The organism is Roseovarius sp. A46 (assembly GCF_004126395.1).
Classification (GTDB): domain Bacteria; phylum Pseudomonadota; class Alphaproteobacteria; order Rhodobacterales; family Rhodobacteraceae; genus Roseovarius; species Roseovarius nitratireducens.
The window spans coordinates 1-53,769 of the sequence record NZ_PVWS01000007.1 but is presented as its reverse complement, the minus strand read 5'-3'; the positions used below and the strand labels follow the sequence as shown (position 1 = coordinate 53,769).

Annotated in this window: 61 protein-coding genes and 1 tRNA gene (1 of these 62 only partly in view); 24 read left to right on the top strand and 38 right to left on the bottom strand. The window is 67.4% G+C overall.

From position 1 onward, the window contains the following. From C6W92_RS05625 to yajC, 10 genes are all read right to left on the bottom strand, one after another. Positions 1–438 carry the 5' portion of a helix-turn-helix domain-containing protein gene (locus C6W92_RS05625; protein WP_129432054.1) on the bottom strand. It extends 402 nt beyond the left edge of the window, so the window shows 438 of its 840 coding nt (coding positions 1–438); it begins with the start codon at positions 436–438; the stop codon falls past the left edge of the window. 86 nt (positions 439–524) lie between these two features. Further along, positions 525–1,064, bottom strand: a complete 540-nt coding sequence (locus C6W92_RS05620; protein WP_129432053.1) for a DsbE family thiol:disulfide interchange protein — start codon at positions 1,062–1,064, stop codon at positions 525–527. Beyond that, the gene (ccmD, locus tag C6W92_RS05615) at positions 1,057–1,215 is read right to left on the bottom strand and encodes a heme exporter protein CcmD (protein ID WP_129432052.1); all 159 of its coding nucleotides are present in this window, start codon (positions 1,213–1,215) and stop codon (positions 1,057–1,059) included. Before ccmD ends, C6W92_RS05620 begins: the two co-directional genes overlap by 8 nt. After that, the gene (locus C6W92_RS05610) at positions 1,212–1,952 is read right to left on the bottom strand and encodes a heme ABC transporter permease (protein ID WP_129432051.1); all 741 of its coding nucleotides are present in this window, start codon (positions 1,950–1,952) and stop codon (positions 1,212–1,214) included. The genes ccmD and C6W92_RS05610 overlap by 4 nt, the downstream gene beginning before the upstream one ends. Positions 1,953–1,968: 16 nt before the next feature. Next, the gene (gene ccmB, locus C6W92_RS05605) at positions 1,969–2,625 is read right to left on the bottom strand and encodes a heme exporter protein CcmB (protein ID WP_104017050.1); all 657 of its coding nucleotides are present in this window, start codon (positions 2,623–2,625) and stop codon (positions 1,969–1,971) included. After that, positions 2,622–3,239 (bottom strand): heme ABC exporter ATP-binding protein CcmA, encoded by a 618-nt coding sequence (ccmA, locus tag C6W92_RS05600; protein ID WP_129432050.1) that lies wholly within the window; start codon positions 3,237–3,239, stop codon positions 2,622–2,624. Before ccmA ends, ccmB begins: the two co-directional genes overlap by 4 nt. Before the next feature lie 57 nt (positions 3,240–3,296). Next, the gene (locus C6W92_RS05595; protein WP_104017052.1) at positions 3,297–3,650 is read right to left on the bottom strand and encodes an Mth938-like domain-containing protein; all 354 of its coding nucleotides are present in this window, start codon (positions 3,648–3,650) and stop codon (positions 3,297–3,299) included. Positions 3,651–3,653: 3 nt separating this feature from the next. Further along, positions 3,654–4,415, bottom strand: coding sequence for a sulfite exporter TauE/SafE family protein (locus C6W92_RS05590; RefSeq protein ID WP_129432049.1), 762 nt, complete (start codon positions 4,413–4,415; stop codon positions 3,654–3,656). Next, positions 4,408–7,041 (bottom strand): protein translocase subunit SecD, encoded by a 2,634-nt coding sequence (gene secD, locus C6W92_RS05585; protein WP_129432048.1) that lies wholly within the window; start codon positions 7,039–7,041, stop codon positions 4,408–4,410. Before secD ends, C6W92_RS05590 begins: the two co-directional genes overlap by 8 nt. A 41-nt stretch (positions 7,042–7,082) precedes the next feature. After that, positions 7,083–7,364: a preprotein translocase subunit YajC gene (gene yajC / locus C6W92_RS05580; protein ID WP_104017054.1), complete on the bottom strand. Its 282-nt coding sequence runs from the start codon at positions 7,362–7,364 to the stop codon at positions 7,083–7,085. Between the two features lie 225 nt (positions 7,365–7,589). On the opposite strand from yajC, the gene serS reads away from it, so the two are divergent. Continuing rightward, positions 7,590–8,882: a serine--tRNA ligase gene (serS, locus tag C6W92_RS05575; protein ID WP_129432047.1), complete on the top strand. Its 1,293-nt coding sequence runs from the start codon at positions 7,590–7,592 to the stop codon at positions 8,880–8,882. A 73-nt stretch (positions 8,883–8,955) separates the two neighbouring features. On the opposite strand, the gene C6W92_RS05570 is transcribed toward serS, so the two are convergent. Further along, the gene (locus C6W92_RS05570; protein ID WP_129432046.1) at positions 8,956–9,555 is read right to left on the bottom strand and encodes a MarR family transcriptional regulator; all 600 of its coding nucleotides are present in this window, start codon (positions 9,553–9,555) and stop codon (positions 8,956–8,958) included. A 101-nt stretch (positions 9,556–9,656) separates the two neighbouring features. On the opposite strand from C6W92_RS05570, the gene C6W92_RS05565 reads away from it, so the two are divergent. The 5 genes from C6W92_RS05565 to C6W92_RS05545 all read left to right on the top strand — a co-directional run bounded on the left by C6W92_RS05565 (position 9,657) and on the right by C6W92_RS05545 (position 15,089). Next, a complete protein-coding gene (locus tag C6W92_RS05565) occupies positions 9,657–10,514 on the top strand; it encodes a sigma-70 family RNA polymerase sigma factor (RefSeq protein WP_129432045.1) in 858 nt (285 codons plus the stop codon). Between the two features lie 210 nt (positions 10,515–10,724). Then, a complete protein-coding gene (purM, locus tag C6W92_RS05560; RefSeq protein WP_129432044.1) occupies positions 10,725–11,780 on the top strand; it encodes a phosphoribosylformylglycinamidine cyclo-ligase in 1,056 nt (351 codons plus the stop codon). Beyond that, positions 11,777–12,370, top strand: a complete 594-nt coding sequence (gene purN, locus C6W92_RS05555; protein WP_129432043.1) for a phosphoribosylglycinamide formyltransferase — start codon at positions 11,777–11,779, stop codon at positions 12,368–12,370. The genes purM and purN overlap by 4 nt, the downstream gene beginning before the upstream one ends. A 79-nt stretch (positions 12,371–12,449) precedes the next feature. Beyond that, complete coding sequence (rnd, locus tag C6W92_RS05550; RefSeq protein WP_129432042.1) at positions 12,450–13,616, top strand: ribonuclease D; 1,167 nt, start codon at positions 12,450–12,452, stop codon at positions 13,614–13,616. Positions 13,617–13,733: 117 nt separating this feature from the next. Beyond that, a complete protein-coding gene (locus C6W92_RS05545) occupies positions 13,734–15,089 on the top strand; it encodes an MATE family efflux transporter (protein WP_129432041.1) in 1,356 nt (451 codons plus the stop codon). A 13-nt stretch (positions 15,090–15,102) separates the two neighbouring features. On the opposite strand, the gene C6W92_RS17615 is transcribed toward C6W92_RS05545, so the two are convergent. Further along, positions 15,103–15,276, bottom strand: a complete 174-nt coding sequence (locus C6W92_RS17615; protein ID WP_164989178.1) for a hypothetical protein — start codon at positions 15,274–15,276, stop codon at positions 15,103–15,105. Between the two features lie 45 nt (positions 15,277–15,321). Then, entirely contained in the window at positions 15,322–16,434 is a 1,113-nt protein-coding gene (locus tag C6W92_RS05540; protein WP_129432040.1) for a pyridoxal phosphate-dependent aminotransferase, read from the bottom strand. A gap of 115 nt (positions 16,435–16,549) precedes the next feature. Between C6W92_RS05540 and C6W92_RS05535 the strand changes: the two genes are divergently transcribed. Beyond that, positions 16,550–17,347, top strand: coding sequence for a crotonase/enoyl-CoA hydratase family protein (locus C6W92_RS05535; RefSeq protein ID WP_129432039.1), 798 nt, complete (start codon positions 16,550–16,552; stop codon positions 17,345–17,347). Between the two features lie 70 nt (positions 17,348–17,417). Here the strand turns inward: C6W92_RS05535 and proB are convergent, their stop codons facing one another. From proB to C6W92_RS05505, 6 genes are all read right to left on the bottom strand, one after another. Beyond that, on the bottom strand, positions 17,418–18,524 hold the full coding sequence (gene proB, locus C6W92_RS05530) for a glutamate 5-kinase (RefSeq protein WP_129432038.1): 1,107 nt from the start codon (positions 18,522–18,524) through the stop codon (positions 17,418–17,420). Then, entirely contained in the window at positions 18,512–19,555 is a 1,044-nt protein-coding gene (obgE, locus tag C6W92_RS05525; protein WP_129432037.1) for a GTPase ObgE, read from the bottom strand. The genes proB and obgE overlap by 13 nt, the downstream gene beginning before the upstream one ends. A 39-nt stretch (positions 19,556–19,594) precedes the next feature. Continuing rightward, entirely contained in the window at positions 19,595–20,134 is a 540-nt protein-coding gene (locus C6W92_RS05520) for a GNAT family protein (protein WP_129432036.1), read from the bottom strand. Between the two features lie 191 nt (positions 20,135–20,325). Beyond that, positions 20,326–20,595, bottom strand: coding sequence for a 50S ribosomal protein L27 (rpmA, locus tag C6W92_RS05515; protein ID WP_129432035.1), 270 nt, complete (start codon positions 20,593–20,595; stop codon positions 20,326–20,328). A gap of 11 nt (positions 20,596–20,606) precedes the next feature. Continuing rightward, complete coding sequence (locus tag C6W92_RS05510) at positions 20,607–21,275, bottom strand: 50S ribosomal protein L21 (protein ID WP_129432034.1); 669 nt, start codon at positions 21,273–21,275, stop codon at positions 20,607–20,609. Between the two features lie 185 nt (positions 21,276–21,460). After that, complete coding sequence (locus tag C6W92_RS05505; protein ID WP_129432033.1) at positions 21,461–22,309, bottom strand: DUF2059 domain-containing protein; 849 nt, start codon at positions 22,307–22,309, stop codon at positions 21,461–21,463. Positions 22,310–22,434: 125 nt separating this feature from the next. Here C6W92_RS05505 and C6W92_RS05500 point away from each other — a divergent pair. After that, positions 22,435–22,524, top strand: a tRNA-Ser gene (locus C6W92_RS05500). Between the two features lie 127 nt (positions 22,525–22,651). Here C6W92_RS05500 and C6W92_RS05495 read toward each other — a convergent pair. The 4 genes from C6W92_RS05495 to C6W92_RS05480 form a co-directional block, all read right to left on the bottom strand. Continuing rightward, complete coding sequence (locus C6W92_RS05495; RefSeq protein ID WP_129432032.1) at positions 22,652–24,754, bottom strand: N,N-dimethylformamidase beta subunit family domain-containing protein; 2,103 nt, start codon at positions 24,752–24,754, stop codon at positions 22,652–22,654. Positions 24,755–24,758: 4 nt separating this feature from the next. After that, positions 24,759–26,054 (bottom strand): TRAP transporter large permease, encoded by a 1,296-nt coding sequence (locus C6W92_RS05490; protein ID WP_129432031.1) that lies wholly within the window; start codon positions 26,052–26,054, stop codon positions 24,759–24,761. Continuing rightward, positions 26,051–26,533, bottom strand: coding sequence for a TRAP transporter small permease (locus C6W92_RS05485; protein ID WP_129432030.1), 483 nt, complete (start codon positions 26,531–26,533; stop codon positions 26,051–26,053). Before C6W92_RS05485 ends, C6W92_RS05490 begins: the two co-directional genes overlap by 4 nt. Before the next feature lie 71 nt (positions 26,534–26,604). Next, the gene (locus C6W92_RS05480) at positions 26,605–27,603 is read right to left on the bottom strand and encodes a TRAP transporter substrate-binding protein (RefSeq protein ID WP_129432029.1); all 999 of its coding nucleotides are present in this window, start codon (positions 27,601–27,603) and stop codon (positions 26,605–26,607) included. Positions 27,604–27,716: 113 nt separating this feature from the next. On the opposite strand from C6W92_RS05480, the gene C6W92_RS05475 reads away from it, so the two are divergent. Further along, the gene (locus C6W92_RS05475; protein ID WP_129432028.1) at positions 27,717–28,607 is read left to right on the top strand and encodes a LysR family transcriptional regulator; all 891 of its coding nucleotides are present in this window, start codon (positions 27,717–27,719) and stop codon (positions 28,605–28,607) included. A 99-nt stretch (positions 28,608–28,706) separates the two neighbouring features. On the opposite strand, the gene C6W92_RS05470 is transcribed toward C6W92_RS05475, so the two are convergent. The 4 genes from C6W92_RS05470 to C6W92_RS05455 are packed head-to-tail and all read right to left on the bottom strand — an operon-like array spanning position 28,707 to position 31,648. Further along, positions 28,707–29,630 carry an OmpA family protein gene (locus C6W92_RS05470; protein ID WP_129432027.1) on the bottom strand — a complete coding sequence of 308 codons (924 nt, stop codon included), beginning with the start codon at positions 29,628–29,630 and terminating at the stop codon, positions 28,707–28,709. Between the two features lies 1 nt (position 29,631). Beyond that, entirely contained in the window at positions 29,632–30,207 is a 576-nt protein-coding gene (locus tag C6W92_RS05465) for a peroxidase-related enzyme (RefSeq protein WP_129432026.1), read from the bottom strand. Continuing rightward, a complete protein-coding gene (locus C6W92_RS05460) occupies positions 30,204–30,929 on the bottom strand; it encodes a GNAT family N-acetyltransferase (protein WP_129432025.1) in 726 nt (241 codons plus the stop codon). Before C6W92_RS05460 ends, C6W92_RS05465 begins: the two co-directional genes overlap by 4 nt. Next, entirely contained in the window at positions 30,926–31,648 is a 723-nt protein-coding gene (locus tag C6W92_RS05455) for a molybdopterin-binding protein (RefSeq protein ID WP_129432024.1), read from the bottom strand. Before C6W92_RS05455 ends, C6W92_RS05460 begins: the two co-directional genes overlap by 4 nt. Positions 31,649–31,693: 45 nt before the next feature. Between C6W92_RS05455 and sfsA the strand changes: the two genes are divergently transcribed. The 8 genes from sfsA to C6W92_RS05415 all read left to right on the top strand — a co-directional run bounded on the left by sfsA (position 31,694) and on the right by C6W92_RS05415 (position 37,104). Then, complete coding sequence (sfsA, locus tag C6W92_RS05450) at positions 31,694–32,455, top strand: DNA/RNA nuclease SfsA (protein ID WP_129432023.1); 762 nt, start codon at positions 31,694–31,696, stop codon at positions 32,453–32,455. Next, positions 32,433–33,329: a type I methionyl aminopeptidase gene (gene map, locus C6W92_RS05445; RefSeq protein ID WP_129432022.1), complete on the top strand. Its 897-nt coding sequence runs from the start codon at positions 32,433–32,435 to the stop codon at positions 33,327–33,329. The genes sfsA and map overlap by 23 nt, the downstream gene beginning before the upstream one ends. Before the next feature lie 177 nt (positions 33,330–33,506). Beyond that, a complete protein-coding gene (locus tag C6W92_RS05440; protein WP_129432021.1) occupies positions 33,507–34,532 on the top strand; it encodes a DMT family transporter in 1,026 nt (341 codons plus the stop codon). 2 nt (positions 34,533–34,534) lie between these two features. Beyond that, positions 34,535–35,431, top strand: a complete 897-nt coding sequence (locus tag C6W92_RS05435) for a DMT family transporter (RefSeq protein WP_129432020.1) — start codon at positions 34,535–34,537, stop codon at positions 35,429–35,431. A gap of 96 nt (positions 35,432–35,527) precedes the next feature. Next, positions 35,528–35,794 (top strand): glucose-6-phosphate isomerase, encoded by a 267-nt coding sequence (locus C6W92_RS05430; RefSeq protein ID WP_129432019.1) that lies wholly within the window; start codon positions 35,528–35,530, stop codon positions 35,792–35,794. 101 nt (positions 35,795–35,895) lie between these two features. Further along, the gene (locus C6W92_RS05425; RefSeq protein ID WP_104017090.1) at positions 35,896–36,279 is read left to right on the top strand and encodes an NADH:ubiquinone oxidoreductase subunit NDUFA12; all 384 of its coding nucleotides are present in this window, start codon (positions 35,896–35,898) and stop codon (positions 36,277–36,279) included. 10 nt (positions 36,280–36,289) lie between these two features. Next, a complete protein-coding gene (gene mlaD, locus C6W92_RS05420) occupies positions 36,290–36,748 on the top strand; it encodes an outer membrane lipid asymmetry maintenance protein MlaD (protein ID WP_129432018.1) in 459 nt (152 codons plus the stop codon). Next, positions 36,745–37,104 carry a DUF2155 domain-containing protein gene (locus tag C6W92_RS05415; RefSeq protein ID WP_129432017.1) on the top strand — a complete coding sequence of 120 codons (360 nt, stop codon included), beginning with the start codon at positions 36,745–36,747 and terminating at the stop codon, positions 37,102–37,104. The genes mlaD and C6W92_RS05415 overlap by 4 nt, the downstream gene beginning before the upstream one ends. On the opposite strand, the gene aat is transcribed toward C6W92_RS05415, so the two are convergent. The 4 genes from aat to C6W92_RS05395 form a co-directional block, all read right to left on the bottom strand. Then, entirely contained in the window at positions 37,071–37,712 is a 642-nt protein-coding gene (gene aat, locus C6W92_RS05410) for a leucyl/phenylalanyl-tRNA--protein transferase (protein WP_129432016.1), read from the bottom strand. The genes C6W92_RS05415 and aat overlap by 34 nt on opposite strands. After that, on the bottom strand, positions 37,712–39,061 hold the full coding sequence (gene accC, locus C6W92_RS05405) for an acetyl-CoA carboxylase biotin carboxylase subunit (protein WP_129432015.1): 1,350 nt from the start codon (positions 39,059–39,061) through the stop codon (positions 37,712–37,714). Before accC ends, aat begins: the two co-directional genes overlap by 1 nt. 7 nt (positions 39,062–39,068) lie before the next feature. Continuing rightward, positions 39,069–39,563 (bottom strand): acetyl-CoA carboxylase biotin carboxyl carrier protein, encoded by a 495-nt coding sequence (gene accB / locus C6W92_RS05400; protein ID WP_129432014.1) that lies wholly within the window; start codon positions 39,561–39,563, stop codon positions 39,069–39,071. 118 nt (positions 39,564–39,681) lie between these two features. Further along, positions 39,682–40,224: a PAS and helix-turn-helix domain-containing protein gene (locus C6W92_RS05395; RefSeq protein ID WP_129432013.1), complete on the bottom strand. Its 543-nt coding sequence runs from the start codon at positions 40,222–40,224 to the stop codon at positions 39,682–39,684. Positions 40,225–40,365: 141 nt separating this feature from the next. Between C6W92_RS05395 and queC the strand changes: the two genes are divergently transcribed. The 4 genes from queC to queF are packed head-to-tail and all read left to right on the top strand — an operon-like array spanning position 40,366 to position 42,613. Then, positions 40,366–41,058 carry a 7-cyano-7-deazaguanine synthase QueC gene (queC, locus tag C6W92_RS05390; protein ID WP_129432012.1) on the top strand — a complete coding sequence of 231 codons (693 nt, stop codon included), beginning with the start codon at positions 40,366–40,368 and terminating at the stop codon, positions 41,056–41,058. Next, positions 41,058–41,414, top strand: a complete 357-nt coding sequence (locus C6W92_RS05385) for a 6-pyruvoyl tetrahydropterin synthase family protein (RefSeq protein ID WP_104017098.1) — start codon at positions 41,058–41,060, stop codon at positions 41,412–41,414. Before queC ends, C6W92_RS05385 begins: the two co-directional genes overlap by 1 nt. Then, on the top strand, positions 41,393–42,133 hold the full coding sequence (gene queE / locus C6W92_RS05380; RefSeq protein WP_129432011.1) for a 7-carboxy-7-deazaguanine synthase QueE: 741 nt from the start codon (positions 41,393–41,395) through the stop codon (positions 42,131–42,133). Before C6W92_RS05385 ends, queE begins: the two co-directional genes overlap by 22 nt. A 12-nt stretch (positions 42,134–42,145) precedes the next feature. Next, positions 42,146–42,613, top strand: a complete 468-nt coding sequence (queF, locus tag C6W92_RS05375; RefSeq protein ID WP_104017100.1) for a preQ(1) synthase — start codon at positions 42,146–42,148, stop codon at positions 42,611–42,613. Positions 42,614–42,832: 219 nt separating this feature from the next. On the opposite strand, the gene clpX is transcribed toward queF, so the two are convergent. Next, positions 42,833–44,098, bottom strand: coding sequence for an ATP-dependent Clp protease ATP-binding subunit ClpX (clpX, locus tag C6W92_RS05370; protein WP_129432010.1), 1,266 nt, complete (start codon positions 44,096–44,098; stop codon positions 42,833–42,835). A gap of 143 nt (positions 44,099–44,241) precedes the next feature. Next, positions 44,242–44,880: an ATP-dependent Clp protease proteolytic subunit gene (locus tag C6W92_RS05365; RefSeq protein WP_129432009.1), complete on the bottom strand. Its 639-nt coding sequence runs from the start codon at positions 44,878–44,880 to the stop codon at positions 44,242–44,244. Between the two features lie 246 nt (positions 44,881–45,126). On the opposite strand from C6W92_RS05365, the gene C6W92_RS05360 reads away from it, so the two are divergent. Then, a complete protein-coding gene (locus C6W92_RS05360) occupies positions 45,127–45,468 on the top strand; it encodes a metalloregulator ArsR/SmtB family transcription factor (protein WP_129432008.1) in 342 nt (113 codons plus the stop codon). Positions 45,469–45,475: 7 nt separating this feature from the next. Here the strand turns inward: C6W92_RS05360 and C6W92_RS05355 are convergent, their stop codons facing one another. The 5 genes from C6W92_RS05355 to C6W92_RS05335 all read right to left on the bottom strand — a co-directional run bounded on the left by C6W92_RS05355 (position 45,476) and on the right by C6W92_RS05335 (position 52,301). Then, complete coding sequence (locus tag C6W92_RS05355; protein ID WP_164989177.1) at positions 45,476–46,060, bottom strand: carboxymuconolactone decarboxylase family protein; 585 nt, start codon at positions 46,058–46,060, stop codon at positions 45,476–45,478. Positions 46,061–46,259: 199 nt separating this feature from the next. Continuing rightward, the gene (locus tag C6W92_RS05350; RefSeq protein WP_129432007.1) at positions 46,260–47,486 is read right to left on the bottom strand and encodes an acyl-CoA dehydrogenase family protein; all 1,227 of its coding nucleotides are present in this window, start codon (positions 47,484–47,486) and stop codon (positions 46,260–46,262) included. An 80-nt stretch (positions 47,487–47,566) separates the two neighbouring features. Beyond that, complete coding sequence (locus C6W92_RS05345; protein ID WP_129432006.1) at positions 47,567–49,927, bottom strand: 1-deoxy-D-xylulose-5-phosphate synthase N-terminal domain-containing protein; 2,361 nt, start codon at positions 49,925–49,927, stop codon at positions 47,567–47,569. 22 nt (positions 49,928–49,949) lie between these two features. Next, positions 49,950–51,068 carry a glycine cleavage T C-terminal barrel domain-containing protein gene (locus tag C6W92_RS05340; protein ID WP_129432005.1) on the bottom strand — a complete coding sequence of 373 codons (1,119 nt, stop codon included), beginning with the start codon at positions 51,066–51,068 and terminating at the stop codon, positions 49,950–49,952. A gap of 30 nt (positions 51,069–51,098) precedes the next feature. Next, complete coding sequence (locus tag C6W92_RS05335) at positions 51,099–52,301, bottom strand: methionine gamma-lyase (protein ID WP_129432004.1); 1,203 nt, start codon at positions 52,299–52,301, stop codon at positions 51,099–51,101. 109 nt (positions 52,302–52,410) lie between these two features. Here C6W92_RS05335 and C6W92_RS05330 point away from each other — a divergent pair, with 109 nt between their 5' ends. Next, positions 52,411–52,866: an Lrp/AsnC family transcriptional regulator gene (locus C6W92_RS05330; RefSeq protein ID WP_129432003.1), complete on the top strand. Its 456-nt coding sequence runs from the start codon at positions 52,411–52,413 to the stop codon at positions 52,864–52,866. Positions 52,867–53,161: 295 nt separating this feature from the next. Continuing rightward, a partial coding sequence (locus tag C6W92_RS05325; protein WP_164989176.1) for a hypothetical protein occupies positions 53,162–53,769 on the top strand: 608 nt, incomplete at its 3' end.

The following is a 53,769-nucleotide window of genomic DNA, read 5'->3' as shown; positions in this document are numbered from 1 at the left end:
ATAGGCGTTGAACCGGTCGCCCGCGATCTCGCGCAGGATGGTCTCGGCAAAGATCGAACGGGCAGAGTTGCCCACGCAGATGAAGAGCGCGTTGTATTTCCTGTCGGCCATGTCCGGGATTCCTTTGCGGGTGGAGGCGGGGACGCAGATATCGGACCGCCCGCGGCAGCAGTCGTTGAGCAGGTAATCGAAGGTGCGGCGCACCTCGGTCATGTTGATGGAATATCTGAGCGACGTGGCGTGACGCTCCTGGGTGATCAGCCCGGCGCGCAACAGCGCATTCAGGTAGGCCGAGAGGGTCGAGGGCTTGAGCGCGAGTGCATCGGCCAATTCCCCCGCCGGCAAGCGATCAGGATAGCGCCGCATGAGCAGCCGGAAAATACCGAGCCGTTGCGGATGTCCGAGCGTGGAAAGGCGGGTGGCGATTTCTTTTTCCATATTTCGCGAATATGCAAAATATTGGGGGTGCGGCAAGGCCCACGGCTTGCTGTCACCAAAACTTCACGAAAGACGCTAAGGCCGCGCTAGCGCTCGCGCGCCGCCTCGATCGCCGGGCGGATGGTATTCTCCAGTACACGGTCGGTGATCGGACCGGCAAAGCGCTGCACGATCTCGCCCTGCCCGTCGATCACGTAGGTCTCGGGCACGCCGTAGACTCCCCACTCGAGCGCCATGCGCCCGGACGAATCCGCGCCGATACCGGTATAGGGATTGCCCAGCTCTTCGAGAAAACCTAGCGCGTTGCCGGGCTTGTCCTTGTAGTTGACGCCGTAGACGGGGATACCATCGGCGGCGAGCTGCATCAGGTTGGGGTGCTCCACCCGGCAGGGCGAGCACCAGCTTGCCCAGTAGTTGACGAGGCTGACCTCGCCCGCGCGCAGGTCGGCGTCCCCAAAGCCCGGCTTGTCGCCGAGCGGAGTGGTCTCAACCGCCGGGGCCTGCCGGCCCGCCAGCGCCGAAGGGAGCGCATCGGGATTCTCGCGATAAAGTCCGATGAGCGCCAGCCCCGCGAAGGCAGCAAACACAACCAGCGGCGCGACCATGAGGGGCGAAAGCCTAGCCATCGGTTCTTCTCCGCTTCTCTATTTCTTCCAAAGCCCGCTTGACGCGTGCCGAGCGCCGCAGGCTGGTCCAGACGATCACGGCCAGAAGTGCCAGCGACACCCCGTAGGACGACAACACTGCGCCCGCGTATTTGCCCAGTTCGGGGATCATGCCTGCATCCTTTCACGTGCCTCGAGCGCGCGCGTCCGCCTTGCCCTGATCTCGGTGCGCGTGCGCACCAGCACAAGCGCGACAAACAGAAGCACAAAGCCCGCCATCGTCACCAGCAGCGGATACCAGAACACGTCGGCCACGTTCTCCTCCTTGTCGAGGCTGAGCGACGCACCTTGGTGCAGACCCTGATTCCAGAAATTCACCGCATACCGACTCAAGAGCGCGAAGACAGAGCCGACAAGGCACAGGATCGAGGTGAGGTCCGCGGCGGTGTCGTCGTTCTCGATCGCCTCCCACAGCGCGATATACCCCAGATAGAACAGGAACAGGATCAAAAAACTCGTGAGCCGCGGGTCCCATGCCCACCACGTGCCCCACATCGGCTGTCCCCAGAGCGCACCGGTCGCGAGCGCGATGAGCGTCATCACCATGCCCACCGGGGCGGCGGCGCGCGCGGCGAGCGCGCTCACATGGTGGCGGCGCACGATCCAGACCAGCGACGTGACCAGCATCATCAGCCACGTGTTGATCGCCATCAGCGCAGCGGGAACATGCAGGTAGATGATCTTGACCGTCGAGCCCTGCCGGTAATCCTCGGGTGTAAAGAAAAAGCCCCAGACCAACCCCGCCGCCAGCAGGAGCGCCGCCGACCACGCCACGAAAGGCAGGACGCGGTCGGTGGTCTCGATGAACTTCTTCGGATTGGCGTATTCCCAAAGGGCATTCAGATTCATGGGCTGTATCCGTCCGTCATCGCAGGTTGACCTTCAATACCGCAGCGGAGGCGAAAGGCAAAAGCGCGATCGTGCCGCAGGTGATCCCCGCCAGAAGCGCCAGCGGCGTGGTCACGGCGAGCCCCTCGGCCCCACGCCGCGCCACCTCGGCACCGAATATCAATGTGGGTACGTAGAGCGGCAACACAAGCAGGCTGAGGAGCAATCCGCCGCGTTTCAGCCCCACGGTGAGCGCCGCGCCAAAGGTGCCGATCACGCTGAGCGCGGGGGTGCCCAGCACCAGCGACAGCACCAGCCAGCCAAAGCCCGGCCCCGGCAGATTGAGCAGCACGCCCAGCACGGGCGCGGCCAGCACCAGAGGCAGGCCGGTGGTGAGCCAGTGCGCGAAAGCCTTGACCACCACGATCCCCTCCATCGGCAGGGGCGAGGTGGCCAGCAGATCGAGGCTGCCATCCTCGTGATCGAGGGCGAAGATGCGGTCGAGCGACAGCAGGCAGGCAAGCAGTGCGCCCAGCCACAGCATTCCCGGCGCGATCCGCGACAGAAGGGCGCTCTGTGGTCCGACGCCGAAGGGCACCAGCACCACGACGATCAGAAAGAACGCCAGCCCGAGGCCAAAGCCGCCGCCAGCGCGCACCGCGAGCCGCATGTCGCGAGTGAGAAGCGCGATCACAGGAACACCCCGTCAAAATCCTCCACCGCCAGCGGCGCGGCGCGATAGGGTGCGAGATCGAGGATGCGCGCCTCCGACAGCCGCAGGTCGATATGCGTGGCGATGAGCGCCGCACCGCCCGCGGCAAGATGGGCACGCACCGCGCCCGCGAACATCGCCACCGCATCGGTGTCGAGTGACACGGTCGGCTCATCCAGCAGCCAGACAGACCGCCCGGTGACCAGGAGCCGCGCGAGGCCCAACCGCCGCTTTTGCCCGGCAGACAGCGCGCCGGCCTGCCGGTTCGCCAGTGGACCAAGGCGAAACGTCTCCAGCGCCCGGGAAATGTCCCTGGTGCCAAAGACCTGTGCCCAGAAGTGCAGGTTCTCCATCACGGTGAGCGCCGCCTTGATCCCGTCGGCGTGCCCAGCATAGACGAGGCTCTCGGGCGCGGCCTCGACCTCACCGCCAAGGGCGGGCTGAAGCCCCGCCACCGTGCGCAGGAGGGTGGTCTTGCCGATGCCGTTGGGTCCGCGCAGGACCAGCGCCTCACCGGGGCCGAGCGCGAGGCTCACCCCTTCCAGCACCGGCGCTCCGCCGCGGGCGACGCCCATATCCGTGACACGTAACACCATGCGCTCTGCCTAGCCCAAAGCCGCAGGCGCGGAAAGCGCCAAAGCCTGCGCGCGATGTCACACCGGCAGCGCCGCGAGCGCCACTCGGCGACCCTCGGACAGGAGCACGTTGTAGGTGCGGCAGGCGGCGGGCGAATTCATCGCCTCGACCCCCAGCCCGGCCTCGTGCAGCCGGTCGCGCAGGTCGGCGGGGGCGTGCGCCGTCTCGGCCCCGGTGCCGATGAACACCACGTCCACCTCTCCCGCCAGCGCCAGGAGCGGTGCGGGATCGTCAAAGCCCCGCCACCCGCGCGCCGACGCCGCGGTCACCAGCACCGCGCCTTCGATCACCTGCCCGGCCACGCGGAAAAAGCCGGGGCCGTAGCCGTCCACCGGCGTGGCCTCTGCAAAGGTGATCTCGGTCATGCGCATGGCTCAGGCTCCATTGCTCCAGATCGGCAGACCGCTCAGCACCGCGAGCGCGATCACGGCGTAGGCCACCCAACGGTAGAGCCGCTCGTGGCGCGGGTCAAACAGCGCCTGCCCGATGAGCGAGGTGGTGACATAAGGAATTGCCAGTACCAGTGCCAACGCCACAAGCGCCCAGTCCACCACGCCCTTCGCCAGCAGGTTGGCCACGATCACCACGTCGAGCGCGGCGAGGAACAGGATGGTGTTGGCGCGCACCGCCTGCGCCACCGATTGCCCGGCGAGGTAAAACAGGATCACCGCCGGCCCGGTCAGCCCCGTCAGCCCGCCGATACCCCCCGCCGCCGCGCCGATACCCGCCAGTTGCGGGCGACTCACCCGCCCCGAAAAGCGCCAGCCCGATACCAGCGCCGCCAGCGTCACCGTGGCGATCACGGCCACGCACCAGCGGATCAGTTCCGGGTCGATCCGGGCCATCAGCCACAGGCCCAAGGGTACCGTCAGCAGTGCAGCGAAGGCCAGCAGCCCCACCTCGCGCCGATCTGCCTGCCCCCACGCACGCGGCAGGAGCGCCGATGAACTGACGATGCCGGTCAGCATCATCACGCCCACGATCACCTGCGGTGCAAGGAATATCCCGGCGACAGGGACAAAGATCAGCGCCGTGCCGAAGCCCGAGAAGCCGCGCACGATACCGGCCACCCCGATCGCCAGCATCAGCCAGGGCAACCCCGGAGTCGCCAGGGCCGCTACGAGTGGATCAGGCATCCACATTGGCAAATTGCGTGCCGGCGGTGGCATCCGGTTTCGACCAGTCGCGCTTCACCCCCAGCCACATCAGGATCGTCGAGGCGACGAAGATCGACGAGTAGGTGCCCACGACCACGCCCCAGATCATCGCGAAGACAAAACCCCGGATCACGTCACCGCCGAGGAAGTACAGTGCGAAGAGCGCCAGCAGCGTGGTGACCGAGGTCATCATCGTGCGGCTCAGCGTCTCGTTGATAGAGATGTTGAGCACCTCGCGGAGCGGCTTTTGCTTGTATTTGCGCAGGTTCTCGCGCACGCGGTCGAACACCACCACAGTGTCGTTGAGCGAGTAGCCGACGATGGTCAATAGCGCCGCGATGATCGCCAGATCGAACTGGATCTGCAGCTCCGAGAACACGCCCACTGTAAGCGCCACGTCGTGCACCAGTGCCAGCACCGCGCCAACGGCGAATTGCCACTCGAAGCGCAGCCAGATGTAGAACAGCACCGCCGCGATGGCGAGCGCCACGGCGATCACCGCCGCCTGGATCAGTTCGCCCGAGACCTTGGGCCCGACGCTCTCGACCGAGGTGAACTGGATATCGGGCACCTGAGCCCGCAAGGCCTGCTCCACCGCCGAGATCACCTCCGGCGAGACGCTCTCGGTTTCGTCCTGCGCCTGGATACGGATCATCGCCACGTTCTCGTCGGGGCCGAAGGTCGGGTCGAACACCTGCGTGATACTCACATCCCCCAGTCCCAGATCGCCCACCGCATCACGGTACTGACCGACGTCCACCGGCTCGGCGCTCTGCGTGCGGATCGTCGTGCCGCCCTTGAAATCAATACCGAAATTCAACCCCTGTATCGCAAAGGAGCCGAGTGCCACGAGGATCATCACGCCCGAAATACCCAGCCACAGCTTCCACCGGCCGAAGAAGTCGATCGCGGTCTCCTGCGGCACGAGACGCAGCGCGCGACCTTGCAAGACGGTCTTGGGGCGCTTGCGCTCGAACCACATGATGGCAATCAGTCGGGTCACGAAAATCGCGGTGAAGATCGAGGTGATGATGCCCAACCCCAGCGTGATGGCAAAGCCCCGTACCGGGCCCGAGCCCATCGCGTAGAGGATCACGGCGGTGATGAAGGTGGTGATGTTGGCGTCCACGATGGCGCTCATCGCCTTTTCGTAGCCCAGCTCAATCGCGCGGGCGGCGCCCTTGGCGGTCTTCATCTCCTCCTTGATGCGCTCAAAGACCAGCACGTTGGCATCCACCGCCATGCCGATGGTCAACACGATGCCCGCGATCCCCGGCAGTGTCAGCGTGGCCCCGATGAGGCTCAGCAGACCAAAGATCAGGCCGACGTTGACGATGAGCGCGATATTGGCGAACAGGCCGAAAATCCGATACGAAGCCAGCATGTAGGCCAGCACCAGCGCGAAGGCCACGATACAGGCGATCTTGCCGGCCTCGATGCTGTCGGCGCCCAGTTCCGGCCCGACGGTGCGCTCTTCGAGGAATTCGAGCCCCGCAGGCAACGCCCCTGCGCGCAACAGCACGGCAAGCTGCGTGCTGTCCTCGACGGTGAAATTGCCAGTGATGATGCCAGAACCGCCGGGGATGTGGCTCTGGATCACGGGGGCCGAGATCACCTCGCCATCGAGCACGATAGCAAAGGGATTACCAACATTCTCGGCGGTGTACTCGCCGAATTTGCGCGCGCCGGTGGGGTTGAAACGGAACGAGACGGCGGGTTGCCCATTCTGGTCGAAATCCGGCTGGGCATCGACCAGCTCCTCACCGGTGACGACCGGCGCGCGTTCGAGGATGTAGTGGACCCCCTCGTCGTCCATCGCCGGCAGGATCTCGTTGCCCGGGCCCGGGGTCTCGTCAGGGTTGGAGGTGCGGCTCACCACCGGCTGAAAGGTCAGTTGAGCGGTGGTGCCGATGAGCGCCTTGAGCTCACCCGCAGAGCCGATGCCCGGCACCTGGATGAGGATGCGATCTGCCCCCTGGCGCATGATCGTTGGCTCGCGGGTGCCAGTCTCGTCGATGCGGCGGCGGATGATCTCGAGCGCCTGTCGCACGGTGCGCTCGTCGGTGGCGCGCTGCTCGGCCTCGCTCAGGCGCACGATGATATCGGCGCCTTCGCTCGCCACCGCGATGTCGGTGGCCCCGGCGCCGGTCAGGCTGGTGACCGGGCGCGCGAGCCCGCGAACCAGCGCCGCGGCCTCTTCGGCCATCTCCGGCCGCTCGACCATTCGCACACGAAGTTCTGCATTTTCAGTGTCTTGCAGGCGGATCGCGCCCACCCGATCACGCTCTTCTCGCAACAGGTCGCGCACCTCGGGCCACATGCCCTCCAGCCGCGCCTTGTAGACATCGCCCACCTGCACCTCGGCCAGCAGATGCGCGCCGCCGCGCAGATCGAGCCCGAGATTGACGAGGCCCGAGGGCAGCCAGTCGGGCCAGAGGGCCAATTCGTCCTGCAATTCCGAGGGGTTGGCACCTCGCTCGACGGCGGCGGTGGCGTCGTTATGGGTCTCGACCCGGGAGTAGAATCCATTGGGCAGGGCCAGCAGCAGCCCGAGCGCGACGATGCCCCAGATCAGGAGGCGTTTCCACAGGTCGATTTGCAGCATTGTCGCGCCTTTTCAATGGCTTGCGTGGTCGGTGGCGGCCTTTAGCCCTCGGCCGGCTCGGTCTTGGACAGCACCTGCGCGATGGTCGAGCGCACGACCCGCACCTTGACGCCCTCTGCAAGCTCTACCTCGATCTCGCCCTCGTCCTTGACCTTGGCCACCTTGCCGATCAGCCCGCCTTGGGTCACCACCTGGTCGCCACGCCGCAGCGCCTCGACCATCGCCTTGTGTTCCTTGAGTTTTTTCTGCTGCGGACGGATCAACAGGAAGTACATGATGACGAAGATCAGGATAAGCGGGACGAATTGCGCGAAGGCTTCCATGGGGTGCGTTCCTTGTCTGATGGCAGGGCCCGGCCCCGCGAGTTGACGCGGAACCTAAGGTTCGGGCCGCGCATTTGCAAGGCGCGAAAGCGGGGGCTGCACAGCGTCGGTATTACGTCGGTATCGCGTCGGTGCGAGAGGGAGGCTGAACCCCGCCCTACACCTCGCCCGCGAAGTGGTGCATAAGCGCGGGCAGGCGATTCAGATCAGGACGAGGACGACCCCATGCACGACATCCGCGCCATCCGCGACACCCCGCAAGCCTTTGACGCGGCGATGGCCCGGCGGGGGCTGGAGGGGGTCTCTGGCGACATTCTGGCACTCGACGAGGCGCGGCGGGCGCGTATCCATGCCGCCGAGACCGCGCAGGCCGAGCAGAACCGGGCCTCCAAGGAGGTCGGCGCCGCCAAGGCCAAGGGCGACGAGGCGGAGTTCAAGCGGTTGCGCGCGCTGGTCTCGGAGAAGAAGGCCGAGGTGGCGGCCATGCAGACGCAGGCGCGCGAGCTCGATCAGCAACTGACCGAGGCGCTCATGGGCCTGCCCAATCTGCCCCTCGACGATGTCCCCGAGGGCGCCGACGAGGATGACAATGTCGAGCTTTACCGCCGTGGCACGCCGCCCGCGTTCGACTTTACCCCCAAGGAGCATTACGAGATCGCGGGCGTCATTCCGGGCATGGATTTCGAGACCGCCGCCAAGCTCTCTGGCAGCCGCTTCGTGGTGCTGCGGGGCGCGGTGGCGCGGCTCCACCGGGCGCTGGCGCAATTCATGCTCGACACCCACATCACCGAGAACGGCCTCGCCGAGACCTGGACGCCGGTGCTGGTGCGCGACGAGATGATGCGCGGCACCGGGCAGTTGCCGAAATTCGGCGAGGACAGCTATCAGACCACCAATGGCTGGTGGCTGGTGCCCACCGCCGAGGTGACGCTGACCAATCTCGTGCATGGCGACACGGTGGAGGCGGCCACCCTGCCCCGCCGCTATGTCGCCCACACCCAGTGTTTCCGCTCGGAGGCGGGCAGCGCGGGGCGCGACACGGCGGGCATGCTGCGCCAGCACCAGTTCGAGAAGGTCGAGATGGTCTCGATCACCCACCCGGGCGAGAGCCGCGCCGAGCTCGACCGGATGACGGCCTGCGCCGAGGGCATCCTCGACCGGCTGGGGCTGGCCTATCGCACCGTGGTGCTGTGCACCGGCGACATGGGGTTCGGCGCGCGGCGCACCCACGATATCGAGGTCTGGCTGCCGGGGCAGGACAATTATCGCGAGATTTCCTCGGTCTCGGTCTGCGGGGATTTCCAGGCACGGCGGATGAACGCGCGGTTCCGCCCCGAGGGCGGCGGCAAGCCGGATTACGTTCACACGCTCAACGGCTCTGGCCTCGCGGTGGGGCGCTGCCTGATCGCGGTGCTGGAGAACGGGCAGCAGGCGGACGGCTCGGTGGTGTTGCCGCAGGCGCTGGTGCCGTATCTGGGGGGCAAGCGCGTGCTGACGCCCGAGGGCACGCTGGCCTGAGCTTCATCTTGCCCAAAATATTCTCGGGGGGAGGCGCCCGTCCCGGGCGACTGGGGGCAGACAGCCCCCTGCCCTATTCCGCCGCCTCGCGCGGGCTGAACCGCGTGCAGAGCTGGCCGATCTCGAAGGGTGCGAGGCTCATCGCGACGCAGGCGCAATAGCCGCCATCGCCGCGCGATTCGTAGTGGTCGCAGCGGCCGCAGGTGCCCACGCAGGTGCCGCCGCGCGCGCCCGCGAGCTGTGCTGACAGTTCGGGCAGGATGCGCGCCAGCGCCGCGCGGTCGGCCTGTGGCAAATGGTCGATCGCTGCCATCAGGTGCCGCAGCGGATCGGCGGCGAGCATCTCCTGCCCCTCGGCCGTCACCTCGAAGTGCACGCTGCGTCCGTCGCTCTCGGACCGGCGGCGCGCCAGCAGGCCGCGCGTCTCCAGCGTCTTGATCGTCTGCGAGGCGGTGCCCCGTGTCGTCGCCTGGAAACTGGCGAAGGCCGAGGGCGTGCGCGAGGCCCGGTTGGCGCGCGCGAAGAAACGCAGCGCCGTCCATTGCGCGGCGGTGAGGCGCGCGGGGCCGCCCTCTTCGCCGCGCGCCGAGCGCCCGACATGCACGAGCAATTCGGCCAGCGTGGCGGGCGCCGCCTCGGCAGGGTCGGCTTGGGGGGCCTTGGATCGGCTCATGGGAGAGTAATAGCGAGTCGAAACCGGTTTGACCAGAGGCGCGCGGAGGGATAGTTTCGATTCGAAATCACTTCATCCCTGCAAGAGTCGGGCCCGAGACCATGAACAAGCCCTATTTCCCGAACCGACCGCCCCAGCGCGCGCGCGCCGCGGGCCGCGCCTTCCTGTCCCCCGAGGAGGAGACGCGGCTGGCCCGCGCGTGGCGCGAGCGCGGCGACGTGGCGGCGCGCAACCGGCTGGTCACGGCCTTTACCCCGCTGGTGCAGGCGATGGTGGCGCGCTTTACCAAGGGCCGGGCGCAGGACGATCCCGACCTGATGCAACAGGCCTATATCGGGCTGATGCGCGCCGCCGACGGCTTTGACCCGGATCGTGGCATCCGTTTCGCCACCTACGCGGCGTGGTGGGTGCGCGCCGAGTTGCAGGATTACCGGCTGCTCAATTGGTCGCTGGTGCGGCGGGGCCGGTCGGCCAAGGCGCGGCAGGCGTTCTATCGGCTGGGGCAGATCGAGAATAACCTGCCCCGCCGGCCCGGCGAGGACCCCGCGGAGCGCGAGGCGCGCCTGGCCGCGGCGCTCGGGGTCGATACGCGCGTGCTGGGCCAAATGCGCCGGCAATTCGGGCAGGCCGACGCCTCGTTGCACGGTCCCGTCGGCGAGGACGGGGCCGAGGCGATGGACCTGTTGCCCGACCCCGACACGGACGTCGAGGCCGATGTCGCCGACCGTCACGACCGCGCGCGGTTGCGCGCCGTCATGGTCGATCATTTCGGCGCACTGCCCGAGCGCGAGCGGCATATCGTGGTGTCCAACGTGCTGGCCGATCCGCCGCTCACGCTACAGGAGCTGGGCGATATCCACGGCGTCTCGCGCGAGCGGATACGGCAGTTGCGCGACCGCGGGCTGGAACGGCTGCGCGCGATGCTGGGCGACGACGCGACGATGCACGATACCATCTGATACAGCAAGTCCGGGACAGGACAGGACAGAACCGCGCGGACGGCCGGCGCGAGCGGAATGCCGGCCCGATACGGGTGTTGCGGCAGGCCGCGCTTTGCCGTGTCCGGCCCCCTGATCCGCCCTGCCCCGCTGGTGTCGCGGGCTTTGCGATTGCGCGGGACAGGTGGATGCAATACTGCATTGCGCGAGACACGAAAAGGACACCAGAGCATGACCGGAACCGGCAAACCAAACGGGCTGACCTATGCCGAGGCGGGCGTCGATATCGATGCCGGGAACGCGCTGGTTGAGCGGATCAAGCCCGCCGCCGCCGCCACGAAACGGCCCGGGGTGATGGCCGGTCTTGGTGGCTTCGGCGGTCTCTTTGATCTCAAGGCCGCCGGTTTCGCCGATCCGGTCCTCGTGGCCGCCACCGATGGCGTGGGCACCAAGCTGCGCATCGCCATCGACACCGGGCTGGTGGATGGCGTCGGTGTGGACCTCGTCGCCATGTGCGTCAACGACCTGGTGTGTCAGGGGGCCGAGCCGCTGTTTTTCCTCGACTATTTCGCCACCGGAAAGCTCGAACTCGATAATGCCGCGCGGATCATCGAGGGGATCGCGCGCGGCTGCGGGGGCGCGGGCTGCGCGCTCATCGGCGGCGAGACGGCGGAGATGCCGGGCATGTACCCGGCGGGCGATTTCGACCTCGCGGGGTTTGCCATAGGGGCGATGGAGCGCGGCAACGACCTGCCGCGCGGCGTGGTCGAGGGCGATGTACTCATTGGCCTAGCCTCGGATGGCGTGCATTCCAACGGCTACAGCCTCGTGCGCCGGATCGTCGAACGCTCTGGCCTTGGCTGGGACGATGCCTGTCCGTGGGACGCGGAGCAGACCCTCGGCGCGGCGTTGCTCGCGCCCACGCGGCTCTATGTGCGCCCGGCGCTCGCGGCGCTGGCGGTGGGCGGCGTGCACGGCCTTGCCCATATCACCGGCGGCGGGCTGACCGAGAACCTGCCGCGCGTGCTGCCCGAGGGCACGGGCGCCGAGATCGACCTCGGCGCATGGGCGCTGCCGCCGGTCTTTGGCTGGCTTTCCGAGACGGGCGAGCTCGCCGGGGCGGAGCTGCTCAAGACCTTCAACGCCGGGATCGGCATGGTGGTGGTTGCCGCCGCCGACAGCGCCGACGCGGTCGAGACCGCGCTGCGGGACGCGGGCGAGACCACCCACCGCATCGGCCATGTCACCGCCGGGACCGGGGTGCGCTATTGCGAGCAGCTCGCTTGAGCAAGCGGGTCGCGATCTTCATCTCCGGGGGCGGCTCGAACATGCGCGCGCTGGTCGAAAGCATGACCGGCGATCACCCCGCGCGCGCCGCGCTGGTCCTGTCGAACGATCCGCAGGCGGGCGGTATCGCGTGGGCGCGGGACGCGGGTATCCCGACCGACGTGGTCGATCACCGCCCCTTCGCGGGCGATCGCGCGGCATTCGAGGCCGCACTCGCCGAACGGCTCGTCCCGCACGCCATCGACATCATCGCCCTCGCGGGATTCATGCGGGTGCTTACCGCCGGCTTCGTCGCACCCTGGCAGGGCAGGATGCTCAACATCCATCCCTCGCTCTTGCCGAAGTATCGCGGGCTCGACACCCATGCCCGCGCGCTGGCGGCAGGAGATACCGAGGCCGGCTGCACCGTCCACGAGGTCACGCCCGCGCTCGACGATGGGCCCATCCTCGGGCAGGCGCGGGTGCCGATCCTGCCGGACGACACGGAGCGGACCCTCGCCGCGCGGGTGTTGGAGCAGGAGCACATCCTATATCCGGCGGTGCTGAAACGCTTTGCCGCTGGCGACCGGCGCCCGGTGATGCTGCCCTGAGCGGGGCATTTCATTTGCCGGGAGGCTGGGATATACCCCGCCGAGGGGCAGGACCGCGACACCGGAGAGCATAACCTTCATGCAGACAATCACCACCACAGAGGCGCTCGCCGAATTCTGCGAGGCGGCACGCACGCATGATTACGTCACCGTCGATACCGAGTTCCTGCGCGAGCGCACCTATTATTCCCGGCTCTGCCTGGTGCAGCTTGCCATGCCCGGCAACGACGACGAAAACGCGGTGCTGGTCGATCCCATCGCGGGGGGCGACGCGCTCTCGCTGGAGCCGCTCTACGATCTGTTTCGCGACCCGTCGGTGGTCAAGGTGTTCCATGCCGCGCGGCAGGATCTCGAGATTTTCGCCGTCGCGGCAGGGGTGATCCCGACACCGCTCTTTGACACGCAGGTGGCGGCGATGGTCTGCGGCTTCGGCGATCAGGCGGGATACGAGACGCTGGTGAAACGCATCGCCCGCGCCTCGGTGGACAAGAGCTCGCGCTTCACCGACTGGTCGCGCCGCCCGCTGTCGGAGGCGCAGAAATCCTATGCCGTGGCTGATGTGACCCACCTGCGCCAGATCTACGAGTATCTCGCGGCCAAGCTGGACGAGACCGGGCGCAGCGCCTGGGTGGCCGAGGAGTTGAAGACCCTCGCCGATCCGGACACCTACCGCACCGATCCGGACGAGGCATGGCGGCGCATCAAGACGCGCAACACCGCGCCGCGTTTCCTCGCCATCCTGCGCGAACTGGCCCGTTTCCGCGAGACCTACGCGCAATCGCGCGACGTGCCGCGCTCAAGGGTGTTCAAGGATGACGCGCTGCTGGAACTGGCGGCGACAAAACCGCAATCGCACCAGGACCTGGGCCGCGCGCGGTTGCTGCTGCGCGAGGCGCGCAAGGGCGAGATCGCCGAGGGGATCATCACCGCGGTGCGCGCCGGGCTGGACTGTCCCCAAGATGATCTGCCGCGCGTCGACTCGGAGCCTCATGGCAAGGCGCAGGCCAACCCGGCGATTGCAGACATGCTGCGCGTGCTTCTGAAGGCGCGCAGCGACCAGAGCGACGTGGCCGCGCGCCTCATCGCGAGTGCCGCCGATCTCGATCATCTGGCGGCGGGCGGGCGCGAGGTGCCGGCGCTCTCGGGCTGGCGGCGCGAGGTGTTCGGCGAGGACGCGCTGCGCCTGTGCCGGGGCGAGATCGGCCTCGTGGTGCGCGGCAACGAGGTGGCGGCGGTGCCGCTCTGATGCGACCGGTCGCTGCGTAGCCGCCGCGCGGGGAAAGGGGGCGCAGGCCGCGTCCGGCCGCCTTGGTGCCTGCTCTGCCCTCTTGCGCCCGCACGACCCCCGAATTAGGGCAAGTTCATGACGCAGCCCCTGACATATCGCCAACATCTGCGCGCTGTCCTCGGCCTCGGCCTGCCGCTCGTCGGCAGCCATCTGGCGCAGTTCGCAATCACGCTCACCGATGCGGTGATGCTGGGCTGGTATTCGGTCGAGGCGCTGGCCGCCGAGGTGCTGGGCGGCACCCTGTTCTTCGTGCTGTTCATCATGGGATCGGGGTTTGCCTGGGCGGTGATGCCGATGGTCGCGCGCGCCGCATCTTCGGGCGAGGAGGCGCAGGTGCGCCGGGTCACGCGGATGGGGCTATGGGCCTCGGCGCTGTTCGCGCTCGCGTGCCTGCCCGTGACGCTGGGCTCGGCCACGCTGTTCCTGATGATGGGGCAGGACCCTGGCACCTCGGCGCTGGCGGGCGATTACCTCGTCATCGCCGGTTGGGGTATCCTGCCCGCGCTGCTGGTGATGGTGCTCAAGTCCTGCCTCGCAGCGCTCGAGCGCACCGGCGTGGTGCTGTGGGTGACGCTGGCGGCGGTGGCGCTCAATATCCTGGTCAACTACGCGCTCATCTTCGGCAATCTCGGGATGCCCGAGATGGGGGTGCGCGGCGCGGCCATCGCCTCGGTCTCGGTCAACCTCGCCTCGATGCTGGTGCTGGCCGTCTACGTGCAGCGCAGCATGCCCGAGCACACGATGTTCGCCCGGCTCTGGCGGCCCGACTGGGAGGCGCTGGCGCAGGTGTTCCGCCTCGGCTGGCCCATCGGCATCACCAACCTCGCCGAGGTCGGGCTGTTCGCCGCCTCGTCGGTGATGATGGGCTGGCTCGGCACGCTGCAACTGGCCGCGCACGGCATCGCGCTGCAGGTCACCTCGGTGATCTTCATGGTGCATGTCGGCCTGTCCAATGTAGCCACCGTGCGCGCGGGACAGGCGCAGGGCCGCGGCGACGGGCGGGGCCTGCGCAACGGGGCAAGGGTGGTGCTGGCCGTGTCGGCGACGGTGGCGCTGTGCACGGTGGCGCTGTTTCTCGGCCTGCCCGACCTGCTGATCGGCCTGTTCCTCGACCCCGCGGACCCGGCGCGCGACGCGGTGATCGCCATCGGGCGCACGCTGCTGGCGGCGGCGGCGCTCTTTCAGGTGGTCGATGCGGCGCAGGTGATGTCGCTGGGCCTGTTGCGCGGGGTGCAGGACACGCGCGTGCCGATGGTCATCGCCGCGTTCAGCTACTGGGCCGTGGGCGTGCCGGCAAGCTATGTCCTGGGCTTTACCCTCGGGTTCGGGGGGCCGGGCATCTGGCTGGGGCTGGCGCTGGGGCTGGCGCTGGCGGGGGTGTTCATGCTCTGGCGGTTCTGGGGCTGGTCGGTGCGCACTGTCCCGGTCTGAGCCGCGCCCGGCCTCAGCCCGCCCGGCGCCGCCGCCGCGCACCCCACACGATCAGCCGGTCAAGTGCATAGCCCACCGCGAACACTGCGCCGAACCCCAGAAACCCACGGATCAGCAACAGAATCCAGAACAGGTTGACACCCCCCATCACCAGCGCGGCGGTGGTGTAGTTCGGTGCGGCGTCCATCTGGCCTCTGCGCATAAGCACAGTTTACCGCGAATCGCGCGGCTGTCAGGTGTTTTCTCGGGCCTCGGCAAGAGCCCGCGGGAGCGTCTCCGCCAGCACCGCCATTTCGCGTTCGGGGCCGCAACTGACGCGGATACAGCGGTCTTGCGGCGCGACGAAGGGCATCCGCACGAACACGCCCCGGTCTACCAGAGCGGCCAGCACCGCGCGGGCGAACGCGCCGTCGCGCCCGCAATCCACCGCCACGAAATTCGCCGCGGACGGCAGGGCGGTCAGGCCGTTTTCCGCGGCAGCCGCCGTGATCGCGTCGCGCGAGCGGACCACTTGCGTCTGCACATGGGCGAGCCACGCGCCGTCCTGCAAGGCCGCCAGCGCCCCCGCCTGCGCCATCCGGTTCATGCCGAAATGATTGCGCACGCGGTCGAAGGCGGCGATCAGCCGCGCGTCCGCCACCGCGTAGCCGATGCGCGCACCGGCCATGCCGTAAGCCTTGGAAAAGGTGCGCATACGGATCACGCGGGGATCATCGGCGGCAATCTGCGGCGCCGTACCCGCCGGGGCGAACTCGACATAGGCCTCGTCGAGGCACAAAACGCAGCCATCGGGCAGCGTGTCGAGCGCCGCCGCCACCTTGGCGCCGCTTGTCCAGGTGCCCATCGGGTTGTCGGGATTGGCGAAGTAGACGAGCTTTGCGTCCACCTCGCGGGCCCTGTCGATGAGCGCAGGCAGATCCTCGGCATCGTCGGCGTAAGGCACCTTGTGCAGCGCGCCGCCAAAGCCCGTGACGTGGTAGTTGAACGTCGGATAGGCGCCATCCGATGTCACCACCGCGTCGCCCGGCGCCACCAGGAGCCGCACGAGATTGCCCAGCAGCCCGTCGATCCCCTCGCCCACCAGCACGTTTTCCGGGGCGACGCCCATGTGCCGCGCCAGCGCTTCGCGCAGCTCATGGCTCTTGGGGTCGCCGTATTTCCACACCTCTGCCGCCTCGGCTCGCATCGCGTCCAGCGCGGCGGGAGAGGGGCCGAAGAGGTTCTCGTTCGCGCCCAGCCGCGCGGCGAAGGGCGCGCCACGGGCGCGCTCCTGCTCCTCGGGGCCGACGAAGGGCACGGTGGCGGGCAGCGAGGCGGCGAGCGGGGTCAGGCGGGGTCCGGTCATGGGGTGCAGTTAACGGGATGGCGGGGCCGCCTGCAAGTCTCGCCTGCCGCCACGTTCCGCTGGCGTGGCGACCCGTGCCCATGTTTCATGGAGCGCGGCAAAAGGAGGATCGCCCATGCCCCGCGTCAGCACCGAGATCGTGGATCACGTCGCCCATGTCACCCTCACCCGCCCGGACAAGCGCAACGCGGTCGATCCCGAGATGGCCGAGGCCATCGTCGGCGCGGGCCATGCCCTGCAGGAGGCGGATATCCGCGCGGTGGTGCTGTCGGGCGCGGGGCAGGCGTTTTGCGCGGGGCTCGACGTGATGAGCTTTGCCGCGCTGGCGCAGGGCGATCCGCAAGCGCTCGTCCTGCCGCGCAGCCATGGCGACACCAACCTCTTTCAAGAGGTGGCGATGGTCTGGCACCGCCTGCCGGTGCCGGTGATCGCGGCGCTGCACGGGGCGGTCTATGGCGCGGGGTTCCAGTTGGCCCTCGGGGCCGATATCCGCATCGCCGCGCCCGGCGCGCGGCTTGCCATCATGGAGATGAAATGGGGCCTCATCCCCGACATGGGCGGCATGGCGCTCTTGCCCCGGCTGACAAGGTCGGACGTGATCCGCCGCATGACCTACACCGCCGCGCCGGTGGACGCGGCGCAGGCGGCGGCATGGGGGCTGGTGACCGAGGTCGCGGAAGACCCGCACGCCGCCGCACAAGACCTCGCACGCGAGATCGCCGGGCGCAGCCCCGCCGCGATCCGCGCCGCCAAGCGGCTCATCGCCGTAGCCGAGAGCGGCGCGGCGGTGGCCGATGTTCTGATGGCCGAGAGCCGCGAACAGGCGGCGCTCATCGGCGGGCCCGAGCAGATGGAACAGATCGCCGCCAACATGGCCGGACGCGCCCCGGTTTTTGGCGGGAAGGAAGGATGATGGAGTGGAGCGGACGGTCGCCACTTGGCATCAATGCGCGGAATAACGGCGCGCCCTGGCGCGCCGCCGCTCAGACCGCCATGTCGTCGCGGTGGACGAGCGGCCCGCGCGGCGGGTGGCCGAGCGCCGCCTCGATCTGATCGAGGCGCAGCCCCTTGATTCGGTCGGCATCGCCGCTGTCGTAGCGGGTGAGCCCCTGCCCCAGCACGCGGCCATCCGTGTCGGCCAGTTCCACCGGGTCGCCCCGCCCGAAGGCACCGGAGACCGCGCTCACCCCGGCGGGCAGCAGGCTGCTGCCGCGGGCAAGCGCCTGCGCCGCACCTGCGTCGACGGTGATGCGGCCGCGCGGCTTCATCGCCGCGATCCAGGCCTTGCGTTTCTGCTGCGGGTCGCCCTGTGCGGCGAACCATGTGGCGCGCGCGCCCGCGCCAAGGGCCGCGAGCGGGTGATCAACGTCGCCGCGGGTGATCGCCAGCGCGCAGCCCCCGGCGGTGGCGGTGCGCGCGGCCATCAGCTTGGTCTTCATGCCGCCCTTGGCGAGACCCGACCCCGCATCGCCCGCCATCGCCGCGATCTCGGGCGTGATCGCATCCACGTGAGGGATGTGGCGCGCGTCCGGGTCGGTTTGCGGGTTGGCGGTATAGAGCCCATCCACATCCGACAGGAGCACCAGCAGGTCCGCCCCCGCCGTCACCGCCACCTGCGCGGCCAGCCGGTCGTTGTCGCCATAGCGGATCTCGTCCGTGGCGACGGTGTCGTTTTCATTCACGATCGGCACCACGCCGAGGCGCAAAAGCTGATCGAGCGTGGCGCGGGAGTTGAGATAGCGGCGGCGGTTCTCGCTGTCCTCGAGCGTCACCAGCACCTGCGCGGCCTTGAGCCCGTGGGCCGCGAGCGCCGCCTCGTAGGCCCCGGCGAGGCGTATCTGCCCCACCGCCGCCGCCGCCTGGCTCTGCTCCAGCGAGAGGGTGGTGGCAGGCAGGCCCAGCATCCCGCGGCCCAGCGCGATGGAGCCCGACGACACCAGCACCACGTCCGCACCCCGCGCGCGCAGCCCGGCCACATCGGCGGCGAGCGAGGCAAGCCATTCGGCGCGCAGGTCGCCGGTGGCGCGGTCCACCAGCAGCGCCGAGCCGATCTTGACCACCACGCGGGCCGCGTCGCTCAGGGTTGCCACGAGGTGTCCTCGTCGCTGGCCTCCTCACGGCGGACACGGGCGCGATTCTCGCCGATCTGTGCACGCAGGGTGCGCAGCACCTCGGGCACGCCCTCGCCCGAGACCGCCGACATGAGCATCACCTCGCCGCCCGAGGCCGCCTGCAATTCGTCCCGCAGGAAGGCACGTTCCTCGTCGTCCAGCGTGTCGATCTTGCTCAGCACCGTCAGGCGCGGCTTGTCGGCGAGGCCCGCGCCATAAGCCTCGATTTCGTCGAGGATGGTGTGGTAGTCGGCCACCGGATCGCCGGAGCTGCCATCAACGAGGTGCAAAAGCGCGGCGCAGCGCTCGACATGGCCAAGGAACAGGTCGCCCAGCCCCCGCCCCTCGGACGCGCCCGCGATCAGGCCGGGGATGTCGGCCACCACGAATTCCGCGCCGTCGATGCCCACCACCCCGAGGTTGGGGTGCAGCGTGGTAAAGGGATAATCGGCCACCTTGGGCCGCGCATTCGAGGTGGCAGCGAGGAAGGTGGACTTGCCGGCGTTGGGCAGACCGAGGAGGCCCACATCGGCGATGAGCTTGAGCCGCAGCCAGATCGTGCGCTCGACGCCGGGCTGGCCGGGATTGGCGCGGCGCGGGGCCTGGTTGGTGGAGGTCTTGAACCGCAGGTTGCCCCAGCCGCCGTTGCCGCCGCGGGCCAGTTCGACGCGCTGGCCCGGTTCGGTCATGTCGGCGATCACCGTCTCTTCGTCCTCTTCGAGGATCTCGGTGCCCACGGGCACGCGCAGCACGATGTCGCCGCCGCTGGCGCCGGTGCGCTGACGCCCCTGCCCGGGCCGCCCGTCATCGGCGAAGAAATGCTGCTGGTAGCGGAAATCTATGAGCGTGTTGAGCCCGTCCACAGCCTCGGCCACGACCGAGCCGCCACCGCCGCCATCGCCGCCATCCGGGCCGCCGAACTCGATGTATTTCTCGCGCCGAAAGCTGATGCAGCCCGCGCCGCCGCTGCCCGAGCGGATATACACCTTTGCGAGGTCGAGGAATTTCATTGCCCATCCTTTCGCCGCGCCGCGGTCCGCGCGCGGCTCTCAGCCCATCCGGCGGCTGTAGGTCCATGTGGGCACGTTGGCCCCGCGCGCGACGCAGTAGCTCTCGGCGTCCCCAAGATACTGAAAGCCGCAATTCGTCAAGACCCGCGCCGAAGCGGCGTTGTCTTGGAACACGCTGGCAAAGACGGTGCGCGCGGCGTGCGGGTTGGCCGCGAGGATGGCGTCGACCGCCGCCGAGGCGATGCCGGTGTTCCACCACGCGGGCGCCACCCAGTAGGCGATCTCGGACTGGCCCTCGTCCACCCGGGTAAGCCCGATGAGGCCCATCACCTCCGACCCGCCCGCGCGGGTGCCGTCGATGGCCCAGATATCCTCGACCCTGCCCTCTGCCTGCGCGCGCGCAATCAGCGCCTCGGCGGCACCGGGCGGATAGGGATGCGGGATCGAGGCAGTGGCCCGCGCCACCCGCTCGTCGCCCGCGTTGAGCGCGATCAGCCCGGCATCGGACGCGCGCAGCGGTCTCAGGTCGAACCGTTCCGCCGCGATCACCGGCTGGTCGATCACCGTCTCGAAAGTCATGCGCTCCTCCTTTCGCATGATGGGCACATCCCCCGCGTTTCAAATTGGGGGCACGCGCCTCTGCCGCAAGCCTGCCGGACCTCGCCCACACCGGAAAGTGACGACGATTTGACTGGTTGATGCCCCGGAAACGAAAAGGGACCGGCGCGAGCCGGTCCCCCCTCATGTTCCTGACATATCTTGGGTCCGGCTTACTCGGCGGCCTCTGCCGCTGGCAGCACCGAAATGAAGGTGCGGCCCTTGAGGCCCTTGTGGAAGGTCACGGCACCCTCGGTCACGGCGAAGATCGTGTGATCCTTGCCCTGCCCCACGCCGTCGCCCGGCCAGAACTTGTTGCCGCGCTGACGCACGATGATGTTGCCGGGGATCACGGCCTCGCCGCCGTATTTCTTGACGCCGAGACGACGGCCCGCCGAATCGCGACCGTTGCGGGACGACCCGCCTGCTTTCTTGTGTGCCATCTCGTCTCTCCTTAGCCCTTGGTCAGCTCTTTGGCCTGTTCGATCCAGCCTTCGCGCTCGATCCGGCCCTTGAACGACAGTTTCTCATCCATCTCGGCGACATCCGCCTCGGTCCACGCGGCGATCTGCGCGAAGGTGGTCACACCCGCCTCGACGAGCTTCTTCTCCAGCGCAGGGCCGACGCCCGACAGCTTCTTGAGATCGTCGCCGCCCGCGGGCGCTTCGGCCTTGGCGGCGGGCTTTGCCTTGGCGGCAGGCTTTGCCGTGGGCTTGGCCTTGGCGGGTTTCTTCGCCTCGGCGGCAGCCACGGCCACGCCAGCCACCGACCCCGCGCCAATCGCGGCCTTGACGCCGGACTTGTCGGCGCCCTTCTCGAGGATCTCGGTGACGCGCAGCAGCGTCAGCTTCTGCCGATGGCCCTTGGTGCGCTGCGAGCCGTGCTTGCGGCGACGCTTGACGAAGTTGATGACCTTGTCACCCTTGACCTGGTCGATCACCTCGGCCTGAACCGCGGCCCCCTCGACAAGGGGGGCGCCCACAACCGGGCTGTCACCGCCCAGCATGAGAATCTCGTTGAACTGCACTTTCTCGCCGGCATCCGCCGCAAGCTTTTCAACACGCAGCAGGTCGCCCGACTGCACCTTGTATTGCTTGCCGCCGGTCTTGAGGACCGCAAACATGGCTCTTTCCTTCTCATCCCGCGTCCTGTGGTCCCCGGCTTGGCGGGTGTTGCGGGCCTCGCGGCCACCTCGGACGGCGCCCCTCTCGGGGTATCATTACAAATGCAAAACCGGCGCATCCTGCCGCCGGTCGCGCTCGTATGCGTCAGTGACGCCGCGGTGTCAAGAGCCGCGCGCGCACCGCCTCAGAGGTCGTGCGCCGGCGGCACCTCTCCCAGCCGCGCCGCCAACGCCTCGAACCGGTTGGCCATGATCTCGAACTGCACGGCGTTCATCAGCTCGTAGACGCGGCCCATCACCGGGTCTTCGAGGGCGTCCGCATAGGCGCGCAGGTCGTCCGTGGACAGGCTGCGATAGGTCTGTGCGGCGCTCGCGAGCGCGGCCTCCTTCATCTCGGCGCGCACCGTTTCGGCCCCTTGCGCCAGCAGGCGGCGCAGCAGGTCGGCGTCGAAATCACCGTCGGTCAGCCCCACGTCGGCGGCGGCCAGCAGGAACCGGACCTGTATCTCCCGGAACGCGCGCTCTGCCATGCCCGAGCCGTCAATCGCCGCGTTCATCCGCTCGAGCACGGCACGGCGCGCCGGTGACAGCGCGGCGGCGCGCGCCTCGGCCTCTTTGCGCGCGGCCTCGTCGGCGCGGTGCGTGTGACTGGCATTCTCCACCTCGACCAGCCGCTGCCCGAGATCGGAGGCATAGAAGGCGGCGGCATGGCCCAGCATTTCATTGTCGAGCGTCTCGTCGAGCATGTCGAGCGCCAAGCCCCGCATCAGGGTGCTGTCGAACACCTCGGCGGTGATCCGGGGCCAGGCCAGACCGAAATCGTCTGGCGCCATGTCGATCATCGCGGGCGCATCGGCGGCGCTGACCGCGATGCTGTCGATCGCCACGCCAAACCCCGTCACCTCGAGAAAGGCCAGGAGGCGGTCACGCTCTGTGGCGCGGGCAGGCCCCGCGAGGACGACCGCCGCGAGCGCGAGACAGGCGAGCCCCGCGAACACCCCCCGCAGCCGCACCGCGCTGTCCGGCCATGCCATGATCCTGTCCTCCCATCGGACCGTGACGGTCAGGCGCGACACTATGGAAATTCACGCGCGAAACAAGCGCAAACCCCCTTGCCCCGCCCGCCAAAGGCCATTACACGGCCTCTCCAGACCCCCGCGGAGAGGTGCCGGAGTGGTCGAACGGGGCGGTCTCGAAAACCGTTGACCCTTCACGGGGTCCCAGGGTTCGAATCCCTGTCTCTCCGCCACTGTGACCCAGTCCATAATCATCATTAAGATCAGATATATACTGGCCCGGGCGCGGGGCTTTCGGTATCCCGACGCTTGCCAGGGAGAAGGCGCTGAGCAAGAGCGAGAACAGGTTGCACCGTTGTGCTACGTGCCCGTCAGTTTGCGGCGCAGGTAGTTCTCCAGCAGGCGCGAGACGTCGTTGTCGAAATCGTTCCACGGCAGGCTGCCGCAAAAGGTGATCGAGCCGACCGCAAAGACCGAGCCGCCCTCGGGCAGCTCGAAGTAGATCAGGTCGGCGTGCTTCGCCTCTTCCTCCGGTCCGCCAGTCAGGTTGGTCAGGTGGGTGAGTTGCTCTTCGGGAACCAGCATGAACGCGCGGTTGTCACCCGCGGAGCGCGCCAGCAGAACATGGTTTTGCGGCGAGCCGATGCGTTGATCGACGTGATCCAGCTCGAATCCCGCCGCGCCGTTGCCGCTGAACCCGTATCCGCCGAACAAATCCTCTGTCACGCCCTTGAACAGCCAGTCGAAGGCCGGATCGTGGCACATCCGCTGATAAGGCGCACCGTGAAACTCGCCCTGCGCGGCAAAGCCGATCCCGACCAGCGCCTGCGGTGCCCTCCCGCTGCGCCGCCACAGGCCGCCATAGGTGCCGTCGAAGGCGTTGTAATACTCGCCCGGCTCCGCCGCCCACGCGCGAATGCCATCCTCGGCGCGGCGGATTTCCAGCAGGCTGTCATTCTCGGCGTGCCGCGCGATGCGCCAGTAGAATCCGTTCCCCCCGAGATAGAGCAGGTGGCCGCCCGCATCCCGGTAATCGGCCAGCGCGTCGAGCGTCTCGGCGGTGTGATATTCGGGGTGCGTGGTGGTGGTGACGGCCTTGTAACCGGCCAGCACCTCGGCCCCTTCGGCGTGCAACTCGTGGTCGGTGATGATGTCATAGCCGATGCCCTTGGCGTGCAGCCAGCTTATCAGGTGGCTGTCGGCCGGAAAATGCCGCAGCCCCGAACAGGCGGTCGCCCCGAAGGTGAGGAACCCGGGCCGGAAATTGAACAACGGCCGCCGGTGCGAGGCATGGCAGATGCCCGACCCGTCGGAATGGGTGTTGTAGGTCGACAGGCCGTAATCGGGGTATTCCGCCGGGTTGTAGGGATAGGCCCCCCAATCGCGCATCCGTCCCTGCCATGCCGGATCGTAGTCTGGACGGGCATGGTTGCCGTAGATGACATAGGTAAAGGTCGGGATGAGCACGCAGAGATCGGCGCGGCGCGTGCCCTTGGGCGGGCAGATGTAGAACGGGATGGCATCGCTGCCGCCATCGCCCTCTATATGCATGACATATACGCCCGAGGGCATGTCCTGGGGCACGGTCAGGGTGAAATCGGTCTGCCAGCCGAAATCGTAGATATCATCCTCGTGGAAATGGATGGCGCCATAATGCTCGGGCTTGTGCCGCCAGCACATCTCCGAGGCGTCCCACGCCGACCCGGTCATCGCGCGGGTCGGAAAGTTGACGAGGTGCAGCGGCGGACCGGCGATGGCGGGGACGTCGCTGTGCGGGATCGAGGCCGACAGATCCCAGGCCGCGATCATGCCGTCCGCGCCCGCGATGGCGGGGCCCTCGATCTTGCCGTTGAAGAAATGCCGCGCGCCCGTGCCATCCAGACACGCCGCAAGGCCGACCGGAGCGGTGATCACCCCGCATTGCAGCGGTCCGGTTTGTTCATGCGTCTCGCGGCTGTGGTGTCCAAGGACCGTCTGGACAAGGGTTGCCCGGCCATCTTGCAGGCGCGCCTCTATGCGCGTCCAGCGATGCGGCGGCAGCGGCGCCCCGACGGTGACCCGCCCGTCCCCAGCCGCCACGAAGAGACAGCCCCCCGCGTCGATCCCCATGCACAGCGGCCCGCAGGACAAAACCGCCTGGTCGCGGCCATTGAGATGCGTGGGCTGGACCGTCGCGCTCAGGCTGACGCCGCCTTGCGCGGGCAGCGTGACCGGCCCCTCCGTGTGGCCGTAAGAGCCGGGAAAGAACGCCTGATGCCGCGCGGGCAGGTCGCGCGGCGCGAACCATTCGCTTGCATCCTCTTCGGTGATTCCCATGCCCGCCGGGTTCGGATCGGCGCAGATCGAGCGGACCAGCCGCGAGCGGTAGCGGCCGCCCTCGGTCGAGGACACCTTGAAGGCGATCTCTTCGCCGGGCCGCGCCGAGAGACGGTCGGTATAGCCGGTCAGGGGAACTTCTTTCATGTGATTACCTCAGTTGCGGGCCGTAAACGAGATCGGGCAGCCAGGTCACCCAGCCCGAGAAAAACACCAGAAGCAGGATCATCAGCATGTAGGGGATGAGCAGCGGCAGCACCCCGACCGAAATGTCCTCGATGGTGATCTTGCTGATCCTTGCCGCGACGAACAGGTTCACGCCGATGGGCGGTGTCAGGAACCCGATCTCGCAGGTCATCACGGTGAAAATCCCGAACACCACCGGATCGACACCGAGGCTGGTCACCAGCGGAAAGAACACGGCGGTAAAGATGATGATCTGCGGGATGCTCTCCAGCCACATGCCGACGAGGATGTAGAAAATCCCAATCAACAGCATGATGAGCCAGGGATAGGCCACCAGCCCCTGGAAGAGCGCGAGGATATCGCTGGGAATGTCGAAGATCGTCACAAGCTGACCGAACGCCTTGGTCGAACCCAGGATGAACAGGACCGAGCCGATGACGATGGCGGTGAACTTGAACGCGTGCAGCAGCTTGGCCCAGGTCAGGCCGCGATAGATGAACAGCCCGACAAAGAGACCATAGGCCACCGCCACCGCTGCCGCCTCGGACGGGGTAAAGATACCGGCATAGATGCCGCCGAGGATCAGGATCGGCGCGAACACCGCCCATTTCCCTTCCCACAGCGCCCACAGCAGCGGCCCCCAGCGAAACCGGTCCTCGGTGCCGCCGTATCCGTTCCTCCACGAAATCACAAAGACCGCGACCATCAGCATCAGCCCCAGGACGACGCCCGGCAGGATACCCGCCAGAAACAGCCGCGGGATCGAGACATCCGTGACCAGCGCGAAGATGATCAGGAGGTTGGACGGCGGGATCATGCTGCCGAGCGCGCCCGCGGATGCGGCGATGGCCCCGGCAAAGCGCGAGCGATAGCCCTCTTTCTGCATCGCGGGAATGGTTATCGAGCCGATGGCGGCGGTGGTCGCCGGGCCAGAGCCCGAGAGCGCGGCAAAGAACATGCAGGCCACCACCGTCACCAGCCCCATGCCGCCCTTGTAGGCCCCGACAAGGCGTTTCGCGATGGTGACCAGTTTGTCGGACATCCCGCCCTGCTCCATCAACTGCCCGGCCAGGATGAAGAGCGGAATGGTCACCAGCGGGAACGGCTCGAACGCCGTCCACGCCGCCTGCGCCATCAGGGTCAGGGGAATATCGGCGATCAGCAGGCCCGCAACCGTGGCCAGCCCGGCGGCAAAGGGAATCGGCACGCCGATGGCCATCGCGAAGACGAAGGCCGCGGCCATGACAATAGGGCCATTCATAGCGGCAGACCTTTCCAGCCATCGCGGCCCCAGCGCCAATAGACCTGCCCGATGCGAAAGAGCATCAGGGCAAAGGCCATCGGGATGATCATCTGCACCCATCGCTGCTCGATGCCGAGGCCGGGGGTCATGTAGGTGACGTTGAACAGAAGCTGCGTGTAGATCGTGGTCTGCACGATCATGAAGATCACGAATCCGGCCCACAGCCCGTCGGCCAGCACCACCGCCCCCACCTTCAAGGCGCGCGGCAGGCGGTTGACCAGCAGCGTGATGCGGATATGCGCGCGTTCGCGCACCGCCATCGTGGCCCCGAGATAGATCGCGAAGATCATGCCGTAGACGGCGGTCTCCTCGGCCCAGGCGGCGGCGGTGGAAAAGAAATAGCGCAGGATCACCTGCAACAGCACCGATCCGACCACGACCGCCAGGCAGATCGTGCAGATCACCTCTTCGAAATATCTGTCGATTTTGGACAACATTCCCCGGCCTCCACCCTGAAGGTGCCAAGAGGCATGGGGGCGTGTTGCCCCCATGCGGTGGTTCGGAGGTGTTACTCTGCTTCGGCGCGGATCGCATCGACCAGGGCGATGAATGCCTCGCCCTTGTCGGCGGCATAGCGGTCCTGCACCCGCAGCCCCGCCTCGATGAAACCGGAGCGATCGAATTCGGCCGTTTCCATGCCGCCCTCACTGGTCAGGAAGGCGCGAATCTCGTCGATCCGCGCGGCCATCTCTTCGCGGTGATAGACGCCTGCCTCTTCTGCCGCCCGCATGACCGCGTCGCGCTGCGCCTCATCCAGCTTGCCCATCACGCGTTCGCTGGCGAAAAGCGGCGAGAAGTAGGTGAAATGCTCAAGCACCGTGAAATAGGGCATGATCTCGTAGAACTTCTGCGACTTGATGAACGAGGTGCCGTTATCGGCCCCTTCCACCGTGCCGGTCTGAAGCGCGGTGGGCGTGTCCGCCCAGGGCAGCGGGATGGGGGCCGCGCCGAATTCCTCGTAGGTGTCGATCATCACCTGGTTCTTGGGGACGCGGACCTTGAGCCCCGCCATGTCCTCGACCGAGGTGATCGGGTTGCGCGAGTTGTAGAAATCGCGATCCCCGACAAAGCCATAGGTCAGCAGGTGCACCTCCGTGGCGGCATGAAGCTGCTCGGCAAAGTCGCGCCCGACCTCGCCTTCCAGAACGCGATAGGCGTGATCCTTGTTCTGGAAGATGTAGGGCAGCACGAACGCATCCATCAGCGGAAAATGCGGAGAGATGTTGTTGCCAGTGATGATGAACATGTCCACCGTACCCAGCTGCATGGCCTTGAATGCCTCGTCCTCGCCCATCAGCTGACCGCAGCAGCGAACCTTCACGTCGATGCTGCCATCGGTGTATTGCTCGGCCAGTTCCTCGAACTTGTCGGCAAGCACGGCATAGGTGCTGGTCTCGGCGGCGGCATAGCCGAGGTTGATCGTGACCTCCTGCGCCGAGGCGGCACCGGCCATGAGGGTGAGCGCCGCGATAGGCCCGGCGAAACGGTGAATGGGTGACTGTGACATGATTGCTCCCTGTTGCGTGCTGGATTTATTGATCTTGTTATCCAGGCAGGGTAGCCGGGCGCGATCTGCAAGTATAATATCAATTGATTAGTTTCTGATGCATAATAGGTATCATGAAAATCGGTCTCCGCCATATCCGCTATTTCCTGGTCCTCGCCGAGGATCTGAATTTCAGACGTGCTTCGGAACACCTGCACATCTCGCAACCGGCGCTCACCCGCACGATCCAGCATCTTGAGGCCGAGTTGCAGGTCAAGCTGTTCGACCGCTCTCAGAACTTCGTGCGTCTGACCGATGCGGGACGCGCCTTTCGCGAGGGCGGGCAAAGGGTACTGAACGGGATGGAGGCGACCATCGACCTTACCCGCCGCGTCAGTATCGGCGAGGCCGGGGCGCTGCGCGTCGGCTATACCGATTTCGCCATCGCCGACGCGCTGCCCGAACTGCTCAAGCGGTTTCACCAGGAACATCCCGGCATCACGGTGCGCCCGCATCACGGGGTCACGGCCACGCAGATCCAGGAGTTGAAGGACGACAAGCTCGACATCGGGTTTGTCACCGGCCCGGTGCGGCAGCCGGGATTTCAAAGCCGTGTCGTGCAAACCGACCGTCCGATCTGCATCGTCCCCGAAGGGCACCGCCTGGCATCGCGCAAGTCGGTCGCCCTCGCCGATCTGGCGGACGAGGATTTCGTGCACGGACCGGCAGAGGCCTGGGCGCATTTCTACGACTACCTGTTTCCGCTGTGCCGCAAGGCGGGCTTTCAGCCGCGCATCGTGCAGGAGGCGTTCAATTCCGTGGGCATTCTCGGGCTTGTGTCCTGCGGCATGGGCATCACCATCCTGACCGAGAGCATCTACGATTTCGGAACCGGCGGGCTGGTGCCCATTCCCATCCGTGACGTTGCCGATGTCATGGTGACCGAGGCCGTGTGGGCGGCCGAGAACCTGCGTCTGCCGACACAACATTTCGTCGATTTCCTAGAGCATCAGGAAAACAGCTGACTGCCCGGCGCGTCACGGAATGGCCGCTCCTTGCGCGGCCGCAAGACTCCTAGAACAGGCTTATGCCGGTCCCCGAATCCGCGCCATCGCCCAACCCGCCTATTTCAAGAGCACCACCTCGACCCGGCGATTGATCTCGCGGCCCTCGGCGGTGTCATTGGCCGCCACCGGCGCGAGATAGCCCACGCCGCGCGCCTCGACGCGTGCGCCATCGACCCCGTGATCGGCGATGAGCCGCGCGCGCACCGCCTCGGCGCGCGCCTGCGACAGCGCGATATTGGCGTCGAGCGCGCCCACGTTGTCGGTATGGCCCACCAGCGCGATCCGCGTTTCGGGGTCTTCGGCGAGGAATGCCGCCAGCGCCGCGAGGTCCGCGTGCGGCCCCGGCCCGAGCACCGCCTCGCCCGAGGCGAAGTCCAGCCCCCGCAGCACCATGTGCCCGGCCTCGCGCAGCGTGGCATCCAACGATCCCGCCCCGGCCTGTGGCGCGGGGTCGGCAGGGGCGGGCGCCGCCTCTGCCGTGCCGGCGGGCCCGACATGGGTGAGTTGCACATAGCCCCGCTCGCCCGCGCGGCTGACGAACAGCATGACATGCTCGACCACCTCGCCCGTGCCGCGCCGCGCCAGCAGGTAACGGTAATCGAAGAGGTTCACGAACATCGCGGGCGCCGGCAGCACCGGCACGGCAAAGCGGAAGCCAAACCCGCCGCAGCCATCCGCCGCGCAGGAGAATACCTCTTTCCACCCCTCCTTTTCCAGCGCCGCGCGTAGCGGCGCCATCCGCTCCAGCGTGCTCTGCCCACCATCGGGCAGCCGCCACGCCCGACTGGTAATCGTCCCGTCGAGCCGCAGCCGCGATACCGCGCCACCCTCCAGCGCACCTTGCGGCAGGTGCACCGTGTCGGCCTCGCGGATCACCTCTGCCGTGCGTTCCGCGCGCTCGGGCAGCGGCAGGTCCTGCGCCTGCACCGCCCCGGCAAGGAGCAGCAGCGCCACGAGCCACGCCGCCCGCCGCGCCCGCATCTCAGCGCGCCTGCGAATGGTAGTCGGGGTTGGGCTCCATCCCGGTGGCCGAGGCGACGCGGTTGGACATGTTGAAGAACCCCGCCACATTGGCGATGTCCCAGATATCACGGTCGGAAAAACCGTGATCGCGCAAGCCGTCGCGGTCGGCCTCCTCGACGGTGGCGCTTGCCGTCGTCACCTTGGCCGCGAAATCGAGCATCGCGCGCTGGCGCGGCTCGATATCGGCGACGCGGTAATTCATCACCATCGCCTCGCCCAATGCGGGATCGCCCGAAAGCGCGCGCACCGCCGCGCCATGCGCTACCTGGCAATACCAGCACCGGTTGATCGAGCTGACCACCACGGCGATCATCTCGCGCTCGAGCTTCGACAGCCCCGAGGGCGCCAGCATCAGCGCGTTGTAGAGCCCGGCAAAGGCATCGAGCTTATCGATATCGAACGCATGCGCGCGCAGCACGTTGGGCACGAGGCCCAGCTTGTCCTCGCATATCTCGAAATAGCGCGCGGTCGCCTCGGGCAAGGGATCGACCGGCGGCAGGTCGAGCGCGGTGGGCTGGTCGTCTTTGCGGGTCATGGCTGCTCCTTCTGGCGGTAATGATAGGTGCCAACGCAGGAGAATCCCATCGCGGAATAGAGCCCGTTCGCCCCTTTGTTGGCCTGCGTGCAGATTACGGCAAGATGTCGCGCGCCCTGCGCGGCGGCCCAATGCGCGGCCTGAAGCATCATCAGCCGCCCCAGCCCCGCGCGCCGGTGGCGGGCGCGTACCTCCAGCGCGTGTACCATCGCCACGCCGTCGTGGATGGCCACAAACCCGGCGGCGGCGGGCTGATCCCTGAGCCGCCCAAGAAGCCCCGTCTTCGGCCCCTCGACCCGCTCCATCACCGCCACACGGGCGGGGCCGATGCCGCCCTCGGCCCAAATGTCGCGCATGATCTCCAGCGGTTCCCAGATGGTAAAGGTGGTGACGCGCGGCAGCGTCTCGCCGGTCAGCGCGGCCACCGGCGCGACATGCAGGTTGACGGGATCGACCACGCGGTAGCCGCGCGCCTCCAGCATCGCATCGAGCGCGTCATCGCCCTCGCGCACCTGAAAGAGCGGCCCCTGCCCGAGCGCCCGCATCGCCGCCTCGGCGCGATCGAGATCGTCGCCTGTCGCCGCGCCCGTCACGGTTGCCGCCGACACACGCTTGCCCCCGCCCCGTCCCTCGTGGATCGTGACCGGGCCCAGCGCGCGGGTCGCGGCGGGCGGCCATGTCGCCTCGGTGACGGCGTAGAGCGCTTGGACATCGGGCATCATGCCGGGAACATCCCGGCCAGTTCGGCCATCGCCGCGTCGAGGCGCGCGCCATCCTGCCCGCGGATCACGATCTGCGCCCCGTGACAGCCGTCGCGGATGAACGGGTAGGAACCGACCGACAGGTCGGGATAGCGCGCCGCGAGATCGGAGAGCGGGGCGGCGATATCGCCCTCTCCGCGCCGCACCTCGTAGGATTGCGACAGGACCGGCGCGCCGCCGGTCAGCGTGGGCAGCACCGAGGCGAGCATCGCCTCGAAGATCGACGGCACCCCGGCCATCACATGCACGTTCCCGAGGATAAAGCCCGGCGCGGCGCTGATCGGATTGTCGATCAGCGTGGCCCCATCGGGGATGCGCGCCATGCGCAGCCGCGCTTCGTTCAGGTCCTGCCCGCGCGCCTCGTAATGCGCGGCGAGAATGGCGCGCGCATCGTCGCGCACACCGATGGCCGTATCGAAGGCGCGCGCCACCGCCTCGGCGGTGATATCGTCGTGGGTGGGGCCGATCCCGCCCGAGGTAAACACAACGTCGAAACCTTCGCTCAGCGCCCGCACGGCGCCGATGATGGCCGCTTCGTCGTCATGCACCACGCGCACCTCACTGAGGTCGATACCGACATGGGTCAATTCGCGCGCGAGGTGATGCATGTTGGCATCGCGCGTGCGTCCCGAGAGGATCTCGTCCCCGATGACGAGCATGGCGGCGGTCGGGTTGGGCATGGCGGCTTCCTTGCAGTGGGTCTGGCCCCGGTATAGGCCCCGCCCATGCGGTTTCAAAGCCCCCTCCTGCGCGCCACCCTGCTCAGGCGCTACAAGCGGTTCCTCGCCGATATCCGGCTGGAGGACGGCACCGAGACGACAGCCCATTGCGCCAATCCCGGTGCGATGACCGGCCTCGCAACCCCCGGCACCGCGATCTGGGTCGAGCACAACGACGATCCCCGCCGCAAGCTGCGCTACGCTTGGCGGCTGGCCGAAACGGCCGGGGGCGCGCTCGTCTGCGTGGATACGGGTGCTGCCAACCGCGTGTTGCGCGCCGCCCTCACCGCCCGCGCGCTGCCCGCGCTCGCCGCCTATGACGAGGTCCGCCCCGAACAGCGCATCGGCGAAGCGAGCCGCGCCGATTTCATCCTGCGCGGTCCGGGCCTGCCCGAGGCGGTGGTCGAGGTGAAATCGGTGACCCTCGCGCGCGCGCCGGGGCGCGCGGAGTTTCCCGACAGCGTGACCGCGCGCGGCGCACGCCACCTGCGCGATCTTGCCGCCTGCGCGCGCGAGGGGCGGCGCGCGGTGCTGTTCTACCTCGTGCAGCGCAGCGACGCGACCGCGCTCGCCACCGCCGCCGATATCGACCCGGCCTATGCCGCGGCGTTTGACGCGGGCCGCGCGGCGGGCGTCGAGGTGATGGCTCACCGTGCCGAGATCACGCCCGGCGGCATCACAATCGGCCCGGCGCTGCCGCTGGCCTCTGGTCCTCGCGGCGAAAACGGCTTAATTGGGGGAAAGTATGGAGAAATCGACGGGGCATGACGTGAACCAGACGCATCGGGGGCGCACCACGCGCGACGGCATCCGCATCCACGATGCGGCGGATTTCGCAGGCATGCACGCCGCCGGACGGCTGGCCGCGCAAATCCTCGACGAGATATCCGAACACATTTTCGTGGGCCAGACCACCGAGGCCATCGACGCGCTCATCGAGCAGAAGATCAAGGCCGCCGGGGCAAAATCCGCCACCATCGGCTACAAGGGCTATCGCCACGCAAGCTGCATCAGCGTCAACCACGTGGTTTGCCACGGCATCCCCGGCGCGCCCATCCCCAAGAGCGGCGGCGAGACCATTTCGCGCGACCACGAGAAGCGGCGCGCCGACGACGCGCTGCGCGACGGCGACATCCTCAACATCGACGTGACCGTGATCGTCGACGGCTGGTTCGGCGACACCAGCCGGATGTACGTGGCGGGCAAACCCTCGCGCAAGGCCGAGCGGCTGATCCAGGTCACCCATGACGCGCTGATGAAGGGGATCGAGGCGGTGCGCCCCGGCGCCACCTTCGGCGATATCGGCCACGCCATCCAGAGCCATGTCGAGGCGCACCGCATGTCGGTGGTGCGCGATTTCTGCGGTCACGGGCTTGGCCGGGTATTCCACGCGCCGCCCAACGTGCTGCATTACGGGCGCGCGGGCAGCGGGCCGCGGCTCGAGGAGGGGATGTTCTTCACCATCGAGCCGATGGTCAATCTCGGCCGCCCCGACAGCGTCGTGCTCGACGACGAATGGACGGCGGTGACGCGCGACAAATCGCTCTCGGCGCAGTTCGAGCATTCCATCGGTGTCACCGCACAGGGGGCCGAGATATTCACCCTCTCGCCCGCCGGTCGCTTCCACCCCACCCGCGCCTGACGCCGCCTCCACCCGTGTCGCTATCTGACAAGACAGTCGCTTTCTGACATGAGAGCCTGCGCGCACCGGTCATTTCACCGGCCCTCGACGCATCCAGACCGTCCGCGCCCGCGCCCCGCACCGAGGGGCCGCGCAGCCCCCGGTCTGTCCGCGCCCACGCAAGACAGGAAACCGTCAATGGCGATGATGAGCACGCATCCCCTCCCGGCCCCCTCGCGCGCCCTGCACGGCATCCTGTGTATCAAGGCGGCGATGCTGCTCTTCGTGGTGCAGGACGCGGCGATGAAATCGCTGCTCGCGAGCTACCCGGTCTGGCCCCTGCTCTTCGCGCGCTCGGTGGTGGCGGTGATGCTGCTGGTGCCGCTCATCGCCTGGCTTGGTGCGCCGCACAGCCTGCGCTCGACACTCTGGCCGCTGCATCTCGCGCGGGCGGCGCTCTTTGCTGCGGGATTCTCGATGTTCTACGCGTCCTTCCCGTTCATGGGGCTGGCGGAGGTCAGCACGATCTTCTTCGCGGCACCGCTCTTTACCGCGCTGATGGCGGCGCTGTTTTTGGGCGAGCGGATTGGCGCGCATCGCGTGGCGGCGCTCGTCGTGGGCTTCGCGGGTGTGGTGATCGCCATGCGGCCCGGCGGCGGGCTCGACTGGGTGGCGGTGCTGCCGCTTCTCTGCGGGCTCAGCTACGCCGCCTCGCAGATCCTCGCCCGCCGAATCGGCGAGCGCGAGAGCACGCTCACGGTGGGGCTCTACACGCTGGCCTTCTCGGGCGTTCTGATCCTGCCCGCGGGCTGGGCCGTGGCGCAGATCGTGCCCGACACGGCGGCCACGCAGCACCTGCGCTGGGGCCTTCCCGCGGGCGCGCTGACCAACCTCGCCCCCCTCGCCGCGCTGGGCCTCGTGGGGATGGTGGCCTACATGCTTGCCTCGCGCGCCTACCAGGTCGCCCATGCCAGCCTCGTGGCACCCTTCGACTATACCTACCTGCCCTTCGCCGCGCTGCTCGCCTACGTGGTCTGGGACGAGGTGCCGCCACCCGCCACGCTCGCGGGCATGACGCTCATCATCGCCTCGGGGCTCTATATCGGCTGGCGCGAGATGCGCGCGGCGCGGCGCGGCGACGCACCACCCGTGATCGCCGAGAGCACCTTCACGCCAGGTCACCTGCCGCCGCAGCCCGGACCAGAAGACGATCGCGCGCCGTGAGCATGACGGCTACCACAGAACGCGATCTCTCGGGCTATCTGCTGGTCTTCATGGCGGGCGTTTTGTGGTCCACCGTGGGGCTGGGTATCCGCCTGATCGAGGACGCGGCGGTCTGGCAGATACTCTTTTACCGATCGCTCGCCATGAGCGTGTTTCTCTACGTCGTGGTGCGGCTGCGCTCGGGGCGTGCGCCGCTGGTGCGCATCGCCGCGATGGGCTGGCCCGGCGTGATCGCCGGCACCGCGCTCGTCGCGGCCTATACCGGCGGGATCGCGGCGATCCAGTCCACCTCCGTTGCCAACGCGATGATGCTCTTTGCCGCCGCCCCACTGATCGCGGCGGTGCTGGGGCGCGTCATCCTCGGCGAGAGCGTGCGCCCTGCCACCTGGATCGCCATCGCCGTGGCAGCCTGCGGCATCGCCGTGATGGTCTGGGACAAGACCTCCGGCGCGGCACTCAGGGGGAACCTCGCGGCGCTCGGCTCGGCGCTGGGCTTTGCCGTGTTCACCGTGGCGCTGCGCCGCGGCCGCGCGGTCGAGATGATGCCCGCCGTGCTGCTCTCAGGGCTCATTGGCACCGTGGTCATGACGGTGATCTGCCTCTCGCTTGGCCTGTCGCTGTCGCTCATCCCTCGCGACGCGGGGATTGCCACCGCCATGGGCGTCTTCCAGGTCGGCGCCGGTCTCATTCTCTACACGATCGGGTCGCGCAGTGTCCCCGCCGCCGAACTCACGCTTCTGTCGATGTCCGAAGTGGTGCTCGGGCCGGTCTGGGTCTGGCTGTTCCTGGGCGAGCGCGCCGAACCTACCACGCTTGTGGGCGGGGCGATCCTGCTGGCGGCCATCGCGGGCAACGCGCTCTCGGGCGCGCGGCGCAAGCGCCCGCCGCCAATCCCCTGACCGGCTAATCCTTGCCGATGCCGCTTTTTTCCCGGGACGATCCTGCGTTATGCTGGGTAAAGTCTCAGGCCGCCACAGGCGGGAAAGGAGCATGACATGACACGCAACACAATCATCGGTGCACTTGCGAGCCTCGCACTGGCAGGCTGCATCGACACGACCGACAACCGCGAAGTGACCGGCGCAGCCCTTGGCGCAGGCGCGGGCCTGATCGGTGCCGCGGCGTTCGACGCCAATGCCGGATGGACGGTACTCTCGACGTTGGCTGGTGCGGCGGCGGGTACCCTCATCGCCCGCAACACCCGCACCAACCGCTGCGCCTATGCGAATGGCGACGGCACCTACCGCACCGTGCCCTGCTGAGCCGGATATTCCGGCGCGCCCGGACACGGGCGCGCCCACGCGGCACTGGACCTTTGCCATCAAATCCGCCATATCGGACAGGGAATGAGCCGGAGGGTCTGATGGGTATTCTCAACACGCTATTGCGCGCCGTGACGTGGTGGAACGGGCAGACGCTCAACACCCAGTTCTACACTTGGCGCAACGGCGTGAAGGTGGGCGAGGACACGGAGGGCAACATCTTCTACCGCTCCCGTGACGGCAAGAAGCGCTGGGTGATCTTCAACGGCGAGGCCGAGGCCAGCCGGGTAAGCCCCGACTGGCACGGCTGGCTGCACTACACCTATGCCGAGCCACCGAGCGACGCGCCGCTGCCACACAAGGCATGGGAAAAGCCCCATCAGGAGAACCTGACCGGTACGCCGCTCGCCTATGCGCCCGCCGGGTCGATTCGCCGCCCCGAACCGGTCGAGCGGCGCGACTACGAGGCGTGGACGCCGGAATAGGGGCAAAGCCATGTCCGAGAACAAGACCGAGGTCCTCGTGGGTGGGCTGGTGCTGGCCGTGGCGCTTGGCTTCGTCGCCTATGCCGGCAAGACCACCGGCTTCACCACAGCGGGCGAGGAATATACCCTCAACGCCAGTTTCCGCAGCGCCGACGGCGTCAGCACGGGCACCGATGTGCGCCTCGCGGGCGTCAAGGTGGGCCGCGTGACCGAGCTGCGCCTCGATCCCGGCACCTATCGCGCCAAGGCGATCTTTACCGTAAGCGAGGGCATCGACGTCCCCGATGACAGCGCCGTGGCGATCTCGTCCGAGGGGTTGCTGGGCGGTAATTACGTCGAAATCCTGCCCGGGGGCTCGCCCTTTTACTTCGCGCCGGGCGACGAGATCGAGTTCACCCAAGGATCGGTCAGCCTCGTCTCGCTCTTGATGAAATTCGTATCCGGCAACGAGGACGGAGCCGAGCAATGATCCGCGCAGCGGCGACCTGTCTGCTGATCGCCTGCGCGCAGGGCGCGGGCGCGCAGGAGGACACGGCCCCGGGGCGCGGCGCGGTGCTGCGCGGGCTGGACAAGATCACCACAGAGCTGCGCGACCTCGACCTTGCCAATGGCGAGGTCGCCGAGTTCGGCTCGCTCACTGTAAAGCTGACCGAGTGCCGCTACCCCGAGGGCAACCCGGCGGGCGATGCCTATGCCCATGTTACCATCCGCGAGACGCAAGGCGGCAAGCTGTGGTTCGACGGCTGGATGCTGGCCTCATCGCCCGCGCTCAACGCGCTGGAACATCCGCGCTACGATGTCTGGGTGATGCGCTGCACCACCTGAGCCGGGTCGCCCTCCAGCGGTAGCGCCGTTATATCCGCCTCTGTCTCCAGCGCCTCCGAAAGCCGCGCACGATACGCGGCGCGGTCGATCTCGACAGCCCCCAGCCGCGCCAGATGCGGCGTGATGAACTGCGTGTCAAACAGGACGAAGCCACAGCGCCGCAGGTGATCGACCAGGTGCGCCAGCGCCTGTTTCGAGCCGTCGGCGCGGCGCGAGAACATGCTCTCGCCAAAGAACGCGCGCCCGAGCGTGACGCCATAGACCCCGCCCACCAGCGCGCCCTCTTCCCACACCTCCAGCGAATGCGCGTGTCCGCGCGCGTACAGCTCCAGGTAGGCCTCGCGGATTGGCGCGCTGATCCAGGTATCGTCCCGGTCGGCGCAGGCATCCACCACGCCCGCGAAATCGGCATCGAGCGTGACGGTATATCCACCCCGCCGCATCCGGCGGGCAAGACTGCGTGAGAGGTGAAATCCGTCCAGCGGCAGCACGCCCCGGCGCGGCGGATCGACCCAGAACACCTCGGCATCGTCGCGATGCTCGGCCATCGGGAAAATGCCGGCAGCATAAGCGCGCAAGAGCAGCGCGGGGGGCAGGAAGGCGGGCATCACTCCCGCAAGTTGGTTTCGAGCCAGTGTTCGAGCCAGTGGATATTGTAGTTGCCGCTGCGGATGTCTTCCTCCTGCAGCAGCGCGTGAAACAGCGGCACCGTGGTGTCCACCCCGTCCACGATCAATTCGCCCAGCGCACGGGCCAAGCGGCGCAGCGCGGTGTCACGGTCGGCCCCGTGAACGATCAGCTTGGCAATCAGGCTGTCGTAATAGGGCGGGATGCGATAGCCGTCATAGAGCGCCGAATCCATCCGCACACCAAGCCCGCCGGGCGCGTGAAACTGCGTGATGGTGCCCGGGCGCGGCGCGAAATCCGGCAGCTTCTCGGCATTAATTCGCACCTCGATGGCGTGGCCGTTGATCACCAGCTCCTCCTGCGTGAAGGACATCGGCAGCCCCTCGGCCACGCGGATCTGCTCGCGCACGAGGTCCACGCCAAAGATCGCCTCGGTCACCGGGTGCTCGACCTGCAACCGCGTGTTCATCTCGATGAAAAAGAACTCGCCGTTCTCGTAGAGAAACTCGATCGTGCCAGCGCCGCGATAGTTGATATTGGCGCAGGCATCGGCACAGATCGCGCCGATACGCGCGCGCTCCTCGTCGGTGATGCAAGGGCCGGGCGCCTCTTCCAGCACCTTCTGGTGACGCCGCTGGAGCGAGCAGTCCCGCTCGCCCAGATGCACGGCACGGCCCTTGCCGTCGCCGAACACCTGCACCTCGATATGGCGCGGCGTGGTCAGGTACTTCTCGATATAGACCTCGTCATTGCCAAACGCGGCCTTGGCCTCGGACCGCGCGGTGAGAAAGGCGCGCTCGAGCTCGCCCTCGTCGCGCGCCACCTTCATGCCGCGCCCGCCGCCACCCGCCGTCGCCTTGACGATCACCGGATAGCCGATCTCGGCGCACAGCGCCTTGGCCGCCGCGACATCGGCGATGCCCCCCTCCGAGCCGGGCACGCACGGCACGCCCAGCGCCTTCATCGTGTCCTTGGCGGTGATCTTGTCGCCCATGATGCGGATATGTTCAGCCGAGGGGCCGATGAAGGTGAGGTCGTGATCCTCGACGATCTGCACGAAATTGGCGTTCTCCGACAGGAAGCCATAGCCCGGATGGACCGCCTGCGCACCGGTCACCTCGCAGGCGGCGATGATCGCGGGGATCGACAGGTAGCTCTCCGACGATGACGGCGGGCCGATGCACACGGTCTCGTCGGCCATGCGCACATGCATCGCGTCGGCATCCGCCGTGGAATGGACGGCGACCGAGCGGATGCCCATTTCGCGCGCCGCGCGGATCACGCGGAGCGCGATCTCACCGCGGTTGGCCACAAGTATCTTGTCGAACATGCCCGCCTCACTCGATAATCATCAGCGGTGCGCCGTATTCGACCGCCGCGCCATCCTCGATCAGGATGCGCCGGACGGTGCCCGCACGCGGCGCGGGGATGTGGTTCATGGTTTTCATCGCCTCGATGATCAGCAGCGTGTCGCCCTCGCTCACCTGCTGACCCACGCTGACAAAGGAGGGCGCGCCGGGCTCGGCCTGCATGTAGACGGTGCCGACCATCGGCGAGGTGACGGCGCCGGGGTGGCTCGCGGGATCATCCACGGGCTCGACGGGGGCGGCCGCGGGCGCCGACGCCGCGGCGGCCGGCGCAACGGCAGGCGCCGCGGGCGCGCTGCTCACCTGCGTGGTGACGGTCTCCCCCCGTCGGCTCACCCGCACGTTGAGCGTGTCGTCCTGCCCGTATTCGCGTTTGACTGACAGCTCGGTAAGATCGTTCTCGTTCAACAACTCCGCGAGCGCCCGGATAAAGGCCACGTCCGATTCATGCGTTTCGTTCGACATTTGCTTCCTCGGTAACGGCGATGGTGCGCGCAGGCCGCGCCCATCGCAATGGTTTCCGACGCTTATAGGGCATGCAGATGCCTGAGAAAAGCGGCCATTTCCCCCACGATACCCGGGCTCAGAGCGGCATTCCCGACAGCTTCGCCACCAGTTCGGCCAGCTTGCGCGCGCCGAATTTCTCCAGCAAGCGGGCGCGGTAGACCTCGATGGTGCGATGGCTCAATCCCAGCTCCAGCCCGATTTCCTTGGACGTGAGCCCGCGGCACGTCAGGATCGCCACCTCGCGCTCGCGCCGTGTGAGCGCGACGAGCGGGCGCTCGTCCGAGAGATCGGCAAATGACCAGATGCCGCGCGCGAACGGCGCGTCGGGCGTCAGCGACTGCCCCCGCACCCGGCACCAGAACAGCGCGCCCGAGCCGCGCCGCATCACCCGCTCATCGGCATAGCGCCCGGTCTCGCGCATCACGGCCAGCGCGTCCGAGCCGATCCGGCGATAATCCTCGATCGAAGGGTAGAATCGCGCCAGCGGCACGCCCGCGTAATCGCCCGGATCCCCGCCAAAGATCGCGGCGAATTGCCGGTTGCAGGTGCGGATGATCCGGTGCTCCAACACGGCAAGCCCGACCGGCGCATGATCGAAGGCGAGTTTCTCGGTCTCCATGTCCCCGTTATGCCGCGCACTCGGCGGCGCTCCAAGCGAATTGCGCGGGGCGGACGTCTTGCCATGATCGCGCGAAAGGCGTAAGGCGCGGGCCCAAGCGGTCGCAGCCTACCCGCTCTAAAAAACAAGGACGACAAGCGTATGGATACAATCGTCATCTGCTCGGGCGGGCTCGATTCCGTGACCCTCGCCCACAAGACCGCCGCCGAGCGCCGTCTCGCGGCGCTCTTGTCGTTCGACTACGGGCAACGCCACGTCAAGGAGGTCGAGAGCGCGCGCGCCTGCGCCGCGCGGCTCGGCGTGCCGCACCGGGTGGTCGATCTGCGCGGCGTGGGCGCGGCGCTCTCAGGCTCGGCGCTCACCGACGACGTCGACGTGCCCGACGGCCATTACGCCGAGGACACGATGAAGATCACCATCGTCCCCAACCGCAACGCCATCATGCTGGCCGTGGCCTTCGGCATGGCGGCGGCGCAAAAGGCGGGTGCGGTCGCGGCGGCGGTGCATGGCGGCGATCATTTCATCTACCCCGATTGCCGCCCCGGCTTCATCGCCGCCTTCCAGGCGATGCAGGATCACGCGCTCGAAGGCGTGGCCGAGGTGGAGCTCTGGACGCCCTATGTCCACGGCTCCAAGGCCGATATCGTGGCCGATGGCGCGCACCTCGGCGTGCCCTTTGCCGAAACGTGGTCGTGCTACAAGGGGGGGCTGCACCATTGCGGGCGCTGCGGCACCTGCGTCGAGCGGCGCGAGGCGTTCCACCTCGCCGGGGTCGCGGACCCAACCGCCTATGACGACCCCGATTACTGGCAGGCCGCGGTGGAGGGGCGCTGATGTACCGGATCACCAAGGAATTCCACTTCTCCGCCTCGCATCAGCTCTTCGGTCTGCGCGAGGGGCATCCCTGCGCGCGCCTGCACGGGCACAACTATATCGTGGTGGTGGAACTGGCCGCCGTGGACCTAGACGAGACCGGATTCGTGCGCGACTATCACGACCTTGCCGCGCTGAAATCCTACATCGACGACCATCTCGACCACCGCCACCTCAACGACGTTCTGGGCGACGGTTGCGTGACAGCCGAGCGCATGGCGCGGCATTTCTTCGACTGGTGCCGCGCCCGCTGGCCCGAGGTCTCGGCGGTGCGGGTGAGCGAGACACCCAAAACATGGGCGGAATACCGGCCGTGACCGATCCCGTCCGCGTCTCGGAAATCTTCGGGCCCACCATCCAGGGCGAGGGCGCGCTGATCGGGCAGCCCACCGTATTCGTGCGCACCGGCGGCTGCGATTACCGCTGTTCGTGGTGCGACAGCCTGCACGCGGTGGACGCAGGGTATCGCCACACATGGGCGCCGATGCAGCCCGCGGACGTGATGGCCGAGGTGGCCCGCCTCTCGGGCGACCGGCCGATCCTCGTCACGCTCTCGGGCGGCAATCCCGCGATCCAGCCGCTTGGCCCACTGATCGGGATGGGCCACGCGCGCGGCTACCGATTCGCGATGGAGACCCAAGGCTCTGTCGCGCGCGACTGGTTCGCCGATCTCGACATGCTGGTGCTTTCGCCCAAGCCGCCCTCGTCGGGCATGGCGGTGGACTGGGCAGCGTTCGACGCTTGCCGCGCCGCCGCGGGCGATGCGCCGACGGTGCTCAAGATCGTCGTGTTCGACGAGGTCGATTACCACTGGGCACGCGAGGTGGCAGCGCGGTATCCATCCTTGGCCGTCTACCTGCAACCGGGCAACCACACCCCGCCCCCGCCCGGAGATGACACGGCGGTGCTGGACCAGGCGGGCATCGACGCGCGGATGCGCTGGCTGGTGGATCGGGTGGTGGCCGATGGCTGGTTCGCGGCGACCGTTCTGCCGCAACTGCACGTGACGCTCTGGGGCAACAAGCGCGGCGTGTAAAAGGAGACCACGATGAGCGACAACGACATCTACAAGGACCTGACGCAGCTTGGCGGCGCGACCCGCGTGCCGCAAAGCCCCGAGGAGGCGGAACTCGAACGCGTCGCCAACCCGCAGGCCGACACCGCCTACGCGGTGCGCTTCACCGCGCCGGAGTTTACCTCGCTCTGTCCGATGACCGGCCAGCCGGATTTCGCGCATCTGGTGATCGACTACGTGCCGGGCGCGTGGCTGGTAGAGAGCAAGTCACTCAAGCTCTACCTAACCAGTTTTCGCAACCACGGCGCGTTCCACGAGGATTGCACGGTTTCCATCGCCCGGCGGCTGGTCGAGTTCCTCAGCCCCCAATGGCTGCGCATCGGCGGCTACTGGTATCCGCGCGGCGGCATCCCCATCGACGTGTTCTGGCAGACCGGCCCCGCGCCCGAGGGGGTCTGGCTGCCCGACCAGGGCGTGCCGCCCTATCGCGGACGGGGGTGAGCGCGGGGGATGGCGTGAAGCGGGCGTTGGGCATTTGGCGATGAGCCGCGCAGCGCCCGACCGCCCCCTCGGGCGGGCGCTGCGCGGCGGCGCGTAAACGCGCCTTGTCCCGCGCCGAGGGCAGGATGCGCATGGCAGGAACAGGCCAATCGCCCACGCGCCTTCAACGAAAAAGGCCCCCGCCTCCCGGCGCGGGCCTCTTTCCACAGGCGTGACTACTCAGCCGGCGCTCGCGCCGCCCTTCTTGCCCTTGGTCTCGGCATAGATGATCAGCGGCGCGGCGTCCGATGTCGCCGCCTCCTCGTTGACCACCACTTCCTCGACATTCTCAAGGCTGGGCAGGTCGAACATCGTATCGAGCAGGATATCCTCAAGGATCGAGCGCAGCCCCCGCGCCCCGGTCTTGCGGGCGATGGCGCGCTTGGCGATCGCCTTGAGCGCATCGTCGGTAAAGGTCAGCGTCGCGTTCTCCAGCTCGAACAGGCGCTGATACTGCTTGATCAGCGCGTTCTTTGGCTCGGTCAGGATGGTGACGAGCGCCTCCTCGTCGAGATCCTCCAGCGTCGCCAGCACCGGCAGGCGGCCGACGAATTCCGGGATCAGCCCGAACTTGAGCAAATCCTCCGGCTCCAGCGACGACAGGACCTCGCCGATGCCGCGCTCGTCCTCGTCGCGCACATCGGCGCCAAAGCCCATCGCGCTGCCCTTGCCGCGCTGAGAGATGATCTTGTCGAGCCCGGCGAATGCCCCGCCGCAGATGAACAGGATGTTGGTGGTGTCCACCTGCAGGAATTCCTGCTGCGGATGCTTGCGCCCGCCCTGCGGCGGCACGCTCGCCACGGTGCCTTCCATCAGCTTCAGCAGCGCCTGCTGCACGCCCTCGCCACTGACGTCGCGGGTGATCGACGGGTTCTCGGACTTGCGGGTGATCTTGTCAACCTCGTCGATATAGACGATGCCGCGCTGCGCGCGCTCGACATTGTATTCGCTCGACTGCAACAGCTTGAGGATGATGTTCTCCACGTCCTCGCCGACATAGCCGGCTTCGGTCAGCGTGGTGGCATCGGCCATCGTGAACGGCACATCGAGAATGCGCGCCAGCGTCTGCGCCAGCAGCGTCTTGCCACAGCCGGTCGGGCCGATCAGCAGGATGTTCGACTTGTTGAGCTCGATGTCGCTCTTGCCAGAGTTGTTGAGCCGCTTGTAGTGGTTGTGCACCGCCACCGAGAGCACGCGCTTGGCCATCGCCTGGCCGATCACGTAATCGTCGAGCACCTTGGCGATGTCGTGCGGCGTGGGCACGCCGTCGGTCGCCTTGAGCCCCGCGCTCTTGGTCTCCTCGCGGATGATGTCCATGCACAGTTCCACGCATTCATCGCAGATGAATACCGTGGGCCCTGCGATCAGCTTGCGCACCTCGTGCTGGCTCTTTCCGCAAAAACTGCAATAGAGCGTGTTCTTGCTGTCGCCGGAATTGTTCGCCATGGCTTTCCTTTCAGCGCCGCCGGTCGGGCGGCATGCGCGTCGTCTCGTCTCGTTCGTTCCACCAGCTTAAGTCAGGGTGGATAGCACCACAATGCGATTTTCTCGACCGCCCGCGCACGGGCGATCACCGTTCATTCATCGCCTCATTTGGCGTCATCGCCGTCGCCGGGCTTGTTACGGTTGGTCACGATCTCGTCGATGAGGCCCCATTCCTTCGCCTCTTCGGGCGACATGAAATTGTCGCGCTCCAGCGCCGCCTCGACGGTTTCGATATCCTGCCCGGTATGGCGGACATAGATCTCGTTGAGCCGGTCCTTGAGCTTCTGCGTTTCCTTGGCGTGAATCATGATGTCGGTGGCCTGTCCCTGGTAGCCGCCCGAGGGCTGGTGCACCATGATCCGGCTGTTGGGCAGCGAAAACCGCATCCCCGGCTCGCCCGCGGTGAGCAGCAGCGACCCCATGCTCGCCGCCTGTCCGATGACCAGCGTGCTGACCTTGGGCTTGATGTACTGGATGGTGTCGTAGATCGACAGCCCGCTCGTCACCACGCCGCCGGGGCTGTTGATGTACATGCTGATTTCCTTGGACGGATTCTCCGCCTCGAGGTGCAGAAGCTGCGCCACGATCAGGCTCGACATGCCATCATGCACCGGCCCGCTGAGAAAGATGATCCGCTCCTTCAGGAGCCGCGAGAAGATGTCATAGGCGCGTTCGCCCCGGCTGGTCTGCTCGACCACCATGGGCACGAGCGTGTTCATGTATGTCTCGAAAGGGTCTTTCATCCTGTCCCGCCTGCTGTTGCGGCCCGGCCGTCCTGTCCGCGCCAATAGGTTTCGCCGATCGTAACCGACGGCGTGCTAACGGAGTCTTAGTGACGCGCCCCACCCCCTGCAAGGGCGCGCGCGCGATTCGACGCCGTGTTGCACAAAAGTCTGAGCCCGCTCCGGGCACACCCCCCGCGATCACGGGTTTGGCAATTGCCGCGAGCGCGAAATCGCCCTAGATTGAGCGAAAAGGAGCAATGGCACATGCTCACGACCGCCCCCGACAGCGCCGACCTGGCGCAGATGCAGCAGAACGCCACCGACGCGGCTGAATTCCTGCGCGCGCTCGGCCACGAGGGGCGGCTGATGATCCTGTGCTACCTCGTCACCGGCGAGAAATCCGTCTCAGAGCTCGAGGCCCTCCTCGGCGCGCGACAGGCGGCCGTCTCGCAACAGCTCGCGCGGCTGCGCCACGAGGGCCTGGTACGCACGCGCCGCGACGGCAAGATCATCTACTACAGCCTTGCCGACGCGCGCGCCGAACGCCTGCTCGGCGTCCTGTACGAGATGTTCTGCGCCCCCGACGCGCAGGGGCGCAATAGCTAGGCGCGGCTCAGGCCGCCGCCACCGTCTTGTCCACCGCGAAGGCGGCGAAGGCGTCGTCCACCTGCGTGTGATTCACGTGGTTCGCATAGTTGCTGATCGTCTTCACGGACATCGCGAGGATGATCTCCAGCACGTGGATATCCGAATATCCCGCGGCCTTGAACACCTCGGCCTCGGCCTTCGTCGGCAGGCCGCGCGTCTCCCACATGTGATGGGTAAAGCGACGCAGCGCTTCCAGCTTGGCATCATCGAGCGGCTTGCCGTCGCGCAGCGCCTGCGTGTGCGCCTCCGACAGCTTCGAGACATTCACCGCCAGCATCGAGTGCGCGGCGGTGCAATAGTCGCAGCCATTTGCGAGCGAGATGGTCAGGAACACGACCTCCTGCTCCGGCGGCGTGAAATTGCCCTGCTCTCGGAAATGCGCATAGCCGTGCAGATAGGTACTCAGCAGCCCCGGATTGATCGCCATGCCGCGATACATGTTCGGAACGAAACCGAGCTTGGCGCGCGCGCCGTCCAGCATCTCCTTGGCCGCGCCTTTAGCGGCATCGTCGCTCACCGGGGCAGTGGTGATCTTGAATTCGGCAGTCATGTAAGCCTCCTTTGATTACGCTCACGCCATAGCTAATCAGGGGCCGCGCGCCATGTAACCGCCCCGCCGGTCACCACATCGTGAGGCCGGTGCTCTGGCGCAGACATGCCTGTGCGCGAATGCGCGCGCCTTGGCTTCATCTTGCCGGAAATATCCCGGGGGGTGTGGGGGCAGCGCCCCCACCCGGGCCGCGCCCCGTTCACACCTTCTCCTGCGTGTGCCGCCGCAGTTCCGCCCGCGCCACCTGCCGCCGGTGGACCGCGTCCGGCCCGTCGGCCAGGCGCAACGTGCGCAGATGCGTCCACATCGCCGCGAGCGGCACATCCTGGCTGATGCCCTGCGCGCCGAACAACTGCACCGCCTCGTCCACCACCTTCAGCGCCACGCGCGGCGCGACCACCTTGATCTGGTGAATCCACGGCGCGGCGGCGCGCGCGTCGCCCTGATCCATCATCCAGGCGGCCTTGAGGCATAAGAGCCGCGCCTGCTCGATCTCCATCCGGCACTCGGCGATGATGTCGTGATTCGCCCCCAGTTGCGCCAACGGCTTGCCGAACGCCTCCCGCTCGAGGCCGCGGCGGCACATCATCTCCAGCGCCGCCTCGGCCATGCCGATGGCCCTCATGCAGTGGTGGATGCGCCCCGGCCCCAGCCTGCCTTGCGCGATCTCGAAGCCGCGCCCCTCGCCCAGCAGCAGGTTCTCCGCCGGCACCCGCACCCCGGTAAACCGGATATGCATGTGTCCGTGCGGCGCGTCATCATGGCCGTAGACCTCCATCGCGCGCAGCACCTCGATGCCGGGGCTATCGGCGGGCACCACGATCATCGCGTGACGCTGATGCTTCGGCAGGTCGTCGCCGCCGGTCCGCACCATCACGATATAGACGGCACAGCGCGGATCGCCCGCGCCCGTGGCCCACCACTTCTCGCCGTCGAGCACGTATTCGTCCCCCTCGCGCACGCAGGACATGGCGATGTTGGTCGCGTCAGAGCTTGCCACCTCCGGTTCGGTCATCAGGTAGGCCGAGCGGATTTCCCCCTCCATCAGCGGTTTCAGCCACCGCGCCTTCATCTCGGCGCTGCCATAGCGGTGAAACACCTCCATGTTGCCAGTATCGGGCGCGTTGCAGTTGAACACCTCCGGCGCCAGCGGGCTGCGGCCCATGACTTCGGCGAAATAGGCATAGTCCACGGTGCGCAGCCCGGCCCCGCCCTCGTCGGTCAGCCACAGGTTCCACAGCCCCTCGGCCCGCGCCTGCGCCTTCAGCCCGTCGAGGATCTCCACCTGCCGCGGGCTGAGCGCCCAGCGGTCGCCGCGCGCCACCTCGGCGTGGAATTCCGCCTCGCAGGGCGCGATCTCGTCGCGCACCATCGCCGCCACTTGTTCGAGACGCGCCCGCCACTCGGGCCGCAAACCCAGATCCATCCCGCTCTCCCTTGCCGCTTGGTCCTGCCCGCCAGACTGCGCGCCGATCCCGGCAGGTTACAAGCCCCTATTCGGCCCGCTCAGCGCCCGGTGGCCGAGGCGGCAACGGCGTCGCGGTCGATACGGAAATGCCGGTAGAGATCGCCGATGGTGCCCGTCTGCCCGAAATGCTCCACCCCGTGGGAAATCGTCCGGTGCCCGGCCACCGCCCCCAGCCAGGCCAGCGTCGCGGGGTGCCCGTCGATCACCGTCACCAGCGTGCAGTGCCGCGGCAGCGGGGCAAGCAGCCGCTCGGCATGGCTCACCGCATCCGCGTTGCCGCGCGCGCGCTCGCGCTGCGCCGCGGTCCAGCCCGCGTTGAGCCGGTCCGCCGAAGTCACCGCCAGCACACCCACGTCGCGGCGCGAGCCGCCCGCCAGCCCCGCCGCCGCGATGGCCTCGTCAGCCACCGCGCCCTGATAGGCGATCACCACCTCGCAATTCGGCCCTGGCGAGCGCAGCCAGTAAGCCCCGTCGATGGCGCCCTGCCGGAACGCATCATCGGCGCGCTTGCCGGGCTGTTCCAGCGGCTTGGTGCTCAGCCGCAGGTAAACCGAGCCGCCGGTCTCGTCGCGCAGCCACGTCCGCTCGTCCACGCCGCCTCCCCTGTCGCCCTCGCCATCGCGCTGCAAGTAGTCAAAGGCCCATTCCAGGATCACCGCCAGCTCGTCGGCAAAGGCGGGCTCGAAACTCGCCAGCCCGTCCTGCGCCATGCCCGTCAGCGGCGTGCCCACCGATTGGTGCGCGCCCCCCTCGGGCGCCAGCGTCACCCCCGATGGCGTCCCCGCCACGATGAATCGCGCATCCTGGTAGCAGGCGTAATTGAGCGCATCGAGCCCGCGATGCACGAACGGATCATAGACCGTGCCTATGGGGATGAGCCGCCGGCCCCACAGGCTGTGTGCCAGCCCCGCCGCCCCCAGAAGCAGAAAGAGGTTCATCTCGGCGATACCGAGCTCAAGGTGCTGCCCCTCGGGCGAGAAATTCCATTTCGCGGTCGAGGGGATGCGATGCTCGATAAAGGCATCGCGCTGCTCGGTCCGCGAAAACAGCTTGCGACGGTTGACCCACGGCCCCAGCCCGGTGGTGCCCGTCACGTCCGGCGAGGTGGTCAGGATGCGCGCCGCGAGCGCACTGTCGCCCCGCGCCAGCCCGTCAAGCATCTTGCCGAATGCCATCTGCGTCGAGATTTCGCGGTCCGTCACCGCCGCAACTTCGGGCACCGCCAGCCGTGCGTCTCCATACCGCCGCGCGCCCTTGGCAAAGAACGGCACACCGTCGAGAAAGGTGCGCAGGCTGTCCACATCTTCGACCCCGGCAAAGCGTTCCCATTCCTGCCCCTCGGGGATGCCCATGTGCGTCTGCCACTCGGCCATCTGCGCCTTTGTCATCAGCCCGCCGTGGTTGTCCTTGTGCCCGGCAATGGGCGTGCCCCAGCCCTTGATCGTGTAGGCGAGGAAACAGGTCGGGCGGTCGTGGTCGATGCTCGCGAAGGTCTCGGCCATGGTCGCCACGCAATTGCCGCCGAGATTTTCCATCAACGCCGCCAGTTCTCGATCGCTCCGCCGCTCGATCAGCGCGGTCACCTCGCCCTGATCGCCCAGGTCGTTCATCAGCCGCTGCCGCCAGACCGCGCCGCCCATATAGGTCAGCGCCGAATATTCCGCGTTGGGGCATTGGTCGATCCAGTCGCGCAGCGCCTCGCCCCCCGGTTCGGCAAAGGCCGCCCGTTGCAGCGCGCCGTATTTCACACGCACCACATCCCAGCCGAAGGCGTCGAAAATCTTCTCGATCCGCTCGAACAGCCGCTCGCGCACGATCCCGTCCAGCGATTGGCGGTTATAATCGATGATCCACCAGCAATTGCGCAGGTCGTTCTTCCAGCCCTCCTGCAACGCCTCGTAGACATTGCCCTCGTCCAACTCCGCATCGCCCACCAGCGCCACCATGCGCCCGAGCGGCACATCGGCCCCCCACTCCTTGGCGGTAATGTAATCCTGCACCAGCGCGGCAAAACTCGTGATCGCCACGCCAAGGCCCACCGACCCGGTGGAGAAATCCACGTCATCCACGTCCTTGGTGCGGCTTGGATAGCTCTGCACACCGCCCAGGCCGCGAAACGCCTCCATCCGCGCGCGGTCGAGGTTGCCCATCAGGTATTGCATCGCGTGAAACACCGGCGAGGCGTGCGGCTTGACCGCCACCCGGTCCTCGGGACGCAGCGTCGAGAAATAGAGCGCCGTCATGATCGACACCATCGACGCCGAGCTCGCCTGATGCCCGCCCGTCTTGATCCCGTCCACCTTGGGCCGGACGTGGTTGGCGTGATGGATCATCCAGTGCGACAGCCACAACAGCCGCTGCTCGACGGTCTTGAGGTGCTCGGTCTCTGTCTCGGTCATGGCGCGCCCCATCCCCCTGTTTTCACTGGTCCGCGAACGGCAACGGCGCAATCCGCGCAGGCACCGTTCCGCCCTCCAGCGCGACCGTCAGCCCCGCCGTATCCTCCGCCAGGTCCGCCCGCACAATCCCGACACCGATGGTCTGCCCAAGGCGCCGGGAAAACGCAAACTCGCAAACCCGCCCTACACCCGTCTCCCCCAACATCAGCGGCACCGGATGGCCCGGCGGCGTCGGGCGGCCATCGAGCACAAGCCCCACGCGCCTGCGCGCCGGGCCCTGCGCCGCGATCCGCTCCAATGCCGCGCGACCGACGAAATCGTGCCCCGCCCCGAGATCGACCAGCGCACCCAGCCCCATCTCGAACGGGTCCGCCCGCGCACCCTGCCAGCGCATGTCGGCCCCGTAGGAAACGAGCCCGCTTTCCAGCCGCTCGATATCGTTGGGCGCCCCGGGTCCGATCCCCCAGGGCGCACCCGCCTCGGCCACCAGGTCCCACAGCTCGCCACCGCGCGCGCCATCCCTCAGATACAGCTCGAACCCGCCCTGCTTGGACCAGCCCGACCGCGCGAGGAGCAGCGGGATGCCGTGCAGCTCGGTTTCCTCGAAGCCAAAATACCGCATGTCCCGCACGCGCGGACCGAACAGCGCCTCGGCCACCAGCACCGCCTTCGGCCCCTGAATCGCCAGCGGCGACACGTCCGGCTCACCCACCGCCACGTCCCAGCGCCGCTCGCGCCCGATGGCCGCGGCCCACAGGTGAATGTCGCTGTCGGCGACCGACAGCCAATACCGGTCCTCGGCCAGCTTCAGCAGCACCGGGTCGTTGATGAGCCACCCCTCGTGATCGCATAGCGGCACGTAACGGCCCTGCCCGATCCGCGTCTTGGTCAGGTCGCGCGGCGTCAGGTACTGCGCCAGCCGCCCGGCATCCGGCCCGGTCAGCTCCACCTGCCGCTGCGCCGCCACGTCCCACATCGCCACCCCGGTCATCAGCCGGTCATACTCGGCATCGGGATCGCCGAAATGCCCGGGGATCAGCATGTGATTGTAGACCGAGAACCCCCGCACCCCGCTTCGAACGGTGGCGTCGAAGAACGGCGATTTGCGCAGGTTCGGACCGATGGAAATCTGGAATGGCATCAGGATGCTTTCGTGCTGGAGATGGACATATCAGGCGGTATCGCGGAGCACGGTACGGCTCAGCGCCCCGTCCAGATCGTCGAGGATATCGGCAACATCCTCAAGCCCCACCGACAGCCGGATCAGCCCGTCGCCGATTCCGTGCTCGGCGCGCTCCTCGGCGCTGTAGGTCGAATGCGTCATCGAGGCGGGATGCTGGATCAGCGTCTCGGCATCGCCCAGCGACACGGCGCGCGCGATCATCCGCAGCCCGTTCATCATCCGGCGCCCGGCCTCCAGCCCGCCTGTCAGCTCGAAGGCGATCATCGCGCCGGGCAGCGCCATCTGTCGGCAGGCCAGCGCATGCTGGCCAAAGCTCTCCAGCCCCGGGTAATGCACGGCCGCCACCTCCGGGTGCCCCTCCAGCCACTCGGCCACCACGCGCGCGCTGGCGCAATGTCGCTCCATTCTCAGGCTCAGCGTCTTGAGCCCACGCATCACCAGCATCGCGTTGAACGGTGCCATCACCGCGCCGGTCATGTCCTTCATGCCCACCAGCCGGATCTCGCCAATCGCCTCGGCACGGCCCACGACCAGCCCGGCCACCAGGTCGCCATGCCCGCCCAGGTACTTGGTCGCCGAATGCACCACCAGGTCGGCACCCAGCGTGATCGGGCGCGTCAGGTAAGGGGTGGCATAGGTGTTGTCCACCACCACCTGCGCGCCGCCCTCGTGGGCGATGGCCGCCACCGCCTCGATATCCACCAGCCGCATGTTGGGGTTGGCGGGCGTCTCGAAATAGACCACGCGGGTGCGGTCAGAGATCGCCGCGCGAAGGTTCTCGGGCTCGGTCATGTCCACATGGGTCACCGTGATACCGAACTTGCGCAGCCCGTGATGCATGAACGCAAACGTGCAGCCGTAGAGCGTCTGGTCCACGATCACCTCGTCGCCGGGCGCCAGCAGCGTCCACAAGACGGACGTGATCGCCCCCATCCCGGAGGCCAGCGCCAGCCCCGCCTCGGCCCCCTCGAGCGAGGCCGCGCGGCGCTCCAGCAGGTCGAGCGTGGGGTTCGAGATGCGCGAATAGACGTGGCCCGCGCGCTCCCCGGCGAATAGCTCGCCCCCCGCCTCGGCCGACTCGAAGGCAAAGGTCGAGGTCAGGTGCAGCGGCGGCGTCAGCGCGCCCTCGTGGTCAAGCGGGTCGTACCCGAGATGGATGGCGCGGGTGGCGAAGCCTTGGGAATTGCTCATGTCTGATCTCCTGTTTGTGGCAGGATATCGCATCATGTCGGGGCATGGATTGCTTTGTATCCCAATCTATCGCAGTATTTTGGCATAATCTGCCAACATGAGGCCCAAAATGGACGACAAGGACCGCCAGATCATCCGCGCCCTGCAACGCGACGGGCGCATATCGAACCAGGACCTCGCCGCACAGGTCAGCCTCTCGCCCTCGCCCTGCCTGCGCCGGGTGCGCAATCTCGAAAAGGCGGGCGTGATCCGCGGCTACGCCGCGCGGGTGGACGCGCGCGCCTGCGGCCTCGCGATCACCGCCTTCGTGCGCATCCGCCTGGAGCGCCACGACGAAACCACCGTGCAGACCTTCGAGCGCGAGGTGGGCCGGATGCAAGAAGTGACCGAATGCCACGTCATGACCGGCCAGACCGACTACCAGCTTCGGGTCGTCGTCGCCTCGCTCGACGCCTACGAGGCGTTCATCCGCGCCCGGCTCCAGCGCATCGGCGGAATCGGCTCGATCGACACCAGCTTCGCCTACGGCGTCGTCAAGGACAGCCCGGTGTTCCCGGCAGAGTGAGGGAGGGGCGGTTGCTCGCAACCTTCATCCCCTATTTTTCATGGCCGCCGAGAAGCCGAGGCCCGCAGAACCGCAACCGGCGGGCGCGGGCAATAAAGATGACGCGCCGCTTGGCGCTGGGCATGTGGTCGTGCCAATGGTGTGGCGACGAACTGGGTCAAAACAAGCGGACGGATGCGCGATACTGCCGGGAAGCCTGTCGGAAGTCAGCAGCTAGGTGGCGGAAAAGGAAACACCCTTCGTAAACACTTGCCTTGCATTGACAGGCGGGCATTCTTGCCTGCACCGTCTCGCAATGACGCTCCGCGATATTTTCCAGTCTTTCGCGACATCGTATCACGCCCTGGCCCGGTGGATTGCCAACGGATGGGATGCGGTTCTGACGGAGCCGATACTGGACTGGCCGTTAGGTTTTGTGGTCGCCGTCGGATTGGTTAGCCTCTGTGCAGGTTCACTTCTAATGCTTATTTTTGAGAGTGTTGTAGGGCCTTGCTGGGAGAAGGTGGTCGGTTCAAAACTTATTCAGCGCGCTCAGGTTGCTTGGCAGCTAACAGAATTCGACGAAAACAATCCCACTGCGCGTGAAGCTTTCCGTTCCGCATCGTGGTGTGGAGTGTTCTTCGCCGGATTGGTCCTGCTTCCAATACTTTGCATCGGCTTTCCGGTTTGGCTGGTTGGCGGTGAGGGCCCTGACATGATTGCCGGGCTAGTCTTCGCTGTGGCGTTTCCGCTAGGTTGCAGCGTTTTCGCCTTCTTTGTCATCCTTACAGAGACCTCAGCGAAACTCTTGGGATTCCCTGAGATGGTTTGGTGGGGTATGTTTTGTCATGAGACAGAGTTTTTCGACCCAGCCCGCCTTGTTTGCTCCGCAGGAGTTGTTCGACCACCCGGCGCTTTGCGCTC

Coding starts and splice junctions, on each gene's coding strand:
- C6W92_RS05620 (WP_129432053.1), bottom strand. CDS start 1,064: ATGGCTAGGCTTTCGCCCCTCATGGTCGCGCCGCTGGTTGTGTTTGCT.
- ccmD (WP_129432052.1), bottom strand. CDS start 1,215: ATGATCCCCGAACTGGGCAAATACGCGGGCGCAGTGTTGTCGTCCTAC.
- C6W92_RS05610 (WP_129432051.1), bottom strand. CDS start 1,952: ATGAATCTGAATGCCCTTTGGGAATACGCCAATCCGAAGAAGTTCATC.
- ccmA (WP_129432050.1), bottom strand. CDS start 3,239: ATGGTGTTACGTGTCACGGATATGGGCGTCGCCCGCGGCGGAGCGCCG.
- C6W92_RS05595 (WP_104017052.1), bottom strand. CDS start 3,650: ATGCGCATGACCGAGATCACCTTTGCAGAGGCCACGCCGGTGGACGGC.
- C6W92_RS05590 (WP_129432049.1), bottom strand. CDS start 4,415: ATGCCTGATCCACTCGTAGCGGCCCTGGCGACTCCGGGGTTGCCCTGG.
- secD (WP_129432048.1), bottom strand. CDS start 7,041: ATGCTGCAAATCGACCTGTGGAAACGCCTCCTGATCTGGGGCATCGTC.
- yajC (WP_104017054.1), bottom strand. CDS start 7,364: ATGGAAGCCTTCGCGCAATTCGTCCCGCTTATCCTGATCTTCGTCATC.
- serS (WP_129432047.1), top strand. CDS start 7,590: ATGCACGACATCCGCGCCATCCGCGACACCCCGCAAGCCTTTGACGCG.
- C6W92_RS05570 (WP_129432046.1), bottom strand. CDS start 9,555: ATGAGCCGATCCAAGGCCCCCCAAGCCGACCCTGCCGAGGCGGCGCCC.
- C6W92_RS05565 (WP_129432045.1), top strand. CDS start 9,657: ATGAACAAGCCCTATTTCCCGAACCGACCGCCCCAGCGCGCGCGCGCC.
- purM (WP_129432044.1), top strand. CDS start 10,725: ATGACCGGAACCGGCAAACCAAACGGGCTGACCTATGCCGAGGCGGGC.
- rnd (WP_129432042.1), top strand. CDS start 12,450: ATGCAGACAATCACCACCACAGAGGCGCTCGCCGAATTCTGCGAGGCG.
- C6W92_RS05545 (WP_129432041.1), top strand. CDS start 13,734: ATGACGCAGCCCCTGACATATCGCCAACATCTGCGCGCTGTCCTCGGC.
- C6W92_RS17615 (WP_164989178.1), bottom strand. CDS start 15,276: ATGGACGCCGCACCGAACTACACCACCGCCGCGCTGGTGATGGGGGGT.
- C6W92_RS05540 (WP_129432040.1), bottom strand. CDS start 16,434: ATGACCGGACCCCGCCTGACCCCGCTCGCCGCCTCGCTGCCCGCCACC.
- C6W92_RS05535 (WP_129432039.1), top strand. CDS start 16,550: ATGCCCCGCGTCAGCACCGAGATCGTGGATCACGTCGCCCATGTCACC.
- obgE (WP_129432037.1), bottom strand. CDS start 19,555: ATGAAATTCCTCGACCTCGCAAAGGTGTATATCCGCTCGGGCAGCGGC.
- C6W92_RS05520 (WP_129432036.1), bottom strand. CDS start 20,134: ATGACTTTCGAGACGGTGATCGACCAGCCGGTGATCGCGGCGGAACGG.
- rpmA (WP_129432035.1), bottom strand. CDS start 20,595: ATGGCACACAAGAAAGCAGGCGGGTCGTCCCGCAACGGTCGCGATTCG.
- C6W92_RS05510 (WP_129432034.1), bottom strand. CDS start 21,275: ATGTTTGCGGTCCTCAAGACCGGCGGCAAGCAATACAAGGTGCAGTCG.
- C6W92_RS05505 (WP_129432033.1), bottom strand. CDS start 22,309: ATGGCATGGCCGGACAGCGCGGTGCGGCTGCGGGGGGTGTTCGCGGGG.
- C6W92_RS05495 (WP_129432032.1), bottom strand. CDS start 24,754: ATGAAAGAAGTTCCCCTGACCGGCTATACCGACCGTCTCTCGGCGCGG.
- C6W92_RS05490 (WP_129432031.1), bottom strand. CDS start 26,054: ATGAATGGCCCTATTGTCATGGCCGCGGCCTTCGTCTTCGCGATGGCC.
- C6W92_RS05485 (WP_129432030.1), bottom strand. CDS start 26,533: ATGTTGTCCAAAATCGACAGATATTTCGAAGAGGTGATCTGCACGATC.
- C6W92_RS05480 (WP_129432029.1), bottom strand. CDS start 27,603: ATGTCACAGTCACCCATTCACCGTTTCGCCGGGCCTATCGCGGCGCTC.
- C6W92_RS05475 (WP_129432028.1), top strand. CDS start 27,717: ATGAAAATCGGTCTCCGCCATATCCGCTATTTCCTGGTCCTCGCCGAG.
- C6W92_RS05470 (WP_129432027.1), bottom strand. CDS start 29,630: ATGCGGGCGCGGCGGGCGGCGTGGCTCGTGGCGCTGCTGCTCCTTGCC.
- C6W92_RS05465 (WP_129432026.1), bottom strand. CDS start 30,207: ATGACCCGCAAAGACGACCAGCCCACCGCGCTCGACCTGCCGCCGGTC.
- C6W92_RS05460 (WP_129432025.1), bottom strand. CDS start 30,929: ATGATGCCCGATGTCCAAGCGCTCTACGCCGTCACCGAGGCGACATGG.
- C6W92_RS05455 (WP_129432024.1), bottom strand. CDS start 31,648: ATGCCCAACCCGACCGCCGCCATGCTCGTCATCGGGGACGAGATCCTC.
- sfsA (WP_129432023.1), top strand. CDS start 31,694: ATGCGGTTTCAAAGCCCCCTCCTGCGCGCCACCCTGCTCAGGCGCTAC.
- map (WP_129432022.1), top strand. CDS start 32,433: ATGGAGAAATCGACGGGGCATGACGTGAACCAGACGCATCGGGGGCGC.
- C6W92_RS05440 (WP_129432021.1), top strand. CDS start 33,507: ATGGCGATGATGAGCACGCATCCCCTCCCGGCCCCCTCGCGCGCCCTG.
- C6W92_RS05435 (WP_129432020.1), top strand. CDS start 34,535: ATGACGGCTACCACAGAACGCGATCTCTCGGGCTATCTGCTGGTCTTC.
- C6W92_RS05430 (WP_129432019.1), top strand. CDS start 35,528: ATGACACGCAACACAATCATCGGTGCACTTGCGAGCCTCGCACTGGCA.
- C6W92_RS05425 (WP_104017090.1), top strand. CDS start 35,896: ATGGGTATTCTCAACACGCTATTGCGCGCCGTGACGTGGTGGAACGGG.
- mlaD (WP_129432018.1), top strand. CDS start 36,290: ATGTCCGAGAACAAGACCGAGGTCCTCGTGGGTGGGCTGGTGCTGGCC.
- C6W92_RS05415 (WP_129432017.1), top strand. CDS start 36,745: ATGATCCGCGCAGCGGCGACCTGTCTGCTGATCGCCTGCGCGCAGGGC.
- aat (WP_129432016.1), bottom strand. CDS start 37,712: ATGCCCGCCTTCCTGCCCCCCGCGCTGCTCTTGCGCGCTTATGCTGCC.
- accC (WP_129432015.1), bottom strand. CDS start 39,061: ATGTTCGACAAGATACTTGTGGCCAACCGCGGTGAGATCGCGCTCCGC.
- accB (WP_129432014.1), bottom strand. CDS start 39,563: ATGTCGAACGAAACGCATGAATCGGACGTGGCCTTTATCCGGGCGCTC.
- C6W92_RS05395 (WP_129432013.1), bottom strand. CDS start 40,224: ATGGAGACCGAGAAACTCGCCTTCGATCATGCGCCGGTCGGGCTTGCC.
- queC (WP_129432012.1), top strand. CDS start 40,366: ATGGATACAATCGTCATCTGCTCGGGCGGGCTCGATTCCGTGACCCTC.
- C6W92_RS05385 (WP_104017098.1), top strand. CDS start 41,058: ATGTACCGGATCACCAAGGAATTCCACTTCTCCGCCTCGCATCAGCTC.
- queE (WP_129432011.1), top strand. CDS start 41,393: ATGGGCGGAATACCGGCCGTGACCGATCCCGTCCGCGTCTCGGAAATC.
- queF (WP_104017100.1), top strand. CDS start 42,146: ATGAGCGACAACGACATCTACAAGGACCTGACGCAGCTTGGCGGCGCG.
- clpX (WP_129432010.1), bottom strand. CDS start 44,098: ATGGCGAACAATTCCGGCGACAGCAAGAACACGCTCTATTGCAGTTTT.
- C6W92_RS05365 (WP_129432009.1), bottom strand. CDS start 44,880: ATGAAAGACCCTTTCGAGACATACATGAACACGCTCGTGCCCATGGTG.
- C6W92_RS05360 (WP_129432008.1), top strand. CDS start 45,127: ATGCTCACGACCGCCCCCGACAGCGCCGACCTGGCGCAGATGCAGCAG.
- C6W92_RS05355 (WP_164989177.1), bottom strand. CDS start 46,060: ATGACTGCCGAATTCAAGATCACCACTGCCCCGGTGAGCGACGATGCC.
- C6W92_RS05350 (WP_129432007.1), bottom strand. CDS start 47,486: ATGGATCTGGGTTTGCGGCCCGAGTGGCGGGCGCGTCTCGAACAAGTG.
- C6W92_RS05345 (WP_129432006.1), bottom strand. CDS start 49,927: ATGACCGAGACAGAGACCGAGCACCTCAAGACCGTCGAGCAGCGGCTG.
- C6W92_RS05340 (WP_129432005.1), bottom strand. CDS start 51,068: ATGCCATTCCAGATTTCCATCGGTCCGAACCTGCGCAAATCGCCGTTC.
- C6W92_RS05335 (WP_129432004.1), bottom strand. CDS start 52,301: ATGAGCAATTCCCAAGGCTTCGCCACCCGCGCCATCCATCTCGGGTAC.
- C6W92_RS05330 (WP_129432003.1), top strand. CDS start 52,411: ATGGACGACAAGGACCGCCAGATCATCCGCGCCCTGCAACGCGACGGG.